General features: G+C 70.6%; 48 protein-coding genes and 4 tRNA genes (1 of these 52 cut by a window edge). 43 read left to right on the forward strand and 9 right to left on the reverse strand.

Annotation, left to right across the window (positions count from 1 at the left end):
* Window positions 1-422: the final stretch of a PP2C family protein-serine/threonine phosphatase gene (locus QOM21_RS24330; RefSeq protein WP_407553164.1), read on the forward strand. 724 nt of this gene lie to the left of the window's left edge; the window shows 422 of its 1,146 coding nt (coding positions 725-1,146); its start codon lies beyond the left edge, outside the window; the stop codon is at window positions 420-422.
* Window positions 423-527: 105 nt separating this feature from the next.
* Here QOM21_RS24330 and QOM21_RS24335 read toward each other — a convergent pair whose 3' ends face one another.
* A complete protein-coding gene (locus QOM21_RS24335) occupies window positions 528-1,688 on the reverse strand; it encodes an acyltransferase family protein (RefSeq protein WP_407553165.1) in 1,161 nt (386 codons plus the stop codon).
* A gap of 724 nt (window positions 1,689-2,412) precedes the next feature.
* Between QOM21_RS24335 and QOM21_RS24340 the strand changes: the two genes are divergently transcribed.
* Complete coding sequence (locus QOM21_RS24340; protein WP_393895537.1) at window positions 2,413-2,607, forward strand: hypothetical protein; 195 nt, start codon at window positions 2,413-2,415, stop codon at window positions 2,605-2,607.
* On the opposite strand, the gene QOM21_RS24345 is transcribed toward QOM21_RS24340, so the two are convergent.
* Window positions 2,604-2,984, reverse strand: coding sequence for an arsenate reductase family protein (locus QOM21_RS24345; protein ID WP_407553166.1), 381 nt, complete (start codon window positions 2,982-2,984; stop codon window positions 2,604-2,606). The genes QOM21_RS24340 and QOM21_RS24345 overlap by 4 nt on opposite strands.
* A gap of 140 nt (window positions 2,985-3,124) precedes the next feature.
* On the opposite strand from QOM21_RS24345, the gene QOM21_RS24350 reads away from it, so the two are divergent.
* Window positions 3,125-3,490 (forward strand): hypothetical protein, encoded by a 366-nt coding sequence (locus QOM21_RS24350; protein WP_407553167.1) that lies wholly within the window; start codon window positions 3,125-3,127, stop codon window positions 3,488-3,490.
* A gap of 93 nt (window positions 3,491-3,583) precedes the next feature.
* Here the strand turns inward: QOM21_RS24350 and QOM21_RS24355 are convergent.
* Window positions 3,584-3,657, reverse strand: a tRNA-Gly gene (locus QOM21_RS24355).
* 244 nt (window positions 3,658-3,901) lie between these two features.
* Here QOM21_RS24355 and QOM21_RS24360 point away from each other — a divergent pair.
* From QOM21_RS24360 to clpX, 5 genes are all read left to right on the forward strand, one after another.
* Window positions 3,902-3,978: transfer RNA gene (locus QOM21_RS24360), tRNA-Pro, on the forward strand.
* Between the two features lie 212 nt (window positions 3,979-4,190).
* A complete protein-coding gene (gene tig, locus QOM21_RS24365; protein ID WP_407553168.1) occupies window positions 4,191-5,579 on the forward strand; it encodes a trigger factor in 1,389 nt (462 codons plus the stop codon).
* Window positions 5,580-5,870: 291 nt separating this feature from the next.
* The gene (locus QOM21_RS24370) at window positions 5,871-6,473 is read left to right on the forward strand and encodes an ATP-dependent Clp protease proteolytic subunit (protein WP_407555782.1); all 603 of its coding nucleotides are present in this window, start codon (window positions 5,871-5,873) and stop codon (window positions 6,471-6,473) included.
* A 67-nt stretch (window positions 6,474-6,540) separates the two neighbouring features.
* Window positions 6,541-7,218, forward strand: a complete 678-nt coding sequence (locus QOM21_RS24375; RefSeq protein ID WP_393895571.1) for an ATP-dependent Clp protease proteolytic subunit — start codon at window positions 6,541-6,543, stop codon at window positions 7,216-7,218.
* Window positions 7,219-7,375: 157 nt separating this feature from the next.
* A complete protein-coding gene (clpX, locus tag QOM21_RS24380) occupies window positions 7,376-8,662 on the forward strand; it encodes an ATP-dependent Clp protease ATP-binding subunit ClpX (protein WP_407553169.1) in 1,287 nt (428 codons plus the stop codon).
* Between the two features lie 195 nt (window positions 8,663-8,857).
* On the opposite strand, the gene QOM21_RS24385 is transcribed toward clpX, so the two are convergent.
* Entirely contained in the window at window positions 8,858-9,829 is a 972-nt protein-coding gene (locus QOM21_RS24385) for a hypothetical protein (RefSeq protein WP_407553170.1), read from the reverse strand.
* 139 nt (window positions 9,830-9,968) lie between these two features.
* Here QOM21_RS24385 and QOM21_RS24390 point away from each other — a divergent pair, with 139 nt between their 5' ends.
* Window positions 9,969-12,590, forward strand: coding sequence for a valine--tRNA ligase (locus QOM21_RS24390; protein ID WP_407553171.1), 2,622 nt, complete (start codon window positions 9,969-9,971; stop codon window positions 12,588-12,590).
* Here the strand turns inward: QOM21_RS24390 and QOM21_RS24395 are convergent.
* Complete coding sequence (locus tag QOM21_RS24395) at window positions 12,556-13,770, reverse strand: hypothetical protein (protein WP_407555783.1); 1,215 nt, start codon at window positions 13,768-13,770, stop codon at window positions 12,556-12,558. The genes QOM21_RS24390 and QOM21_RS24395 overlap by 35 nt on opposite strands.
* Window positions 13,771-14,003: 233 nt before the next feature.
* On the opposite strand from QOM21_RS24395, the gene QOM21_RS24400 reads away from it, so the two are divergent.
* The 9 genes from QOM21_RS24400 (at window position 14,004) to rodA (ending at window position 24,653) form a co-directional block, all read left to right on the forward strand.
* Window positions 14,004-15,452 (forward strand): peptidoglycan D,D-transpeptidase FtsI family protein, encoded by a 1,449-nt coding sequence (locus QOM21_RS24400; RefSeq protein WP_407553172.1) that lies wholly within the window; start codon window positions 14,004-14,006, stop codon window positions 15,450-15,452.
* 107 nt (window positions 15,453-15,559) lie between these two features.
* Window positions 15,560-17,074, forward strand: a complete 1,515-nt coding sequence (gene folC, locus QOM21_RS24405; RefSeq protein WP_407553173.1) for a bifunctional tetrahydrofolate synthase/dihydrofolate synthase — start codon at window positions 15,560-15,562, stop codon at window positions 17,072-17,074.
* Between the two features lie 2 nt (window positions 17,075-17,076).
* Window positions 17,077-17,442 carry a DUF4233 domain-containing protein gene (locus QOM21_RS24410; protein ID WP_407553174.1) on the forward strand — a complete coding sequence of 122 codons (366 nt, stop codon included), beginning with the start codon at window positions 17,077-17,079 and terminating at the stop codon, window positions 17,440-17,442.
* Window positions 17,443-17,566: 124 nt separating this feature from the next.
* On the forward strand, window positions 17,567-17,980 hold the full coding sequence (gene ndk, locus QOM21_RS24415) for a nucleoside-diphosphate kinase (RefSeq protein ID WP_393895547.1): 414 nt from the start codon (window positions 17,567-17,569) through the stop codon (window positions 17,978-17,980).
* Between the two features lie 295 nt (window positions 17,981-18,275).
* Window positions 18,276-19,295, forward strand: coding sequence for a rod shape-determining protein (locus QOM21_RS24420; protein WP_393895573.1), 1,020 nt, complete (start codon window positions 18,276-18,278; stop codon window positions 19,293-19,295).
* A 243-nt stretch (window positions 19,296-19,538) separates the two neighbouring features.
* Window positions 19,539-20,471, forward strand: coding sequence for a rod shape-determining protein MreC (mreC, locus tag QOM21_RS24425; RefSeq protein ID WP_407553175.1), 933 nt, complete (start codon window positions 19,539-19,541; stop codon window positions 20,469-20,471).
* Between the two features lie 3 nt (window positions 20,472-20,474).
* Entirely contained in the window at window positions 20,475-21,200 is a 726-nt protein-coding gene (mreD, locus tag QOM21_RS24430; RefSeq protein ID WP_407553176.1) for a rod shape-determining protein MreD, read from the forward strand.
* Between the two features lie 103 nt (window positions 21,201-21,303).
* Window positions 21,304-23,442 (forward strand): penicillin-binding protein 2, encoded by a 2,139-nt coding sequence (gene mrdA / locus QOM21_RS24435; RefSeq protein WP_407553177.1) that lies wholly within the window; start codon window positions 21,304-21,306, stop codon window positions 23,440-23,442.
* 29 nt (window positions 23,443-23,471) lie between these two features.
* The gene (gene rodA, locus QOM21_RS24440; RefSeq protein WP_407555784.1) at window positions 23,472-24,653 is read left to right on the forward strand and encodes a rod shape-determining protein RodA; all 1,182 of its coding nucleotides are present in this window, start codon (window positions 23,472-23,474) and stop codon (window positions 24,651-24,653) included.
* 29 nt (window positions 24,654-24,682) lie between these two features.
* Here the strand turns inward: rodA and QOM21_RS24445 are convergent, their stop codons facing one another.
* On the reverse strand, window positions 24,683-25,147 hold the full coding sequence (locus QOM21_RS24445) for an ATP-binding protein (RefSeq protein ID WP_407553178.1): 465 nt from the start codon (window positions 25,145-25,147) through the stop codon (window positions 24,683-24,685).
* A 219-nt stretch (window positions 25,148-25,366) separates the two neighbouring features.
* On the opposite strand from QOM21_RS24445, the gene QOM21_RS24450 reads away from it, so the two are divergent.
* The 9 genes from QOM21_RS24450 (at window position 25,367) to obgE (ending at window position 38,614) form a co-directional block, all read left to right on the forward strand.
* Window positions 25,367-27,019 (forward strand): CHAD domain-containing protein, encoded by a 1,653-nt coding sequence (locus QOM21_RS24450; protein WP_407553179.1) that lies wholly within the window; start codon window positions 25,367-25,369, stop codon window positions 27,017-27,019.
* A 176-nt stretch (window positions 27,020-27,195) separates the two neighbouring features.
* On the forward strand, window positions 27,196-29,121 hold the full coding sequence (locus QOM21_RS24455) for a TIGR03960 family B12-binding radical SAM protein (RefSeq protein ID WP_407553180.1): 1,926 nt from the start codon (window positions 27,196-27,198) through the stop codon (window positions 29,119-29,121).
* Between the two features lie 85 nt (window positions 29,122-29,206).
* Window positions 29,207-29,776, forward strand: coding sequence for a GNAT family N-acetyltransferase (locus QOM21_RS24460; protein WP_407553181.1), 570 nt, complete (start codon window positions 29,207-29,209; stop codon window positions 29,774-29,776).
* Between the two features lie 165 nt (window positions 29,777-29,941).
* A complete protein-coding gene (locus QOM21_RS24465; protein WP_407553182.1) occupies window positions 29,942-31,297 on the forward strand; it encodes a hypothetical protein in 1,356 nt (451 codons plus the stop codon).
* Between the two features lie 48 nt (window positions 31,298-31,345).
* Window positions 31,346-32,149 carry a TIGR03936 family radical SAM-associated protein gene (locus tag QOM21_RS24470; protein WP_407553183.1) on the forward strand — a complete coding sequence of 268 codons (804 nt, stop codon included), beginning with the start codon at window positions 31,346-31,348 and terminating at the stop codon, window positions 32,147-32,149.
* Between the two features lie 218 nt (window positions 32,150-32,367).
* Window positions 32,368-36,213, forward strand: coding sequence for an Rne/Rng family ribonuclease (locus QOM21_RS24475; protein WP_407553184.1), 3,846 nt, complete (start codon window positions 32,368-32,370; stop codon window positions 36,211-36,213).
* 235 nt (window positions 36,214-36,448) lie between these two features.
* Window positions 36,449-36,769 (forward strand): 50S ribosomal protein L21, encoded by a 321-nt coding sequence (rplU, locus tag QOM21_RS24480; RefSeq protein WP_052855736.1) that lies wholly within the window; start codon window positions 36,449-36,451, stop codon window positions 36,767-36,769.
* Window positions 36,770-36,783: 14 nt separating this feature from the next.
* Window positions 36,784-37,041, forward strand: a complete 258-nt coding sequence (gene rpmA / locus QOM21_RS24485) for a 50S ribosomal protein L27 (protein ID WP_407553185.1) — start codon at window positions 36,784-36,786, stop codon at window positions 37,039-37,041.
* A gap of 136 nt (window positions 37,042-37,177) precedes the next feature.
* A complete protein-coding gene (gene obgE, locus QOM21_RS24490; protein WP_407553186.1) occupies window positions 37,178-38,614 on the forward strand; it encodes a GTPase ObgE in 1,437 nt (478 codons plus the stop codon).
* 141 nt (window positions 38,615-38,755) lie between these two features.
* Here the strand turns inward: obgE and QOM21_RS24495 are convergent, their stop codons facing one another.
* Complete coding sequence (locus QOM21_RS24495; RefSeq protein WP_407553187.1) at window positions 38,756-40,840, reverse strand: hypothetical protein; 2,085 nt, start codon at window positions 40,838-40,840, stop codon at window positions 38,756-38,758.
* 412 nt (window positions 40,841-41,252) lie between these two features.
* Here QOM21_RS24495 and proB point away from each other — a divergent pair, with 412 nt between their 5' ends.
* From proB to QOM21_RS24520, 5 genes are all read left to right on the forward strand, one after another.
* The gene (gene proB, locus QOM21_RS24500; protein ID WP_407553188.1) at window positions 41,253-42,371 is read left to right on the forward strand and encodes a glutamate 5-kinase; all 1,119 of its coding nucleotides are present in this window, start codon (window positions 41,253-41,255) and stop codon (window positions 42,369-42,371) included.
* Between the two features lie 263 nt (window positions 42,372-42,634).
* A complete protein-coding gene (locus tag QOM21_RS24505) occupies window positions 42,635-43,129 on the forward strand; it encodes a hypothetical protein (RefSeq protein ID WP_407553189.1) in 495 nt (164 codons plus the stop codon).
* Window positions 43,130-43,251: 122 nt separating this feature from the next.
* Window positions 43,252-44,520, forward strand: coding sequence for a glutamate-5-semialdehyde dehydrogenase (locus QOM21_RS24510; protein ID WP_407553190.1), 1,269 nt, complete (start codon window positions 43,252-43,254; stop codon window positions 44,518-44,520).
* Window positions 44,521-44,582: 62 nt separating this feature from the next.
* Window positions 44,583-45,257: a hypothetical protein gene (locus tag QOM21_RS24515; protein ID WP_407553191.1), complete on the forward strand. Its 675-nt coding sequence runs from the start codon at window positions 44,583-44,585 to the stop codon at window positions 45,255-45,257.
* 98 nt (window positions 45,258-45,355) lie between these two features.
* Window positions 45,356-46,486, forward strand: coding sequence for a hypothetical protein (locus QOM21_RS24520; RefSeq protein ID WP_407553192.1), 1,131 nt, complete (start codon window positions 45,356-45,358; stop codon window positions 46,484-46,486).
* Here the strand turns inward: QOM21_RS24520 and QOM21_RS24525 are convergent.
* Window positions 46,449-47,552 carry a M48 family metallopeptidase gene (locus tag QOM21_RS24525; RefSeq protein ID WP_407553193.1) on the reverse strand — a complete coding sequence of 368 codons (1,104 nt, stop codon included), beginning with the start codon at window positions 47,550-47,552 and terminating at the stop codon, window positions 46,449-46,451. The genes QOM21_RS24520 and QOM21_RS24525 overlap by 38 nt on opposite strands.
* 130 nt (window positions 47,553-47,682) lie before the next feature.
* On the opposite strand from QOM21_RS24525, the gene QOM21_RS24530 reads away from it, so the two are divergent.
* The 10 genes from QOM21_RS24530 to phsA all read left to right on the forward strand — a co-directional run bounded on the left by QOM21_RS24530 (window position 47,683) and on the right by phsA (window position 55,418).
* Window positions 47,683-47,832 carry a hypothetical protein gene (locus tag QOM21_RS24530; RefSeq protein ID WP_398557640.1) on the forward strand — a complete coding sequence of 50 codons (150 nt, stop codon included), beginning with the start codon at window positions 47,683-47,685 and terminating at the stop codon, window positions 47,830-47,832.
* A gap of 69 nt (window positions 47,833-47,901) precedes the next feature.
* A complete protein-coding gene (locus tag QOM21_RS24535; RefSeq protein ID WP_407556030.1) occupies window positions 47,902-48,111 on the forward strand; it encodes a hypothetical protein in 210 nt (69 codons plus the stop codon).
* 52 nt (window positions 48,112-48,163) lie between these two features.
* Window positions 48,164-48,775, forward strand: coding sequence for a nicotinate-nucleotide adenylyltransferase (gene nadD, locus QOM21_RS24540; RefSeq protein ID WP_407553194.1), 612 nt, complete (start codon window positions 48,164-48,166; stop codon window positions 48,773-48,775).
* A 24-nt stretch (window positions 48,776-48,799) separates the two neighbouring features.
* Window positions 48,800-50,617, forward strand: a complete 1,818-nt coding sequence (locus tag QOM21_RS24545) for a LytR C-terminal domain-containing protein (RefSeq protein WP_407553195.1) — start codon at window positions 48,800-48,802, stop codon at window positions 50,615-50,617.
* Window positions 50,618-50,848: 231 nt separating this feature from the next.
* Entirely contained in the window at window positions 50,849-51,283 is a 435-nt protein-coding gene (rsfS, locus tag QOM21_RS24550) for a ribosome silencing factor (protein ID WP_407553196.1), read from the forward strand.
* Window positions 51,280-51,933 (forward strand): histidine phosphatase family protein, encoded by a 654-nt coding sequence (locus tag QOM21_RS24555; protein ID WP_407555785.1) that lies wholly within the window; start codon window positions 51,280-51,282, stop codon window positions 51,931-51,933. The genes rsfS and QOM21_RS24555 overlap by 4 nt, the downstream gene beginning before the upstream one ends.
* A gap of 112 nt (window positions 51,934-52,045) precedes the next feature.
* Window positions 52,046-52,118: transfer RNA gene (locus tag QOM21_RS24560), tRNA-Ala, on the forward strand.
* Between the two features lie 603 nt (window positions 52,119-52,721).
* Entirely contained in the window at window positions 52,722-52,970 is a 249-nt protein-coding gene (locus QOM21_RS24565; RefSeq protein ID WP_407553197.1) for a hypothetical protein, read from the forward strand.
* A 3-nt stretch (window positions 52,971-52,973) separates the two neighbouring features.
* Entirely contained in the window at window positions 52,974-53,207 is a 234-nt protein-coding gene (locus QOM21_RS24570; RefSeq protein ID WP_129296442.1) for a hypothetical protein, read from the forward strand.
* A 372-nt stretch (window positions 53,208-53,579) separates the two neighbouring features.
* On the forward strand, window positions 53,580-55,418 hold the full coding sequence (gene phsA, locus QOM21_RS24575; RefSeq protein ID WP_407553198.1) for an O-aminophenol oxidase PhsA: 1,839 nt from the start codon (window positions 53,580-53,582) through the stop codon (window positions 55,416-55,418).
* Here the strand turns inward: phsA and QOM21_RS24580 are convergent.
* On the reverse strand, window positions 55,348-56,700 hold the full coding sequence (locus QOM21_RS24580; RefSeq protein ID WP_407553199.1) for a glycosyltransferase 87 family protein: 1,353 nt from the start codon (window positions 56,698-56,700) through the stop codon (window positions 55,348-55,350). The two genes, phsA and QOM21_RS24580, sit on opposite strands and share 71 nt — an antisense overlap.
* 152 nt (window positions 56,701-56,852) lie before the next feature.
* Here QOM21_RS24580 and QOM21_RS24585 point away from each other — a divergent pair.
* A tRNA-Ala gene (locus QOM21_RS24585) sits at window positions 56,853-56,925 on the forward strand.
* The last annotated feature ends 746 nt before the right edge of the window (window positions 56,926-57,671 follow it).

Below are 57,671 nucleotides of genomic sequence, written 5' to 3' on the forward strand. Positions count from 1 at the left end.
GCTATCTGCTGCGCCAGGACTGGGACGAGGGCTTCGCGACCTCCATCCATCTCGTCCTGGATCTGGAGTCGGGGGACTACGAGCTGCTCTCCGCCGGTCATCTGCCGGCTCTCCAGCTGAGCGCGGGCACCGGCCGCTGGGAGGAGAAGTCGGGCGAGGGCCCGCTCCTCGGTGTCTACGACGGTGCCCAGTTCGACCCGGTCAAGGGGACCCTGCGGCCCGGGGACGTGCTGATGATGTTCACCGACGGCCTGGTGGAGGCCGCCGACCGCGATATCGCCGAGGGCATCGACCGGCTGACCGGCGAGGCCGACCGCTACATCGGCGAGGGCTTCGTGGGCGCCGCCTGGCACCTGATCGAGGCCGTCGCCAAGGATGTCAACGACGACCGGGCCCTGCTGCTGATCTGCCGCGACGCCTGAGTCCTGAGCGCGGGCCCTTGAGTCCTGAGCGCGGGACCGGAGCCGGGCCGGCCGTACGGCGACCGCAGCCGCGGCCGCGGGGCGCGGGGGAGGCCCCCACCCCTCTCACAGGCTGACGCGCTCCCGCGCCGTATCGGTCGCGTCCTTGCGGAACGCCCACGCCATCGTCGGCTCCATCGCGAAGCGGAACGCCTTGCGGACGGGTGGTGTGCACAGCGCCGTCACGATCGCTCCCGCGATCAGCGTGACCGCGATCTCGCCGGCAGGGGTGTGCAGCCAGGCGTAGTCGTCGAACCAGCCCCAGAACCGCGAGCCCTTGGCCAGGAAGCCGTGCAGCAGATAGCCGTACAGCGTCCCCGCGCCCAGCACCGTGAACCACATGGGCCGGGTGGGCACCCAGGCGAAGAAGCAGGCCACCAGGACGATCGAGCAGCCGAAGAGGGCCATCGTCATGACCGAGCCGATCCACCAGGTGGTGCCCAACTCCTGAGCGCTGTCGCGGTGGTAGAACCACGCCGACGACATCCGGGGCGCCGCCCAGTACGCCATCAGCAGCGCGCAGGCGAAGACGGGCAGCGAGGCGATGCGCACCGCCCGCCGCTGCACCATCTTGAAGTGCTCGGGCCGCAGGCACAGGCCGAGGACGAAGAACGGCATGAACTGCAGCACCCGTTGGAGATCCAGGTCGTCACCGATGTCGGGTGAGACGGAGGCGAGCACGGCGATGGCCAGCGCGAGCGGCAGCGGCCAGCGCACGACCTTCCAGAGCGGGGTGGTCAGCCGCCAGATGAACAGGGCCACCAGGAACCACGTCAGGAACCAGGGGTCGAGCAGGCTGATCGGATGCCCCGGGTCGTCGTCCGCCCAGCGCTTGAAGAAGGCGTAGGCCGTCTCGAAGAGGATGTACGGGACGGCGACCCCGGTGACCAGACGCTGCAGCCGGTCCTTGCGCATGTCGAAGCTGCGCGAGAAGTAGCCGGAGATGATGATGAACGCCGGCATGTGGAAGGCGTAGACGGTCATGTACAGCGCCTCGGCGCTGCGGCTGCCGTCGGTCAGGGGTTCCCAGACATGCCCCATCGCCACGAGCACGATGGCCAGGTACTTGGCGTTGTCGAAGAAGGCGTCCCGGCCGGCTTTGGGGGCGGGGTCCGGGGTGCGCTCCGGCACGCCGGACGGCTGTGCCGCACGCGCCGTCCGGTCCGCACCCGCCGCCTCCCTGGCCTGAGGGAGCTCACGTCGTGGTGTCGGGGCAGCGTGAAACATCTGAGGCACGATAGCGGCGGTCGGCGAATGCGTAAAACCGCCCGGCAGTAATTCTCTATTTCCCCAGGTGCCTCCACACATATGGCGTGGATAAAAATGCGGCAGACACGAAAAGATCTTTCGTGGACCCCTCCCCACTCCGCCATATCCGCGCACTCACGCGCCCGTGATGTCCGGCTTCGCCCGTCTAAAACGGTCGGTATCCCCCGAGGGAGACCCGGAAGGAATGTCTGATTCCTTTACGCTATGTCCGAATAGCTCGATCCGCTCGCACCGGGCGCAGAGTGACATGGATAACGCCTCACCGGCCCGTGTGATTACGCACGGCGAGTGCCCGCAATTACTGTGACGGATGACACGGGAATTATGGCGGACGCGGCCCGATTGCCGCCGTCCCGGTAATTCACGGCGAGATCCCGCCGACGGCCGCGCCCACGCGCCGCGCGGCTCACCGGCCACTACCGGCCACCGGCAGGGAGGCGATCAGGCCAAATCGCCGACGCCGTTCCCGTGGCCCGGGGCCTTCGTGCGGCGCGGCACACCTCCCCGCCTGCCCGGCCACGCCCGCCTCACACACCTCAGGGGTCGAAACCGGGCAAAGCGTTGGCCGATGATTCGTCACCCACCTCCGGTGGGCAAGGAGTTGGTGGCACGATGGGGCCAGGGGGTGTGCGCGGCATGCTCCCGGGCCGGCGAGGCGTTCCGACCAAGGGTGTGATCAGTTGTGGCTCTTTCACTGTCAGTGGTGCTGCTGTTGGGGATCGTGCTGATCGTTCTGATCAGAGGGAAGTCGATCAAGGCGGGTCCGGCGATCGTCGCCATACTCTTCGGGTTCTTCCTGGCCTCCACCGGCATGGCCCCGTCCATCAACCGGTTCCTCAACTCCCTCGCGGACACGATCAACCACATCACCTTCTAGGCGGTACGCCCGCCCCCGGTACGCCCCATCGCCTCCTTCACGGCCTGCTCGCTGCGTCCCACCAGTGCCGATCCATCGTCCGCGGTGATGATCGGGCGCTGAATCAGCCGCGGGTGCGCCGCGAGCGCAGCGATCCACCTCTCACGTCCGGCGTCGGTCCGCTCCCACGCCGCGACCCCCAGCTCCTTCGCCTCCGCCTCCTGGGTCCGTGTGATCTCCCACGGCTCCAGCCCCAGCCGCTCCAGCACCGCGCGCAACTCCTCCGCGGTCGGCGGGTCCTCCAGGTACTTGCGGACGGTGTACTCCGCGCCCTCCTCGTCGAGGATCTCCACGGCGGAACGGCACTTGGAACACGCGGGATTGAGCCAGATCTCCATGCCCGCCACCCTATTGACCCCCGCACGCCGCGCGAAGGGCGCCCGCGCGGCGGGTCCCGCACGTGTCGCAGGCCCCCGTGGAGGGGGTGAGACTGGAAGGGCAGCGAGTCGGCCGGCAGCGGACCGGCCCTGGAGGAGCCATGACGGCAACGACGCGCAACGACACCCCGGTCATGATCGAAGGTGACGGCGTGGAGCTGCGGACGCGGGAGATCGGCGGAGACATGTCCGTCGCCTTCGTGCGCCTGCCCCGAGGCGCGGACATGGGACCGGCCCTCAAGGGCCTGACGGACGACCTGTGCCAGTGCCCCCACTGGGGCTATCTGCTCAAGGGCCGCCTCAAGATGCGGACCCGGGACGGCGAGCGCGTCTACGAGGCCGGCCAGGCCTTCTACTGGTCACCCGGGCACGCCCCGGAGGCGCTGGAGGACGTCGAATACGTCGACTTCTCGCCCACGGAGGACTTCGCCGAAGTGGTCGACCACATCAAGAACCAGCTGGGCTGACGCCCGAGGGGCCCCGCGGGCCATCCCTGCTGCCCGCGGGAAAAGACTCGGGCCAGGTCGAGGAAATATCCTCTGACCTGGCCCTTTGTCGTATGGAGCGGGCGACGGGAATCGAACCCGCGTAGCCAGTTTGGAAGACTGGGGCTCTACCATTGAGCTACGCCCGCGAGCGCCGCAGGTCGCAGGACCTCGGCACGCAGTGCATCGTAGCGGGTCGGGGCGGTGTGCCGCACACCCGCGGGCGGTTCAGGCCCGCGCCGGGCCCGTTCATCGCGCGTGTGCGCCCCTGGGAGAGAATCGCCGCGAGAGCCTCGGCCGGTCCGTGGGACCGCGACGGAACCCGCCAAGGTGGGCATCTCGATATCGTGCAGCCGGAGCGCCATCAGCCATGTACCCTACGTGTCGCACCGACGGGGTGTGGCGCAGCTTGGTAGCGCGTCCGCTTTGGGAGCGGAAGGTCGTCGGTTCGAATCCGGCCACCCCGACCAGCAGTCCTCAGTTCAGCACTCCGGCATCACTCCGCGGCCGCGGAGGAGCGGCCGTCGAAGATCGCATTGTGGGTGCGATCCTCCTTGCGGTTACTATGCAAGCTGCGTGCCCGTGTGTCTTTGTACCGGGCGCTATCGGCCGGGACCCGGACAACCGGGTGCCGGAAGATCTCAGGCAGAACCCCAGAAGTCAGCCCCAAGGAGACCGAACCGTGAAGAGCGCCGTGGAGACCCTGAACCCGACCCGGGTTCGGCTCACTGTCGAGGTGCCCTTCGAGGAGCTCAAGGACAGCCTCGACGCGGCGTACAAGAAGATCAACCAGCAGGTCACGGTGAAGGGCTTCCGTAAGGGCAAGATCCCGGCCCGCGTCATCGACCAGCGGTTCGGCCGCGGTGCGGTGCTGGAGGAGGCCGTCAACGACGCCCTCCCGAAGTTCTACACCGAGGCGGTCAACGAGGGTGAGCTCAACGTCCTCGGCCAGCCCGAGGTCGACATCACCGAGCTGAAGGACGGCGAGCTGCTGGCCTTCACCGCCGAGGTCGACATCCGCCCCGCCCTGGAGATCCCGGACTACTCCGGTATCGAGGTCGAGGTCGACGCCGTAGAGGTGTCGGACGAGGACATCGACAAGTCGGTCGAGCAGCTCCGTGAGCGCTTCGCCTCGACCAGCCCGGTCGAGCGTGCCGCGCAGGACGGCGACGTCCTGACGCTGGACCTCGAGGCCAAGGTGGACGGCGAGGTCCTGGAGGACGGCGTCGCCCAGGGCGTCAGCTACACCGTCGGCTCCGGTGAGCTCCTCGACGGCATCGACGAGGCCGTCAAGGGCGTCGAGGCCGGCGGCAGCGCCACCTTCACCTCCGAGCTCAAGGGCGGCTCCGCCCAGGGCAAGGAGGCCGAGGTCAAGGTCGACGTCACCGCCGTCGCGGCCCGCGAACTGCCCGAGCTGGATGATGACTTCGCGCAGCTGGCGAGCGAGTTCGACACCTTCGACGAGCTCAAGGCCGACAGCAGCAAGCGCCTCGCCCAGATGAAGAAGTACGACCAGGCCACCCAGGCCCAGGAGAAGGTCCTGGACGAGCTGCTCAAGCTCGTCGAGGTGCCGATCCCCGAGAAGCTGCTCGCGGACGAGATCGAGACCCGCAAGCACAACCTGGTCAACCACCAGCTCGGCCAGATGGGCCTCGACCTCGCCAAGTACCTGGAGATCCAGGGCAAGACCGAGGAAGAGTTCGACGCCGAGACCAAGGAGCAGGCGGAGAAGGGCATCAAGACCCAGTTCATCCTCGATGAGCTGGTCAACAAGGAGAAGCTGAACGTCAGCCAGGAGGAGCTCACCGAGCACCTCATGCGCCGCGCGCAGTCCTCCGGCATGTCCCCCGACCAGTTCGCCCAGGCCGTCGTCGAGGGTGGCCAGGTGCCGATGCTCGTCGGCGAGGTCGCCCGCGGCAAGGCGCTCGCGGTGGTCGTCGAGGCCGCCACGGTCAAGGACACCAACGGTGAGGTCGTCGACCTCGACGACGAGGACGAGACGGCCGAGACCGTCCAGGCCGAGTCCGAGGGCACCGACGAGGCCGCGGCCGAGGAGAAGAACGAGGGCTGAGCCACAGCCCCGGCTCTCCCGAGTCCTGTCCATACGGGCCCGAACACGCACGTGCGCGTGTTCGGGCCCGTATGTCATCGCCCTCCGGTGAGCCTGCGCTCACAGCGAACAGTTCTCAATGCGGGATGGCGTTGTCCGACCTGCGCGTTAGGGTCCGTAGATAGGAGGGCAGGGGAGTCCCTGAAACCGCGCCGGGGGCAGCACACGGCGCCGATCCCCGCGCCCCAGAAGACGACGCTGAGACGGTCTCGAGCCGTCCGACAACGAGCAGGTGGACACGTGACGATCCCGATGCCTTCCGCCGCCGCTGAGCCGACCTTCGGTGGCCTCGGCGACCAGGTCTACAACCGGCTGCTCGGCGAGCGGATCATCTTCCTCGGCCAGCCGGTCGACGACGACATCGCCAACAAGATCACCGCGCAGCTTCTTCTCCTCGCCGCGGACCCGGAGAAGGACATCTTCCTCTACATCAACTCTCCGGGCGGCTCGATCTCGGCCGGTCTGGCGATCTACGACACCATGCAGTACATCAAGAACGACGTGGTGACGATCGCGATGGGCCTCGCCGCCTCGATGGGGCAGTTCCTGCTGAGCGCCGGCACCCCGGGCAAGCGCTTCGCGCTGCCGAACGCCGAGATCCTCATCCACCAGCCCTCCGCGGGCCTGGCGGGTTCCGCGTCGGACATCAAGATCCACGCCGAGCGGCTGCTGCACACCAAGAAGCGGATGGCCGAGCTGACCGCCTTCCACACCGGTCAGACCGTCGAGCGCATCACCCACGACTCCGACCGCGACCGCTGGTTCTCCGCCGACGAGGCCAAGGAGTACGGCCTCATCGACGATGTGATGACCTCCGCCGCAGGCGTTCCGGGCGGGGGCGGCACCGGGGCCTGAGCCCCGTACCACTCGCCCCACAGCCACCCCAGCCCACTTGATCGCCACCAGGACGGTGAACACCACGATGAACAACTTCCACGGCAGCGGCCTGTACGAGGGCGCGGAGTCCGAGTTTTCCGGCCCGCGCGCCGAGTCCCGCTACATCGTTCCGCGCTTCGTCGAGCGCACCTCGCAGGGCGTGCGCGAGTACGACCCGTACGCGAAGCTCTTCGAGGAGCGGGTGATCTTCCTCGGCGTGCAGATCGACGACGCGTCGGCCAACGACGTCATGGCGCAGCTGCTGTGCCTGGAGTCGATGGACCCCGACCGTGACATCTCGATCTACATCAACTCGCCCGGTGGCTCCTTCACGGCGCTCACCGCGATCTACGACACGATGCAGTTCGTCAAGCCCGACATCCAGACGGTCTGCATGGGCCAGGCGGCCTCCGCCGCGGCCGTGCTGCTCGCGGCCGGCACCCCCGGCAAGCGGATGGCGCTGCCGAACGCCCGGGTGCTGATCCACCAGCCGTACAGCGAGACCGGCCGCGGTCAGGTCTCCGACCTGGAGATCGCCGCCAACGAGATCCTGCGGATGCGTTCGCAGCTGGAGGACCTGCTGGCCAAGCACTCCTCCACGCCGATCGAGAAGATTCGGGACGATATCGAGCGTGACAAGATTCTGACCGCCGAGGAGTCCTTGGCGTACGGTCTGGTCGACCAGATCGTCTCGACGCGGAAGTCGTCCGTCTCCATCGGATAGCGGGCTTCGCTCGTGAGCCGGAGAGTCGCCCCCTTGGATCGAGTGAACCCAGTCGGTTCAAGGGGGGCCCGTACGGGGGGCCCGGCAAGGTACCGTCGATAGGCAAGCACCCGGGTCCGTGGAGCAATGCGGATCCCAGGCGAAGGGGAAGCACCTCGTGGCACGCATCGGTGACGGCGGCGACCTGCTCAAGTGCTCGTTCTGCGGAAAGAGCCAGAAGCAGGTGAAGAAGCTCATCGCGGGACCTGGTGTGTACATCTGCGACGAGTGCATCGACCTCTGCAACGAAATCATCGAGGAGGAACTCGCCGAGACCTCCGAGGTGCGGTGGGAGGAACTCCCCAAACCGCGGGAGATCTACGAGTTCCTGAACGGCTACGTCGTCGGCCAGGAGCCCGCCAAGAAGACGCTCTCGGTCGCCGTGTACAACCACTACAAGCGGGTGCAGGCCGGCGAGAACGGCGGTGGCCGCGGCGACGAGGGCATCGAGCTCGCCAAGTCCAACATCCTGCTGCTCGGCCCGACCGGCTCGGGCAAGACGCTGCTGGCGCAGACTCTCGCCCGGATGCTCAACGTCCCCTTCGCCTTCGCCGACGCCACGGCGCTGACCGAGGCCGGCTATGTCGGCGAGGACGTCGAGAACATCCTCCTCAAGCTGATCCAGGCCGCGGACTTCGACATCAAGAAGGCCGAGACCGGCATCATCTACATCGACGAGATCGACAAGGTCGCCCGGAAGAGCGAGAACCCGTCGATCACGCGTGACGTCTCCGGCGAGGGCGTGCAGCAGGCCCTGCTGAAGATCCTGGAGGGCACCACCGCCTCCGTGCCGCCGCAGGGCGGCCGCAAGCACCCGCACCAGGAATTCATCCAGATCGACACGACGAACGTGCTGTTCATCGTGGGCGGCGCGTTCGCCGGCCTGGAGAAGATCATCGAGTCGCGCTCCGGGGCCAAGGGCATCGGCTTCGGCGCGACGATCCGCTCCAAGCGCGAGATCGAGTCCAAGGACCAGCTCCAGGAGGTCATGCCGGAGGACCTGGTGAAGTTCGGGATGATCCCGGAGTTCATCGGCCGTCTCCCGGTCCTCACCTCCGTCCACAACCTCGACCGTGAGGCCCTGCTGCAGATCCTGGTCGAGCCGCGCAACGCGCTCGTCAAGCAGTACCAGCGCCTCTTCGAACTCGACGGCGTGGAGCTGGACTTCGACCGCCCGGCCCTGGAGGCCATCGCCGACCAGGCGATCCTGCGCGGCACCGGCGCCCGTGGTCTGCGCGCCATCATGGAAGAAGTCCTGATGTCGGTGATGTACGAGGTCCCGTCCCGCAAGGACGTCGCCCGCGTCGTCATCACCGAGGACGTGGTGCACTCCAACGTCAACCCGACGCTGGTGCCCCGCACCCGCAACGGTGAGTCGGGCGAGCCCCACGAGAAGAGCGCGTAGCACCCCGAGCCACACACGGAGCCGCCCGGCAGCGAACTCGCTGCCGGGCGGCTCCGTGTCGTGACGGACGTGGGGAGGCGCAGCTGGCGCCACCGGTACTCCGGTCACCGCGGCGGCCCGCAGGCCGGCATGCGAAAGGCGCTCGACGAGGCATCCTCATCGAGCGCCGTGCAGCGTCAGGACCGGGCGGTGCCGCTACTTCTCCTGGCGGACCTCGTTGCGGATCTGCGCGGTCTTCTCGGCGAGGTCCTCGGCGCCGGGCGTCGATGAGGTGGCGGCCCCGGAGGTGGAGGGGGCGGCCGCCATCTGGACGACGCCGAGGGCGCTGTTGTCGCCCCAGATGCAGGTGGAAGCGGTGACGGGCACGGTCACGCCGCCCCGCGAGACCGTGATCTTCTGCGTCCGGCACTTCATCACCGTGCCGTCGAAGCCCTCCGGCGAGTACTCCGTTGACGGGGTGACGTCCTCGATCTTGGCGCTGCCCATCGACTTCTTCTGGTTCGCGTCGACCTTGGCGAGCATCTGGCTCACGGCGCCCTCGGGGTCGGCGATGTTGCCGTAGAGGCCGATCACGGTCGCCGTCAGGCCGCCGTCAGCGGTGTACTTGCCTTGGACGCCCTTGCTGTTGGTGATCCCGAGGGCCTTGGCCTCCTTGTCGTTCGAGAAGTCCTCGGTCCCCGCTCCCGTGGGACCCGGCGCCTTGGAGAACTGCGAGTTCAGCAGCTTCTCCGGCAACGAGATCGTGTACGGCGCCACCTCCCCGCCCGAGCCGAAGACGAAGTACGCGCCCACGGCGATCGCCGCGACGACGGCGATGCCGCCGGCGATGAGGCCGATCTTCTTGCCGTTGCCGCCCGTCTCGGGCGGGGCCGGGGGGATCATGCCGTAGGGCGTCTGCTGACCGCCGTACGGGGCCTGCTGGCCCTGCTGGGGGTAGCCGTAGCCGGGCTGCTGGCCCTGCTGGGGGTAGCCGTAGCCCTGCTGCGGGGGCACTTGGCCGCCCTGCTGCGGGTAGCCGTAACCGGGCTGCTGCGGGGGGACCTGGCCGCCTTGCTGGGGGTAGCCGTAACCAGGCTGCTGAGCCGGCGGCTGCTGCGGCTGGCCGTACGGGCCGGGCTGCTGGGGCTGTTGCCCGTACGGGCCGGGAGGCGGCTGGTTGTAGCTCATGGAGCGGTTCCCCTCGTGACAACTGGTGACAGCTGGTGTCGATGCGATGACGACATCCTGTACGACGCCACCGACAGCCGCTGCCCCGGGGGCCAAACCGATTCGAGACTGCGACATCGCCGCCCGTACACTGTCCGGCGTGACCGAGAACTCTCAGCAGAGCAACCACAGCGCCCCCGAACTGCCGACTCAGTACACGCCGGCCGATGTAGAGGGGCCGCTGTACGAGCGCTGGGTGGAGCGGGGTTACTTCGAGGCGGACGAGAAGAGCGAGAAGCCGCCGTACACCATCGTCATCCCCCCGCCGAACGTCACGGGCTCCCTGCACCTGGGTCACGCCTTCGAGCACACCCTGATCGACGCGTTGACCCGCAGGAAGCGGATGCAGGGCTTCGAGACGCTGTGGCAGCCGGGCATGGACCACGCCGGTATCGCCACCCAGAACGTCGTCGAGCGCGAGCTGGCCAAGGAGGGCGTCTCGCGCCACGACCTGGGCCGCGAGGCGTTCGTCGAGCGGGTCTGGCAGTGGAAGGCCGAGTCCGGCGGGCAGATCTCCGGGCAGATGCGGCGCCTGGGCGACGGCGTCGCCTGGTCGCGCGAGCGGTTCACGATGGACGAGGGCCTTTCCAAGGCCGTCCAGACGATCTTCAAGCGGCTCTACGACGACGAGCTGATCTACCGCGCCGAGCGCATCATCAACTGGTGCCCGCGCTGTCTGACCGCCATCTCGGACATCGAGGTGGAATACCAGGACGACGACGGCGAGCTGGTCTCGATCCGCTACGGCGAGGGCGACTCCGCCATCGTCGTCGCGACCACGCGTGCGGAGACGATGCTCGGTGACACCGCGGTCGCGGTCCACCCCGAGGACGAGCGCTACGCCCATCTCGTCGGCACCGAGATCGAGTTGCCGCTGACCGGCCGCCGTATCCCGGTCGTCGCGGACGAGCACGTCGACCCCGAGTTCGGCACCGGCGCGGTCAAGGTCACCCCGGCCCACGACCCGAACGACTTCGAGATCGGCCGCCGGCACAACCTGCCCAACCTCGCCGTCATGGACGAGCACGCGGTCATCACGGCACACGGCCCCTTCCAGGGCCTGGACCGGCTGGAGGCGCGCAGCGCCATCGTCGGCGCGCTGCGCGCCGAGGGCCGGATCGTCGCCGAGAAGCGTCCGTACACCCACTCCGTCGGTCACTGCTCGCGCTGCAAGACCACCATCGAGCCGCGGCTGTCGATGCAGTGGTGGGTCAAGGTCGGCCCGCTGGCGCAGGCCGCCGGTGACGCGGTCCGCGACGGCAAGGTCGCCATCCACCCCAAGGAGATGGAGTCCCGCTACTTCGGGTGGGTCGACAATCTCCATGACTGGTGCATTTCGCGGCAGTTGTGGTGGGGTCACCGCATCCCGGTCTGGTACGGCCCGAACGGCGAGGTCGTCTGCGTCGGCCCGGACGACGAGGCGCCCACCGGCGAGGGCTGGACGCAGGACACCGACGTCCTGGACACCTGGTTCTCCTCCGGCCTGTGGCCCTTCTCCACCCTCGGCTGGCCCGAGCAGACCCCGAGCGTCGAGAAGTTCTATCCGAACTCGGTCCTGGTCACCGGCTACGACATCCTGTTCTTCTGGGTCGCCCGGATGATGATGTTCGGCATCTACGCGATGGACGGCACGCCGCCGTTCCACACCATCGCGCTGCACGGCATGGTCCGCGACCAGTTCGGCAAGAAGATGTCCAAGTCCTTCGGGAACGCGGTCAATCCGCTGGACTGGATGGACGCCTACGGATCCGACGCCGTCCGCTTCACCCTCGCCCGCGGTGCCAACCCCGGTGTCGACGTCCCGATCGGCGAGGACTGGGTCCAGGGCTCCCGGAACTTCGCCAACAAGATCTGGAACGCCACCCGCTTCGCGCTGATGAACGGCGCCACCGTCGAAGGTGAACTGCCGCCCGCCGAGCAGCTGTCGGCGACCGACCGGTGGATCCTCTCGCGGCTCAACTCGGTCGTCACCGAGGTGGACGCCTATTACGACGACTACCAGTTCGCGAAGCTGTCGGACGCCCTCTTCCACTTCGCCTGGGACGAGGTCTTCGACTGGTACGTCGAGCTGTCGAAGACGACGTTCATGGCGGGCGGACCGGCCGCCGAGGTCTCGCGCCGCGTCCTGGGCGAGGTTCTGGACGTCACGCTGCGGCTGCTGCACCCGATCGTCCCGTTCGTCACCGAGACCCTCTGGACGACGCTGACCGGCCGCGAGTCGGTCGTCATCGCCGAGTGGCCGGCCGACTCCGGCTTCCGTGACACGGCGGCCGAGCAGGAGATCGGGCTCGTCCAGCAGGTCGTGACCGAGGTCCGCAGGTTCCGCTCCGACCAGGGGCTGCAGCCCGGCCAGAAGGTCCCCGCCCGCCTGGACCTGTCCGGCACGGCGCTGGCGGCCCACGAAGCCGCGATGCGCTCGCTGCTGCGGCTCCAGCCGGCCGGTGACGACTTCAGCGCCACCGCGTCCCTGCCGGTCGCCGGCGCCACCGTCGCCCTGGACCTCTCCGGTGCGATCGACGTCGAGGCCGAGCGCAAGCGGCTGGCGAAGGACCTCGCCGCCGCCGAGAAGGAGAAGGCGCAGGCCCAGGGCAAGCTCGGCAACGAGGCGTTCCTCGCCAAGGCGCCGGAGAAGGTCGTGGACAAGATCCGCGTCCGGCTGGAGACCGCCGAGGCGGACATCGTCCGGATCAGCGCGCAGCTGGAGGCCCTGCCCAAGGCGTAGGCGCGGGATCCGGCCCGGGGCCGGGCTCCGGGCCGTCCGCGGGATCGCCGTGCGCAGGCCCCTCGTCCTCACGGGCGGGGGGCCTGCGGCGTCCCCGCCCGCGCCCGCCTCGCTCGCGTACCGGCCACAGCAGGACGTACGCGGTCGAGACCGCCACGAACGCCAGTCGGATCAGGCCCCGCGCCGAATCGTCGGGGACGACGAAGACGCTGCCGTAGAGGATGAGCAGCGCCAGCCAGCTCCACCACGGGACCAGCCGCCGCTGGCCGATGACGTCCCACAGCAGCGTGCCCAGCAGCACCGAGGCCGTGTAGTAGGTGTAGACGCTGGGGTCGAGGACGATGCGGGCGTTGGCGCCGAGCAGCACCACCGCCGCCCAGCGGCCGCGCCAGACGGCGAGGGCGCCGAGCGCCAGACCCAGCGCGGCCTGCGCCGGCCGGTCCCAGGACGGGGTCTGCGGGTCGCCGACACCCAGCCAGCGCAGTGCGGACGCCGGATGATTGGGGATGGCGAATTTCGCCGCGGCGAAGGACTGGGAGTCACCGACGAAGAACGGGAGCCAGACGACGGCGACCAGCCCTGCGCACCACAGGGCGGCGCGCAGCCACTTCTCCTTGGGGAGGGCCAGCAGCAGCGGGGTGAAGGCCAGGGCCGTGGGCTTGGAATCCATGGCCAGGGCGAGGAAGGCGCCGGTGAGTGCGGCGTTGCCGCGGGTGACGGACCGCACCGCGAGCGCGGTGAAGAACAGTGCGAGCACGTCGTCGAGATGCCCGAACCGGACCGCGACCTCGATCCACATGGGCAGGAAGGCCAGTCCGGCGATCAGCACCCGCTGCCGCAGCCGCTGGTGGTTGGTGCCGGTGCCGAGGAAGTGGTGGGCGGCGCTGCGGCCCGCCAGGACGACGATGACCAGCCCGAGCAGCGCCATCAGGGCGGCGGCCAGGAACTGCCCGGTGGCCTCGGGAAAGGGGTTGAACACCCCGGCGACCAGGAAGCTGATCGGGCCCATCTGGAGTTCGGGGTGGTGGGCGTAGAGGTTGAGCCCTCCGGTGCCGTCCCCGGCGGCGCCCTGGTAGATCAGTTCGCCGCCGGTGCGTAAGTAGTGCCAGGAGAAGCCGCCGTTCGGTTCGACCACCGCGAACCACAGCACGGCCCAGGCGGTGAGCAGCACCAAGTGCATCCGCTGACTGATTGCCGGCACCTGATCCCCGCTCCCGCTACCCGTGTGATGCGCGCGTGTGGCAAAGCCGGGGCGTACGGAGCCCGCCGGTGAAGAGGGCGGAAACAGGCGAAAAGTTGTCCGGTCCGGTCGGGCATCCGTTCTCATCGGCCTCTCATGAAGGCGAGGCACGGTGGAGCGGACGGCCGGATGTCCGGTGGTCACCGCCTGTGAGAGCCGAGGAGCCGCGCCCCATGAACAAGCCGCTGCGACGGGTCTCGGTCTTCTGCCTCGCCCTGGTCCTCGCGCTGATGGGCTGGGTCACCTGGCTGCAGGCCGCCAAGGCCGAGACGTACAAGGACGACCCGAAGAACCCGCGGGTGGCGATCGGCAAGTACGCGGCGCCGCTGGGCAACATCCTCGTCGACGGGCAGCCGGTCACCGGCTCGCAGGCCACGTCCGAGCAGCTGAAGTACAAGCGGACCTACCGGCACGGGTCCCTGTACGCGCCGGTCACCGGCTTCTCCTCGCAGATCTTCGGCAGCAACCAGCTGGAGAACCTGTACGGCGACGTCCTCGACGGCTCCGACAGCCGGCTGCAGAGCCCCGCCGATGCCCTGACGCGCAAGCGGGCCAAGGGCGGCGACGTCGCGACCACCATCGACTCCGCGGTGCAGAAGGCCGGCTACCGGGCCCTGGGCGGCAAGACCGGTGCGGCGGTGGCGCTGGACCCGGGGACGGGCCGGATCCTGGGCATGGTCAGCACGCCGTCGTACGACCCGGGGAAGTTCGCCGGGTCGGGCAGCTCCGACCAGAAGGCGTGGCAGGCGATGTCGCGGGACGACGGGAAGCCGGAACTGAACCGTGCGCTGCGCCAGCCGCTGCCGCCCGGCTCCACCTTCAAGCTGGTGGTCGCCGCGGCCGCGCTGGAGAACGGTCTGTACTCCTCAGTGGACGAGCGGACCGACAGCCCCGACCCCTACAGGCTGCCGCACACCAGCACCGACCTGAAGAACGAGAACGCCGCGGCGCCCTGCAAGGACGCCACCATCCGCACCGCGCTCCAGTACTCCTGCAACACCGTCTTCGCGAAGATGGCCGCCGACCTCGGGCCGCGGAAGATGGCCGCACAGGCCGAGAAGTTCGGCTTCAACGACGACGAGGTGGACACCCCGGTGCGGGCGGCCAAGAGCGTCTACCCCGACGACATGGACGACGCCCAGACCGCGCTGTCCGGTATCGGCCAGTTCGACGACCAGGCGACCCCGATGCAGATGGCGATGGTCTCGTCGGCCATCGCCAACGGCGGCGAGCTGAAGACCCCGCAGCTGGTCGACAAGGTGACCGACGGCGGCGGGAACACCGTCGAGGAGAACGAGCCCAAGACGTACGGCACGACGATGTCGGCGCGCACGGCCGAGCAGCTGCGGTCGGCGATGGGCACGGTCGTGGACAAGGGCACCGGATCCAACGCGAAGATCGACGGGCTGACCGTCGGCGGCAAGACCGGCACCGCCCAGCACGGTGTCGACAACAGCGGTACGCCCTACGCCTGGTTCGTCTCCTACGCGCAGGACGGCAAGGGGCACCAGGTCGCGGTGGCGGTGATGGTCGAGGACGGCCACGCCGAACGCAACGAGATCTCCGGCAACGGCCTGGCCGCACCGATCGCCCGCAGCATGATGAAGGCGGCGCTCGGCTAGCTCCCGTCGGCCTCCGTCGGCCGCCGGAGGCCCGGGCTGGGCGGGCGGTCGCCGGGGAGGGCGGCGCAGCGCGACCGCTGTCACCGGTGCCTCGTAGACTGGTCGGCGTGAGCGAGCGCCCCCAGAACGACGACCCTGACCCGACCGACGCCTTCGACGAACTGGTCGAGGCCGAAACCGACCGTGACCCCGATCTCGCGGTGATCGAGGCAGGCAGCCGGACCCTGCGCGCGCAGGCCGGCCCGCCTCAGGGGGACGGTATTCCCGCCCGCCCCGCGGACCCGGAGGTCGACCGTGCGCTGCGCGCGGTCGAGGAGGAGCTGGCAGGCCGCTGGGGTGAGACCAAGCTCGACCCGTCGGTGCAGCGCATCGCGGCCCTGCTGGACATCCTCGGCTCACCGCAGCACGCCTACCGCTCCATCCACATCACCGGCACCAACGGCAAGACCAGCACGGCCCGCATGATCGAGGCCCTGCTGTCCGCCTTCGACCTGCGCACCGGCCGCTACACCAGCCCGCACGTCCAGTCGGTCACCGAGCGCATCAGCCTGGACGGCAGCCCGATCTCGGCCGAGCGCTTCATCGAGACGTATCAGGACATCGCCCCCTACGTGGAGATGGTCGATGCCCAGCAGGAGTTCCGGCTCTCGTTCTTCGAGGTGCTGACGGCGATGGCGTACGCCGCCTTCGCGGACGCGCCGGTGGACATCGCCGTCGTCGAGGTCGGCATGGGCGGCACCTGGGACGCCACGAACGTCATCGACGGCGATGTCGCCGTGGTCACCCCGATCTCCCTGGACCACACCGACCGGCTGGGCGAGACGCCCGAGCAGATCGCGGGTGAGAAGTCCGGGATCATCAAGAAGGACGCCACCGTCGTGCTGGCCCAGCAGCCGGTCGAAGCCGCGTCGGTGATGCTCAAGCGCGCGGTCGAGGTGGACGCCACGGTCGCCCGCGAGGGCATGGAATTCGGCGTGCTCTCCCGCGAGGTGGCGGTCGGCGGCCAGATGCTGACGCTGCGCGGCCTGGGCGGCGAGTATCCCGAGATCTTCCTGCCGCTGTACGGCGCGCACCAGGCACACAACGCCGCGGTGGCGCTCGCCGCGGTCGAGGCGTTCTTCGGCGTCGGCTCCGAGCACGCCCGGGTGCTGGACATCGACACCATCCGCTCCGCGTTCGCCGCGGTGTCCTCGCCGGGCCGTATGGAGGTCGTGCGGCGCAGCCCGACCGTGGTGCTGGACGCGGCGCACAACCCGGCCGGCGGGCGGGCGGCGGCCGAGGCGGTCACCGAGGCCTTCGGCTTCAGCCGTCTGGTGGGCGTGGTCGCGGCCAGCGCCGGTAAGGACGTCCGGGGCCTGCTGGAGGCGTTCGAGCCGATCTTCGCCGAGATCGTGGTGACGCGTAATTCCAGCCATCGCGCGATGGACGCCGATGAGCTGGCGGCCGTCGCGGTCGAGGTCTTCGGCGCCGAGCGGGTCCAGGTCGAGCCGCGGCTGGACGACGCCCTGGAGGCGGCCATCACCCTCGCCGAGGAAGAGGGCGAGTTCTCCGGAGCGGGTGTGCTGGTGACCGGCTCCGTGATCACGGTCGGCGAGGCCCGGCTGCTCATGGGGAGGAACTGATCATGCGCACCCTGTGTGCGAGCACCCTCATCGGCGAGTTCTTCGTGATCGGCTTCGCCGGACTGGTGGCGATGCAGCTCAGCGACCTGCCGGCGGCCACGGTCTGGACGGTCAGCGGGATCGCGATGCTGCTGTGCGTGCTGCTGTGCGGCATGCTCACCCGCCCCGGTGGCGTCCAGCTGGGCTGGGTCCTGCAGATCGCCCTGATCGCCAGCGGTGTGGTCATCCCCGCGATGTTCTTCCTCGGCGCGGTGTTCGCGGCCCTGTGGTGGGCGTCGGTCCACTACGGCCGCAAGATCGACGCGGCGAAGGCGCGCTGGGCGGCGCAGGGCGAGGCGGCCGGGGACGCGGTGGCGGACCCGGCGTAGACCACTCTCGGGCGGGCCCCCGGCGGCCCGCCCGGCAGGCCGGGGCCGGGGCCGCGACGGGCGCTGCGCCCCATGTAGCCTCAGGGCACCCGCTGACCGTCGTTCGTATACAGGGAGTCCCTTCGTGAGCCAGCGCACCCTCGTCCTCCTCAAGCCCGATGCCGTCAGGCGCGGTCTCGTCGGGGAGATCATCGGCCGTATCGAGAAGAAGGCCGGCTGGACGATCGGCGCGTTGGAGCTGCGCACCCTGGACCGCGCACTGCTGGAGCAGCATTACGCCGAGCACGTCGGCAAGCCCTTTTATGAGCCGTTGGTGGAGTTCATGTCCTCCGGTCCGGTGGTTTCGCTTGTGGTCGAGGGGGAGCGGGTGATTGAGGGCGTGCGGGCGCTCGCCGGTCCGACTGACCCGATTGCCGCACCGAGTGGGTCCATTCGTGGGGACTTCGGCACGATCACCCGAGAGAATCTGATCCACGCCTCGGATTCCGAAGAGTCCGCGGAGCGCGAGATCAAGATTTTCTTTCCTGGCGTTTCCTGACTCATTGTCAGCCGCGAAACCCTTGTGACCAGGGGCGACCGATGGAATCATCGGTCGCCCCTTGGTATATGCGCACCGATCGGGGGAACGCATCATCGCGACACGACGTCACCATTGAAGGGGGCGGGTGCGTGGAGAGCCGACAATGGCGAAGTCCCTCCCACCGAGTTCGAGTGGGCAAGGTGGCGGGACTACGATGGAAGCTTCCGCGCCTCACGGCGCATCACCTCCTGCCGACCTCCAGTAAGCATTCGCTCCAGTTGGGAAGGCCAGACGTATCCTCATGGGGAACAACATGTCGTTCATCGGCCGTGACATGGCTGTCGACCTCGGGACCGCCAACACGCTGGTGTACGTCAGGGGCCGCGGAATCGTTCTCAACGAACCGTCGGTCGTGGCCATCAACACCAACACCGGCGGCATCCTCGCGGTAGGTGCCGAGGCGAAGAAGATGATCGGGCGTACGCCCGGCAACATCGTCGCCGTCCGCCCTCTGAAGGACGGCGTCATCGCCGACTTCGAGATCACCGAGCGGATGCTCCGCTACTTCATCCTGAAGATCCACAAGCGCCGCTGGATGGCCCGTCCGCGCGTGGTCGTCTGCGTTCCCTCCGGCATCACCGGAGTCGAGCGCCGCGCCGTCATCGAGGCGTCGACCCAGGCCGGCGCCCGCCAGGTCCACATCATCGAGGAGCCGATGGCCGCCGCGATCGGATCCGGTCTGCCGGTCCACGAGGCCACCGGCAACATGGTCGTGGACATCGGCGGCGGCACGACCGAGGTCGCCGTCATCTCGCTCGGCGGCATCGTCACGGCCCAGTCCATCCGGGTGGCCGGTGACGAGCTCGACAACGCGATCATCCAGCACATCAAGAAGGAGTACAGCCTTCTGCTGGGCGAGCGCACCGCCGAGAGCATCAAGATCACCATCGGTTCCGCGTACGACCTCGAACAGGACGAGCACACCGAGATCCGCGGTCGCGACCTGGTCTCCGGCCTGCCCAAGACCGTCGTGATCTCGGCCGCCGAGGTCCGCAAGGCCATCGAGGAGCCGGTCAACTCCATCGTCGACGCGGTCAAGACGACCCTCGACAAGTGCCCGCCGGAGCTGTCCGGTGACGTCATGGACCGCGGCATCGTGCTCACCGGAGGCGGCGCCCTGCTGCGCGGCCTCGACGAGCGGCTGCGCCGCGAGACCGGTATGCCCATCCACATCGCCGAGGACCCGCTCGACTCCGTCGCGCTCGGTTCCGGCAAGTGCGTCGAGGAGTTCGAGGCGCTCCAGCAGGTCCTCGACTCCCAGCCGCGCAGGTAGCGAGTCCCGGCCCGATCCGCCCCGCGGCCGTCATGCGGCGTCCGCGAGGGTCGGGCACCATACAGCTATCGACCGCTTTTTTCGGTCGATCGCTGATATACAGGCAGAACACCCCGACAAGCACGGTGCACTGACACTTCACCATCCGGCACCGCACACACAGGCACAACGCTCAACTCCCGAACGAGACCGGCGAGGGCCCGCAGCCGGCCGGTCCTACGAGGAAGGACACGGCCGCCGCACGTGAGGGACACACGAGAGAGCCGGCTGCTACTGGTGCTGCTGGTCGCGATCGCGTTCGCGCTGATCACGGTGGATATCCGCGGCGGCGAGCAGTCCCCGCTCGATGGTGCCAGGCAGGCGGCGGCCTCCGCCTTCGGCCCGGTGGAGAGCGGTGTCGCCAGCGTCGTCAGCCCGGTCGGCAACGCCGTCGGCGCCGTACGGGACTCCGGTGAGCGGCACAACCGGATCAGCACGCTGGAACACGAGAACGCCGCGCTGAAGGCCAAGCTCGGCTCCTCCGACCGCAACCGCAGCCGCGCCGCCGAGCTCGACAAGATTCTGAAGTCTGCGGGCGCCGGGCAGTACGGCATCAAGGGTGCCGAGGTCATCGCCATCGGCGCCGCCCAGGGCTTCTCCTGGACCGTCACCATCGACGCGGGCAGCCGCGACGGCATCGCCCGCGACATGACCGTCCTCAACGGCGACGGACTGGTCGGCCGGGTCACCACCGTCGGCGCCAACACCGCCACGGTCCTGCTCGCCAACGACCCCGACTTCACCGTCGGCACCCGCATGGAGAAGACCAACGAGATCGGCTTCGGCAACGGACAGGGTGGCCGCGCGCTGCGCGTCCAGCTCCTCAACGGCCGGGCCGCGGTCAAGAAGGGCGACCGCCTGGTCACCTTCGGCTCCAGCGCCGACAAGCCGTTCGTGCCCGGTGTGCCGGTCGGCCAGGTGATCAAGGTCGAGCCGTCCAACGGCGATCTGACCCGCACCCTGCAGATCCGGCCCTACGTCGCCTTCTCCCAGTTGGACGTCGTCGGCGTCGTCGTGGCGCCGCCCCGCGAGGACCCCCGCGACACCGTCCTGCCGCCGAAGCCGGCGAAGCCCAAGCCGGCGCCGACGGTCACCGTCACGGCCAACCCCACCGCGAGCGCCCCTCCCAGGAGCTGACCGATGCGCATCAACCGGATCCTGCTCGCCACCCCGCTGGTGGTCCTGGCCCTGGTCATCCAGGTCAGCATCCTCGCCCGGCTGCAACTGCCGGGTGCCGTACCGGACCTCCTGCTGCTCGTCGTGCTCGGCCTCGCGCTGGTCTACGGCCATGTCGGCGGGGCCCTGATCGGCTTCGGTGCCGGGCTCCTCGCAGACCTCGCGCCGCCCTCCGACCACGCCATCGGCCGCTACGCGCTGGTGCTCTGCGTCATCGGCTACATCGCCGGTCTGACCCGGCCGGACAACGGCCAGCACCGCTCGGCGACCATCCCGCTGGTGGTCGTCGTCGGCGCCGCCATCGGCTCGACGCTGCTCTACGCCGGCGTCGGCGCGCTCGTCGGGGACACCGCCGCCCGGCACGTCGGCCTCGTCGGCCTGCTCCTCAGCGCGACCCTCTACGACCTGCTGCTCGCCCCGTTCACCGTCCCGCTGGTGATGGCGCTCGCGCGCAGAACGGACAGCGATCTGCTGGCCGGCGACGGCGGCTCCGGCAGCTCGGTCCTCGGCCGCGAGCCCGCGTACGGCTGGCTCAGCACCGGCACCGGCCTCAAGGGCAGCCGCGGCAGCATGGCGGGAAGTGGCACCGGACTGGGGGCCAAGTCCGGCAAGAACGGCAGCCGGCGCGGCGGTCTGCTCGGCAGGTCCGTCCGCGGCAAGGTGGCGCGCAAGGGGGACAAGCGGCTGTGAGCGGCGAACTGCCGCGGGCCGCAGGACGGACCTGCGCGGCACCGCGACCGAGCACCGGGCGGCGGGCGCAGCCGCCGACCAACGCACCGACAGTGGGGGCGCTGTGAGCAACCTTCCCGAGACGGGCCGGACCTCGCGCGTCACGGTCCGCCTGATCGCGATCCAGATCCTGGTCTTCTCCCTTCTGCTCACCCTCGGCGGCCGGCTCTGGTATTTGCAGATCCGCAACGGCCAGGAGTACGCCAACGAGGCCAAGAGCAACCACGTCCAGCAGGTCATCGAGCCCGCCACCCGCGGCTCGATCCTCGACGCGCGCGGTGTGCCGCTGGCCGACAACCAGACCCGTCTGGTCGTCTCCGCCAGTCGTACCGAGCTGCTGAAGATGAAGGACGACGGCCGGGCCGTGCTCGGCCGGCTCTCCAAGGTCCTCGGCATGTCGGAGAAGGAGATCCGCAACAAGACCCGGCTCTGCGACTCCAAGACCCCGCAGCCCTGCTGGAACGGCTCCCCCTACCAGCCCATCCCGATCACGGACGAGGCCACCACCCAGCAGGCCCTCCAGATCCGCGAGCGCTCCGAGGACTTCCCCGGCATCAGCGCCGAGCCCACCGCCGTCCGCCGCTACGCCGCCCCCGGCAGCGCCAACACCGCCCAGGTCCTCGGCTATCTCTCCCCGGTCACCGACGAGGAGATCACCAAGGCCGAGCACAGCCCCTCGCCGCTGCTGCGCTCCGACCAGATCGGCCGGTCCGGTCTTGAGCGGACGTACGACAGCGATCTGCGCGGCAAGGCAGGCGTCACCCGCTACGAGGTCGACAACCTCGGCCGGGTCATCGGCCAGACCAAGAGCGAGAAGGGCGAGGCCGGGGCCAGCGTCGTCACCAGCATCGATGCCCGCGTGCAGGCGCTGGCGGAGAAAGAGCTGGCGCAGGCCATGAAGGACGCCCGCAAGGAGATCGACCGCAACACCAACCGCCCGTACGAGGCGGACTCGGGCGCCGTCGTGGTGATGGAGGCGAAGACGGGGCGCGTGGTGGCGATGGCCTCCAACCCCGATTACGACCCCAACGCCTGGGTCGGCGGGATCGACGCCAAGGACTACCAGCGGCTCACCAGCAAGGGTTCCAACTACCCGCTGCTGAACCGGGCGATCCAGGCACAGGCGGCCCCCGGCTCGATCTTCAAGGTGGTGCCGACCGCCGCGGCCGTCAACGCCGGCTACCCCTTCGACGGCAGCTATCCCTGCGGCTCGTCGTACAGCATCGGCGGCCAGGTGTTCAAGAACTTCGAGTCGCAGAGCCACGGCTCGATCAGCCTGGGCCGGGCGCTTGAGGTCTCCTGCGACACCGTCTTCTACAAGCTCTCGCACGACGAGTGGAAGAAGGACGGCGGTCTCAAGCCGAAGAAGGACGCGAAGAACTGGTTCTACAAGACCGCCCACCAGTTCGGCCTCGGCGCGGAGACCGGCATCGACCTCCCCAACGAGGTCACCGGCCGGGTGCCCGACCGGCAGTGGAAGAAGGACTTCTGGAAGGCCAACAAGGCCGGCTGGTGCAAGCAGGCCAAGAACTGGCCGAAGAAGAGGGACTTCGACACCCTGCTGGCCCGTGAGGGCTGCCTCGAAGGCATGAAGCTGCACGCCTACGACTCCGTCAACTACGCCATCGGCCAGGGTGACACGCTCGTCACCCCGATTCAGATGGCGACGATCTACGCCGCGATCAGCAACGGCGGCACGCTGTTCAACCCGTCCGTCGGCAAGGCCGTCGTCAGCCCCGACGGCAAGCACGTCCGGCAGATCAAGCCGCAGTCGCACGGCAAGCTGCCGGTGAGCAAGGCGACGCTCAAGCAGATGGACGGCGCCCTCGCCGGTGTCGCCACCCGCGGTACGGCCGCCTGGCGGTTCGGCGGCTGGCCGCAGAGCAAGATCCCGATGCACGCCAAGACCGGTACGGCGGAGGTCTACGGCAAGCAGACCACCTCCTGGTTCGCCACGTACACCAAGGACTACTCGATCCTCATGACCATCTCCCAGGGCGGTACCGGTTCCGGCGCCTCGGGGCCGGCCGTGCGCAAGATCTACGACGCGCTCTACGGGGTCGACGCCAAGGGCGGCATCAACCCGAAGAACGCGCTGCTGCCGAAGCCGCAAGAGGCGCTTCCGAAGATCGAGAAGGACGGCACCATTCAGGCCCAGCCGATCAAGCCGGTGGCGGCCCCGCCGGGGAGGCGAGAGCAGTGACGACCAGCCACACCTCACGGACGTTCTCCATCCGGCGCTACACCCCGGAGCTGGGCACCTGGGCCAAGCTCACCGCGCGGGACTCCCTCGTCCGCAGGCTGGACTGGATACTGCTGCTCTCCTGCCTGGCGCTGTCCTGCATCGGGTCGGTGCTGGTCTTCTCCGCGACCCGCAACCGCACCGAACTCAACCGCGACGACGAGTACTACTTCTTCCTGCACCACCTGCTGAACACCGGCATCGGCCTGGCGCTGGCCGCCGGCACGATCTGGCTCGGGCACCGCACCCTGCGGGGCGCGGTCCCGATCCTCTACGGGCTGTCGGTGGTACTCGCGCTGCTGGTGCTGACGCCGCTGGGCGCCACGATCAACGGCTCGCGGTCCTGGCTGGCGATTCCCGGTGGGTTCTCCCTCCAGCCGGCGGAGTTCGCGAAGATCACCATCACCCTCGGCATGGCGATGATCCTCGCGTCGAAGGTCGACGCGGGCGACCGCCCGAACCCCGATCACCGCACGGTCGTCCAGGCTCTGGCCGTGGCTGCCATCCCGGTGGCCGTCATTCTGCTGATGCCCGACCTCGGGTCGGTGATGGTCCTCGGCGCCATCGTCCTCGGTGTGCTGCTCTCCTCGGGAGCGTCCAACCGCTGGATCCTGGGCCTGCTGGGCACCGGCGTCGCCGGCTGCGTCGCCGTCTGGCAGCTCGGCCTGCTCGACGACTACCAGATCGCCCGGTTCGCCGCGTTCGCCAACCCGAGCCTGGACCCGGCGGGTGTCGGCTACAACACCAATCAGGCGCGTATCGCGATCGGCGGCGGCGGGCTTACCGGCTCCGGACTCTTCCACGGCAGTCAGACCACCGGACAGTTCGTGCCCGAGCAGCAGACGGACTTCATCTTCACCGTCGCCGGCGAGGAGCTCGGCTTCCTCGGTGCGGGTCTGATCATCGTCCTGCTCGGCGTGGTCCTGTGGCGGGCCTGCCGTATCGCCCGCGAGACGACCGAGCTCTACGGCACCGTCGTGGCGGCCGGCATCATCGCGTGGTTCGCCTTCCAGTCCTTCGAGAACATCGGGATGACCCTGGGCATCATGCCCGTCACCGGCCTCCCGCTCCCGTTCGTCTCCTACGGAGGCACCTCGATGTTCGCCGTCTGGATCGCCATCGGGCTGCTCCAGTCGATCCGGGTGCAACGGCCGGTGTCGGCGTCCCGCTGAGGCTCCGGGTCGGTCCGGCTCCTGGGGGCCTACTTCCAGGAGCCGCGGTGCGGCGCGGTGCGCAGCTCGAACCACAGGGCGGGGGAGCGGCGCGGTCCGGCGGCGGGGGCGGTGCCCCAGTCGTCGGCGAGGTGCCGGAACAGCAGCAGGCGGTGTCCGGGCTCCGGGCCGGCGGTCGTCGCCGTCTGCGCCGGGATACGACCGGCGCCTTCATCGTGGACGCTGACGCGCAGGCCGTGGTCGGCGGTCAGCAGCCGGAGCAGGACGTCCGAGGACGCCGGCGCGCGCAGGTGGGAGGTGGTGACCGCCTCCGAGGCGAGCAGGACCGCGCTGTCGAGCAGAGGGGCGAGCGTGGTGCCGCGCAGTGCCGTGCGGATGAAGTCGCGGGCGACCTTCGCGGCGGTGGGTTCGCTCGGTACGGCCAGGAGGTGCGGGCGGGCACCCGCCGTGACGTGGAACGGTGTCCGGGGGGCGGCTGCGGTCTGGGGGTGCACGGTATCTCCCTCCCCGAAGGGGGCGAAAAGGCGCCTGAGGCAACCCTTGGTGACTATGCCGTGACACAACGTAAATCACCTCGCGCCGCCCGTGCCACCGCCGGTAAGCCCGGCCGTCGTCGGATGGCCGGATTTCGAGGGCCGATGGGTGGAGCGGCCGCTGGGCGGGTGTCCGGTGGGTGGGTGGTCGCCGCCGGGACGGTTGACTAGATTCGATGCATGGCTGACACGGTGCGGGAAGTCGAACGTAAGTACGAGGCCACCGATGACACCGAGCTGCCCGACCTGACCGGCGTGAACCGGGTCGCGGCCGTGGCCGAACAGGACGTCGAGGTCCTGGACGCCACCTACTACGACACGGCCGACAAACGACTCGCCGCGGACGGCATCACCCTGCGCCGCCGCACCGGCGGCAAGGACGCGGGCTGGCATCTGAAGCTCCCGGTCCCGACCGGGGACCCCGCCGCGGCGGGCTCCGGGCAGGTGCGGGACGAGGTGCGGGCGCCACTGTCCGACGCGCCTCCGAAGGAGCTGACGGACCTGGTGCGGTCACGGGTGCGCGGCCGCGCCCTGCTGCCCGTCGTGCGGCTGCGGACCCGTCGCACGACACGGTTGCTCCAGGACGCGGCCGGCATCCCGCTCGCCGAGGTGGCGACCGACGCCGTGTGGGCCCGCCGGGCCGGGCCCGCGGGCGAGGAGGACGCGGCGCAGGGCGAGGCCCGATGGCACGAGATCGAGGTGGAGCTGACCGGCGCGGCCGGCGGTGACGAAGGGCTCCTGGACGAGGTGGGTCGGGCGCTGGCCGCGGCGGGGGTGCGCCCCGCACGGGCGGCGTCGAAGCTGGCGCGGGCGCTCGCCGAGACCGCACCGGCGACGTACGGGGGCTCCGGCGGCGCCGGCGCCGTACCACCGAAGACGGGCACCCCGGGCAAGGTGAACAAGCCGAGCGCCCCTGAGCGCCGCGGCAAGAAGCCGCGCAAGGCGGCGCGGCGGACCGCCGCCGACGTGGTGCTGGCGTACGTGGCGGAGCAGGTGCGCGCCATCGTCGAGCGGGATCCCGCGGTGCGCCGCGACCTGCCCGACTCGGTGCACAGGATGCGGGTCGCCACCCGTCGGCTGCGGAGCGTCTTCCGCTCCTCCACCAAGGTGCTCGACCGTGCCGTCACCAAGCCCCTCGGCGTCGAACTGCGGTGGCTGGCAGCCGAGTTGGGTGTGGACCGGGACCGGGAGGTGCTCACCGAGCGGCTGGACGGCGCTCTGGCGGAGCTGCCCGAGGAGCTGCGGTTCGGCCCGGTGGCCGCCCGGCTGCGCATCAGGGCCGAGCGCAGCCGCCTGGCGTCGCGGCAGCAGGTGCTCGCGGTGCTGGACGGGGAGCGGTATCTGGCGCTGCTGGAGTCGCTGGAGGCGTTCCTGGCGGAGCCGCCGCTGCGCGGCGCGGCGGGTAAGCCGGCGCCCAAGGTGCTGGCGAAGGCGGTACTGAAGGATCACGCGCGGCTGGCCGGCCGGATGGAGACCGCGCGGGGCCTCCCGGCAGGACCGGCCCGCGACCGGGCGCTGCACGGCGCCCGTAAGGCGGCCAAGCGGGCGCGGTATGCGGCGGAGGCGGCCCGGCCCGCCCTGGGGCGGCCGGCGAAGAAGTACGGCAAGCGGATCAAGCGGGTCCAGCAGTCGCTGGGTGATCACCAGGACAGCGTGGTGGCGCGCGGGGCCCTGCGCGAGCTGGCGGCGCAGGCGCAGACCGCGGGCGAGCCCGGGTTCCCCTTCGGGCTGATGTACGGGCGGGAGGAGGCCCGTGCGGCGGAGCGGGAGCGGGAGCTGCCGGAGCTGTGGAAAGCGGCCTCGCGCCGTAAGCACAGGGACGCGCTGCGGTGAGGTGAGCGGCGGGCCCGAGCACGGTCGTCGGGGCCCGCCGCTCACCGGCCCGCGCACCGCCGCACAGCCCGCTGGCGGCCGCCCCCGCAGCAGCCCGAACCCGGCTCGTCAAGGCCGCCCCTCGGAGCACGTTAGGCTTGAGGGTCACCCCTGCCCGCTGATGAAAGATCACCACGATGCCTGTCGAGTCGGTCTTCCCACGCCTGGAGGCCCTCCTCCCGCATGTCCAGAAGCCGATTCAATACGTCGGCGGCGAGCTGAACTCCACCGTCAAGGAGTGGGACGACTGCGACGTCCGCTGGTCGCTCATGTACCCGGACGCGTATGAGGTGGGTCTGCCCAACCAGGGCGTCATGATCCTCTACGAGGTCCTCAACGAGCGCGAGGGCGTGCTCGCCGAGCGCACGTACAGCGTGTGGCCGGACCTCGAAGCGCTGATGCGCGAGCACGACGTGCCGCAGTTCACCGTCGACGCGCACCGCCCCGTCGGCGCCTTCGACGTCCTCGGCGTCTCCTTCTCGACCGAGCTGGGCTACACCAACCTGCTCACCGCCCTGGACCTCGCGGGCATCCCCATCGAGGCCAAGGACCGCACGGAGGACCACCCGCTGATCCTCGCGGGCGGCCACGCGGCCTTCAACCCGGAGCCGATCGCCGACTTCCTCGACTGCGCCGTCGTCGGCGACGGCGAGCAGGCGGTCCTGGAGATCACCGAGATCATCCGCGCCTGGAAGGCCGAGGACCGGCCCGGCGGGCGCGACGAGCTGCTGTTCCGCCTCGCGAAGACCGGCAGCGTCTACGTCCCCAAGTTCTACGACGTCGAGTACCTGGCCGACGGGCGGATCTCCCGTGTCGTGCCGAACCGTTCCGGCGTCCCGTGGCGGGTCTCCAAGCACACCGTCATGGACCTCGACGAGTGGCCCTACCCCAAGCAGCCGCTCGTCCCCCTGGCCGAGACCGTCCATGAACGGATGTCGGTCGAGATCTTCCGTGGCTGCACCCGCGGCTGCCGTTTCTGCCAGGCCGGCATGATCACGCGTCCCGTACGGGAGCGAAGCATCACCGGTATCGGCGACATGGTGGAGAAGGGGCTGAAGGCCACGGGATTCGAGGAGGTCGGCCTGTTGTCGCTGTCCTCCGCGGACCACACCGAGATCGGCGATGTCGCGAAGGGGCTCGCCGACCGGTACGAGGAAGACAAGATCGGTCTGTCGCTGCCGTCGACCCGCGTCGACGCCTTCAACATCGATCTTGCCAACGAGCTGACGCGCAACGGCCGCCGCTCGGGTCTGACCTTCGCCCCGGAGGGCGGCTCGGAGCGCATCCGCAAGGTCATCAACAAGATGGTCTCCGAAGAGGACCTGATCCGGACGGTCTCCACCGCGTACGGCAACGGCTGGCGGCAGGTGAAGCTCTACTTCATGTGCGGCCTGCCGACGGAGACCGACGAGGACGTCCTCCAGATCGGCGACATGGCCGTCAAGGTCATCGCCGAGGGCCGCAAGGTCTCCGGGCAGAACGACATCCGCTGCACGGTCTCCATCGGCGGCTTCGTCCCCAAGCCGCACACCCCGTTCCAGTGGGCGCCGCAGCTCTCCGCCGAGGAGACCGACGCACGGCTGACGAAGCTGCGCGACAAGATCCGCGGCGACAAGAAGTACGGCCGCTCCATCGGCTTCCGCTACCACGACGGCAAGCCCGGCATCGTCGAGGGCCTGCTCTCGCGCGGTGACCGCCGCATCGGCTCCGTCATCCGCGCCGTCTACGAAGGCGGCGGCCGCTTCGACGGCTGGCGCGAGCACTTCTCCTACGACCGCTGGATGAAGGCCGCAGAGGAGACACTGCCCGCGTTCGGCGTGGACGTCGCCTGGTACACCACGCGTGAGCGTACGTACGAGGAGGTTCTGCCCTGGGACCACCTGGACTCCGGTCTGGACAAGGACTGGCTCTGGGAGGACTGGCAGGACGCGCTCGACGAGACCGAGGTCGAGGACTGCCGCTGGACCCCGTGCTTCGACTGCGGCGTCTGCCCGCAGATGGACACCGAGATCCAGATCGGCCCGACCGGCAAGAAGCTGCTCCCGCTGACCGTGGTCAAGTAACCGCGGCCGGCAGCCCCGTAGCTCCCGCAGGCCCGGCCCCGCACCCCGCGGCGGCCGGGCCTGCGCGTGCCCGCACAATGAGGTGATGCCACCTCAGCTCATCGCACCGACCGTGCGTGTCCACGCCTCCTTCCTCGCCGCGATGGACGAGTTCCGGGAGGAGGGGACGGCGGCCTCCCCTCGCTCCAACCTGGCCCGCGAGCTGCGGACTTGGGGCGACCGCTGGCCGGCCGCGGAGGGGTTCGCCGAGTACGTCGACACGGTCGGCGGCACCTCCCGCGACGAACGCGTCGGCGGCACGGTGCCCATGACCACCCTGTGGTGGGTGGCGGGCGACTCCTACCTCGGCCGGCTCACCATCCGCCACCACCTCACCCCGAGCCTGCACGCCTACGGCGGCCACATCGGCTACGCCGTGCGCCCCGCGGCCCGCCGCCGCGGCCACGCCACCGCGATGCTGCGGGCCGCCCTCCCGTACGCCCGCCACACGCTGGGCATCGACCCCGTACTGATCACCTGCGACGACACCAACACCGGCTCCCGTAGGGTCATCGAGGCCTGCGGCGGGGTCTTCGAGGACCAGCGCGAGGAGAAGCTCCGCTTCTGGATCGGCGCGGGCGCAACCGGCGGGCCCGCCGGGGCGTGTGCCAGGTAGGGACGGAACCGGAACCGGGGCCGACGTGGGCCGCAACCGAACCGGGCCGGACGGGAACTGGACGGCGCGTTCGCGGAATTGCCCCGTGGAGGCTGTCCGCCGGGCCGAGCGGAACCGACGCCGGGCACGCACGGATGTACCGGGAAGTACAAGGGGGAGGGCGTTATGGAGCCCACGGACGGCGAGTGGCGGCAGGAGCGGGCGGTCGCGCCGCGCGCCGGTTCGCCCGCCGCGTCGCTCGACAAGGACCGGCGCGAGCCGGCCCGTTACGAGCCAGGTGAGGGCTGTCTGACCACGATGATCCGCCTTCCGGTGCGGATAGTGGTGCTGGTGCTCGTGGTGCCCGTGCGATTGGTGTGGGACGCGTTGGTCGTCTGCGCCAAGGCCGTGGACAAAACGGTGCTGCGCCCGTTCGGCCGGGGCATGGCCTGGTTGTGGCGCACGCTCGTCGTCGCCCCGCTGGCCTGGCTGTGGCGGTATGTCGTCGTGGTGCCCGCGGGGTGGCTCTGGCGCGGAGTGCTGGCTCCGGTGGGACGCGCGCTCGCGTGGCTGGCGCGTGGCCTGGGCCTGGTGCTGATGTGGTGTGGCAAGGCGTTGTTCGTGTGGCCGTGGGTGGCGCTGTGGCGGTATGTGCTGGCGCCGGCCGGTCGTGGTGTTGCGGTAGCGGTTGCCTGGTTGGTGCGGTATCTGCTCGTGGTGCCTGCCCAGTGGCTGTATGCGCAGATCCTCGCGCCTGTCGGCCGCGGCATCGCCTGGCTGGCGCGGACCGTCGGCGCGGCACTGGCCACGGGGGCGCGCGGCCTGGGTATGGCGCTGGTGTGGTGTGGCAAGGCGTTGTTCGTGTGGCCGTGGGTGGCGCTGTGGCGGTATGTGGTGGCCCCGGTCGGTCGCGGAGTCGCGCTGGCGGTCGCCTGGTTGGTCCGGTATCTGCTCGTGCTTCCGGCCCAGTGGCTGTACGCGTACGTCCTCACGCCTCTCGGCCACGGCATCGCCTGGCTGGCGCGGGGCGTCGCCACGGTGGTCGCCGCGCTCGTTCGGTGGATCCTGATCGTGCCGGTCGTCGCCCTGTGGCGGTGGGTACTGCAGCCGGTGGGCCGTGCTCTGGCCGCGGCGGTGACCGTCGTCGTCCGAGAGGTCGGGGACGCGCTCGGGCACTGCTGGCGGGCCGCCGGATTCGTGTCCCGCGCGGTCGGCCGCTTCCTCGGCCGGCTGCTGCGGTGGATCTTCGTCGAGCCGCTGCGCTGGGCCTACCGCACCGTGCTCACACCGCTGGGGCACGGCCTGCGCGACGGCATCTGGCGCCCGGCACGCCAAGCCGTGCGCGCCGCGGGCCGCACCACGCGGCAGGCGCTGGCCGCCGCGCGCGAGACGGTGCGGCAGACCCGCAAGGACCTCCGGCGCGCGCTCTTCGGGGCCCCCGCGGAGCCGCGGCGGGAGGCCGCCGTGGCGCCCCACCGGGAACCGGCCGCGCCCGGGACACGTACTCTAGGTAGCAGTACGACCGCACTCACGAAGGACTGAACGACACTGGGCAAGCGACAGCCCGAAGGCCCGCCGCCCGCCCCGGCGGTGCAGCGCATCCGACTGCGCTACACCAAGCGCGGCCGCCTCCGGTTCACCAGCCACCGCGACTTCCAGCGCGCTTTCGAGCGGGCGCTGCGCCGCGCCGAGGTCCCCATGGCCTATTCGGCGGGCTTCACCCCGCACCCCAAGGTGTCGTACGCCAACGCCGCCCCGACCGGAACGGGCAGCGAGGCCGAGTATCTGGAGATCCAGCTCACCGCGCGCCGCGACCCGGACAAGCTCCGGGAACTGCTGGACGAGTCGCTGCCGACCGGGCTCGATGTGATCGACGCCGTCGAGGCGCACACCAGCGGGCTCGCGGACCGGCTGCAGGCCTCGGTGTGGGAGATGCGCCTGGACGGAGTCCCGGCCGAGGAGGCCGCGCACGCCGTCGAGGCGTTCCTCGCGGCGGAAGAGGTGCAGGTCGAGCGCCGTACCAAGAACGGCATGCGGACGTTCGACGCACGCGCCGCGGTGGCCCGTCTGGAGGCCGCCGAGAGCGAGGGCGATAGGCCCGAAGGTAAAGCCTGTGCGATACTGCGGCTGGTTGTTCGGCATCTGACACCTGCCGTTCGACCCGACGACGTCCTGTCCGGCCTCCGAGCTGCGGCCGACCTGGCGCCGCCGGTCCCCGCTGCGGTGACCAGGCTGGCGCAGGGGCTGCTCGATGAGGAGACCGGCGCGGTGACTGACCCGCTCGCGCCCGACCGCGACGCTGCCACGGCCGCCCCACCCACGGCCGCCGGGCTGAGTGCCGCGAAGGCGCCGAGTGGGGTCTCCCCGGCAGTTTCCGGGGAAGGTACTGCGTAGGACCGCCGTCGTCGCGTCGCCGATCAGCCTGGGAGCCACCCGGTCCGGCAGACGCACTGACCAGGAGACTTTCGCCGGTCCCCGCACCGGGGCCCGGCGAGCGAGACGACAGCTCCCGTGCGGCGCCCACGCCCCGGACAGCGAAGCCGCGCACATCACGCGGCTCGCGGACCGGAACAAGGCCCGGCGCCCGGGAGCGTGACGGGAGAACCGCCCGCATGCTCGAACCAACCGATTCCACCGAATCCACGCCGCCCGCGGACCGTGGTGCCGACGACAACAACTCACCCAGCGACACGCTGCCGCCCCGCCGCAGGCGCCGCGCGGCATCCCGGCCGGCCGGCCCGCCCGCCGGTGGCGCCGCCGCCGCATCCGCGGTGGTGAGCACCGAAGCGGCCGCCGCACAGCCGGCCGCCGCCGAGGAGGACACCGCCTCCGCGGTCACCACCGGCGACGACGCCGCCCCGGCCCGTACCCGCCGCCGCGCGACCCGCAAGGTCACCGCTCCGGCCGGGGCCCCGCAGGGCGCCGCCGCGGAGACGGCCCCCAAGGCGGCCGAGGCCGCCGCCGAGACCCCTGCCGCCGCGCAGCCCGCGCAGGTCGAGGACGACGCCGCCCCCGCGGCGCCCGCCCGCAGCCGCCGCCGCGCGACCCGCAAGGTCACTGCGCCCGCCGGCTCCCCGCAGCCCGAATCCGCTCCTGAGCCGGCCGCCGCCGAGGCGCCCGCGCCCGCCGCACAGCCCGTCGCGGACGAGGCCCCGGCCGCCGCCCAGGAGGAAGACGCCCGGCCCGCCCGTGGCCGCCGTCGCGCCACCCGCAAGGTGACCGCTCCGGCCGGTGCCCCCCAGAGCTCCGCCGAGGAGACCGCCCCGGTGAAGGCGGAGGCCGTCGAGGCCCCCGCCCCCGTCACCGAGGACGCCGCGGAGCCCGCCGAGGAGGCCAAGCCGGCCCGCTCGCGCCGCCGCGCGACCCGTAAGGCGACCGCTCCCGCCGGCGCCCCGCAGGGCGCCGCCGAGGAAGCCCCCGCAGCCGAAGCCCCTGCAGCCGAAGCCCCCGTGGCCGAAGCCGCCGCGGAGCCGCAGACGGAGGCCCCCAAGCGCCGTGCGCGACGCCGTGGCGAGCGTGCCGCGGAGCCGGTCGCCGAGGCGCCCCGCGCCGAGGAGGAGCCCGCGCAGGAGGCACCGGCCCGTGGCCGCCGCCGTGCGCAGCGCCCGCCGACCGCCGTCTTCCAGGCGCCGGTCTTCACCGAGCCGATGTTCCAGACCCCGGAGACCGCTGCTGCCGCCGCGGCCGCGGCCCGTCAGGACGAGGAGCCCGAGGCCGAGGAGCAGGTCCGCGAGGAGCGCGTCCGCGAGGAGCAGCCCACGGCCCCGCGCCGGCGCCGCCGTCGTGGTGCGCCCGCCGAGCCGGAGCCGGTCGCCGCCGCGCCGGTCGAGGAGCCGGAGACGGAGGACGAGTCCGAGGACGACGCCGCGCGGAGCGAGAGCGCCCAGGGCGACGACGAGTCCGGCGACCGCCCCTCGCGCCGGCGCCGCCGTGGTGGCCGTCGCCGTCGCCGCGGTGAGTCCGCCGACGGCTCCGACGACCAGCCCGCCGAGGGCCGTCCGTCCGAGGCGCGGGAGAGTGCCGACGCGGACGCCGAGCCCGAGGAGGACGACGAGCAGCCCGCCGACCGCCAGGCCGCCGACGAGGACGAGCACGGCGCGGGCGGCTCCAGCAGCAGCCGTCGCCGTCGCCGCCGTCGCCGTCGCAGCGGTGACTCCGGTGAGGACGGGACGCACAACGGCGACGACCCGGAGCGCACGGTCGTCAAGGTCCGTGAGCCCCGCAAGAAGGACGAGGGCGGCACCAGCGCCGACGAGGTGCAGTCGATCAAGGGGTCGACCCGCCTGGAGGCCAAGAAGCAGCGCCGCCGTGAGGGCCGGGAGCAGGGCCGCCGCCGGGTGCCGATCATCACCGAGGCGGAGTTCCTCGCGCGCCGCGAGGCCGTCGAGCGGGTGATGGTCGTCCGCCAGAGCGGCGAGCGCACCCAGATCGGCGTCCTCGAGGACAACGTCCTCGTGGAGCACTTCGTCAACAAGGAGCAGTCGACCTCCTACGTCGGCAACGTCTACCTCGGCAAGGTGCAGAACGTCCTGCCGTCGATGGAGGCCGCCTTCGTCGACATCGGCAAGGGCCGCAACGCCGTGCTGTACGCCGGCGAGGTCAACTTCGAGGCGCTGGGCATGGCCAACGGCCCCCGCCGCATCGAGACCGCGCTGAAGTCCGGCCAGTCCGTGCTGGTCCAGGTCACCAAGGACCCGATCGGCCACAAGGGCGCCCGCCTCACCAGCCAGGTCTCGCTCCCCGGCCGCTACCTCGTCTACGTGCCCGAGGGCTCGATGACGGGCATCAGCCGCAAGCTGCCGGACACCGAGCGCGCCCGGCTGAAGCAGATCCTCAAGAAGATCGTCCCCGAGGACGCGGGCGTCATCGTCCGTACCGCCGCGGAGGGCGCGAGCGAGGACGAGCTGGCGCGCGACGTCCAGCGGCTCCAGGCGCAGTGGGAAGAGATCCAGCAGAAGGCCAAGAACAGCAGCTCCAACGCCCCGACGCTGCTCTACGGCGAGCCGGACATGACCGTGCGGGTCGTCCGCGACATCTTCAACGAGGACTTCTCCAAGGTCATCGTCAGCGGCGACGAGGCCTGGGAGACCATCCACGGCTATGTCGCGCATGTCGCGCCGGACCTCACCGACCGTCTGCAGAAGTGGACTTCGGACGTCGACGTCTTCGCGACGTACCGCATCGACGAGCAGCTGATGAAGGCGCTGGACCGCAAGGTCTGGCTGCCCAGCGGCGGTTCGCTGGTGATCGACAAGACCGAAGCCATGATCGTGATCGACGTCAACACCGGTAAGTTCACCGGTCAGGGCGGCAATCTCGAGGAGACCGTCACCAGGAACAACCTGGAGGCGGCCGAGGAGATCGTGCGCCAGCTGCGGCTGCGCGACCTCGGTGGCATCGTCGTCATCGACTTCATCGACATGGTGCTGGAGTCCAACCGGGACCTCGTGCTGCGGCGGATGCTGGAGTGCCTGGGCCGGGACCGCACCAAGCACCAGGTGGCCGAGGTCACCTCGCTCGGCCTGGTCCAGATGACCCGTAAGCGGGTCGGTCAGGGCCTGCTGGAGTCCTTCTCCGAGTCGTGCGTGCACTGCAACGGCCGCGGCGTCATCGTCCACATGGACCAGCCGACGTCCGTCGGCGGTGGCGGCAAGCGCAAGAAGAAGGGCAAGTCCGGCAACGGCGAGCGGCACGAGGCGCACGTCGACCACCAGCACGAAGACGTCGCGGTGGCGGAGGAGGCAGCCCCGGAACTGGAGCCCGCTCCGGTCACCGAGGCCGAGCTGCAGCCCGCGGTCGCCGAGGCCGACGAGTGGTACGGCAGCCCGGCGGAGGCCGAGGCGGCCGCCGGACGCGGCCGTGGCCGCCGCCGCGCGAGCCGGAAGGTGTCCGCCCCGGCGGGCGCCCCCAAGGCCGCGGAGGAAGCCGCCGCGATCGTCGTGCCGGTCGAGACCGCACCGGAGCCGCAGCCGGAGCCCGAGCCCGCCCCGGCACCGGTCGCGGAGGCCGCGCCGGCCCGTCCGCGCCGCCGGGCGACCCGTAAGGCGACCGCTCCGGCGGGCTCGCCGCAGGTCTCCGACGACTCCTCGTCGACCGTCGTCGTCACCGCGCCGCCGGCCGCCGAGCCGGACGCCCAGGCGCCGGCCGAGGCCCCGGAGCCCGCCGAGGGCGCCGAGGCGGCGCCGGCGAAGAAGACGGCGAAGAAGGCGACGACCCGCAAGACGGCCGCGAAGAAGACCACGGCGAAGAAGGCCGCGGCGAAGACGGCGACCGCCAAGACGACGGCGGCCAAGGAGACGGCGGCGAAGAAGACCACCGCCAAGAAGGCCACTGCCGCCAAGAAGGCCACCACCACGAAGAAGACGGCCGCCAAGAAGACGACGAAGGCGGCGGCCAAGAAGACCGCTGCCGCCGAGCAGCAGCCGCTGCCCTCGGTGTCGGCTTCGACGGAGGACTGAGCACCACCTGGCAACAGGGCCGGCCCCGGACCGTCAGCGGTCCGGGGCCGGTTTGACCCCCTGGTCGAGGCCCCGTAACCTTGACCGTCGGTGTCTGTGTGGCACCAAACCCCTGAGCAAACACCTCTCGGTCCGCCGAGGGAGGCCGCTCGTCCACTCGGATTCCACGGGCATTTCCACGCCTGTGTGAGCGGCTGGCATCAGAGGACCCGTTTCTAGCGAAAGAGAGTTCCGCGTGTACGCGATCGTGCGCACCGGCGGACGCCAGCAGAAGGTTGCTGTTGGCGACGTCATCGAGGTTGACCGCATTTCCACCAGCAAGGTCGGCGACACCGTCGAGCTCTCCACGCTGCTGGTCGTCGACGGCGACTCCGTCACCAGTGACCCGTGGGTCCTGGCCGGCGTGAAGGTCCAGACCGAGGTCGTGGACCACCACAAGGGCGACAAGATCCGGATCCAGAAGTACAAGAACAAGACCGGTTACAAGAAGCGCATCGGCCACCGCCAGCTCCACACGGCGCTGAAGATCACCGGCATCGACGCTCCGGCGAAGTAAGGGACTGACGAGACATGGCACACAAGAAGGGCGCATCGTCCACTCGGAACGGTCGCGACTCCAATGCTCAGCGGCTCGGCGTGAAGCGCTTCGGCGGTCAGGCCGTCAACGCCGGTGAGATCCTGGTCCGCCAGCGTGGCACCCACTTCCACCCGGGCACGGGCGTCGGCCGCGGCGGCGACGACACCCTGTTCGCCCTGGCTGCGGGCGCGGTGCAGTTCGGCACCCACCGTGGTCGCAAGGTCGTGAACATCGTTCCGGTCGGCGAGTAATCAGCCACCGAGCGATAGCTCAGCATTAGCACCACTCCGAGGGCGGACCGCCTTTTCCCGCGAGAGCGGGAAGGCTGGTCCGCCCTCGGCGTGTTAGTACAGAGACAGTCCCGTAGTTATCTGGAGGCACCCAACCATGACCACCTTCGTGGACCGCGTCGAGCTGCATGTCGCCGCGGGTAACGGAGGCCACGGCGTGGCCTCCGTCATGCGGGAGAAATTCAAGCCCTTGGGGGGCCCGGACGGCGGCAACGGCGGCCGTGGCGGCGATGTGACCCTGGTCGTCGACCAGGACGTCACCACCCTCCTCGACTATCACCATCACCCGCACCGCAAGGCCACCAACGGCCAGCCCGGCGCGGGCGACAACCGCTCCGGCAAGAACGGCCAGGACCTGGTCCTGCCCGTCCCCGACGGCACCGTGGTCCTGGACCGCCAGGGCAATGTGCTCGCCGACCTCGTCGGCCAGGGCACCACCTTCGTCGCCGGGCAGGGCGGCCGCGGCGGTCTCGGCAACGCCGCGCTGGCCTCGGCCCGCCGCAAGGCCCCCGGCTTCGCGCTGCTGGGCGAGCCCGGCGAGGCCAGGGACATCGTCCTGGAGCTGAAGACCGTCGCGGACATCGCGCTGGTGGGCTTCCCGAGCGCCGGCAAGTCCTCGCTGATCTCCGTTCTGTCGGCCGCCAAGCCGAAGATCGCCGACTACCCCTTCACCACCCTGGTGCCCAACCTCGGTGTGGTGACGGCCGGTTCGACCGTCTACACCATCGCCGACGTGCCCGGCCTGATCCCCGGCGCGAGCCAGGGCAAGGGCCTGGGGCTGGAGTTCCTGCGGCACGTCGAGCGCTGCGAGCTGCTCGTGCACGTCCTGGACACCGCGACCCTGGAGTCGGACCGCGACCCGGTCTCCGACCTCGACATGATCGAGGCGGAGCTGTCGCAGTACGGCGGACTGGACGACCGCCCGCGGGTGGTCGTCCTCAACAAGATCGACGTGCCGGACGGCAAGGACCTCGCCGACATGATCCGCCCGGACCTGGAGGAGCGCGGCTATCGCGTCTTCGAGGTCTCGGCCGTCGCCCACATCGGCCTGAAGGAGCTGTCCTTCGCGCTGGCGGACATCGTCGCCAAGGCCCGCGCCGCCAAGCCGGTGCAGGAGGCCACCCGCATCGTGATCCGGCCGAAGGCCGTGGACGACACGGGCTTCACCGTGACGGCCGAGGGCGAGAACTTCTTCCGGGTGCGCGGCGAGAAGCCCGAGCGCTGGGTCAACCAGACCGACTTCAACAACGACGAGGCCGTCGGCTACCTCGCGGACCGGCTCAACCGCCTCGGCGTGGAGGACGCGCTGCGCAAGGCCGGCGCGCACGCCGGTGACGGCATCGCGATCGGTCAGGAGGACAACGCCGTGGTCTTCGACTGGGAGCCGCTGATGGCGGCCGGTGCGGAGATGCTGGGCCGTCGTGGCGAGGACCACCGCCTGGAAGCGCCCCGACCGGCCGCTCAGCGCCGCAAGGACCGCGACCTGGAGCGGGACGAGGCGGACCAGGAGTACGAGGGCTTCCAGCCCTTCTAGCGTGCCCGGCCGGGCGCCCAGCGGCGTCCCGGCCGCCGGCGCGGGCACAGCGGAACGGGGAAGGCCCCCGGGAGGAGTCCTCCCGGGGGCCTTCCCCGTTCCGCTGTGCCGGTTCCCGCCACGTGGGCGCCCGGCTGCGGCTTAGACGGTGGCCGGTGCGTCCTCGACGTCACTGGACTCGCGTTCGGCGCTCTCGTCGGCTTCCACGTCCTGGGAGCGTTGTCCGGGGATGCCGGCGAGGCGGGTTTCCATGCGGGTGCGGCGTTCGTCGGCCTGGGCTGCGAGGTCGAGGGCGGCCTGGTTGAAGCGGACCGGCGAGGGCGGGTCGGAGGGGCCCAGCAGATGGGTCTTGAGCGCGGCACGCTCGGGGGCGAGGGTGTCGTGCTCGGGGTCGCGGACCGCGTCCAGGAGGGCGGGGACGCCGTCGGCGTCGGGGGTGAGGATGGTGGCCGCGCGGACGGTGGGGAAATGCGCGCGGAAGTCGTCCTCGCTCATGCCGGTGGTGTTGGCCACCGCGTAGGGCTTCTCACTGCTGAGGTAGTCCGACACGACGCTGGAGACATCACTGATCAGCACATCGGCCTGGTTGAAGCAGGTGAAGATCGCCGGACGCGCGGTGGTGATGATGCGGTGCTCCCACTGCGGGAAAGACGCCCAGTAGGCCCCCTCCCACGCGGTGACGGCATCGGCCACCGCCGCCGCACGCCCCTCCTGCGGAGTGCCCTGCAACCGCATCCGCTCCAGCTCATCCGCGCTACGACGGAACGCCGACGTCGTCAGCGCATTGAGCTCCTCGGTACGCAGCGCCAGCTCGGCAGCGGTCTCCGGCCCCGGCAGGGCACCACTGCGGCGGGCATTGGCCTCGGCGATCATGGCCTGGATCCGGGCATTGGCCGCACCGGCCCGCGGATCGACCGAACCCGTCATCGGATGCGGCTTGTACAGCAGCCGCACACCCTCATCGGCCAGCAACGCCCGCACGATGTTCTCACCGGCCAGAATCACCGACGTGTTGCCGGGATTGCCGTCCCAGCCCTCCCACGTCGGCGCATACAACACCGAGGTGTACCGCCCGCTCGGCGGACCCTGATAGGGCTCGATCGGCGCCAGCTGAGGCCGCCCGACCTCCACCACATCCTTGTCCTCGACACCGATATCGGCCAGCTGATAGCGCTCACGAGCAGCCGGACCGGCCACCCACACCTCGTCATACGCCTTCGCATACGGATTGCACGACGACAGCTTGTCGCTCTCCCCGTGATTGGTGAACGCATGCTTGATCGACGGAATCCGCAGGATCTGCGACGTCTTCCCCGAATTCGCCGGATGCAGCAGCACCTTCAGCGTCGTGTGCTCCAACCGCATCAGATGCGCGACCTTCGGCAGACACACGATCGGAATGTCCGTCGCATCGATCTTCTGCACCATGAACCGCTCACGCAGCACAATGATCGGCTTACCGTCCAGACCGGCCAGCGTCCCCAGCCACATATTCGCCTGATACGCCGACGACGAACCCCCGGAGAAATACATCCCCACCGTCGGCTCATACGCAGCCAGCCACTCATCCAGCCACACAAGCGCCCGCTGCTCACTCATCACACGGTGCTTGGGCAGCAGCCACGTGCCCAGGTAGAGGGTGCCGCCCGCGGACAGCACCAGCGACACCGTCAGACCGATACCGCCCCAGTAGGCGTCGGTCGTGATCGCGGTCAGCATCATGCCCAGCGTGCTCGGCACCGAAAACCGCAACAGCCGACGACCCGTCTGCCGCGACAGGATCCGCGGCGGCGCATCCGACAGACCCAACGCCGACGCATCGATGTTCCGCGTCACAAACGGCAGACTCCGCGTCCTGCGCACCAGCACCGCCACCGCCTGACACACGAAATGCGTCCCGTAGAACAGCAGCAGCGTGATGGTGAGCGGGGCCTGCTCGTTGAGGGGGTTGATCCCGTCGATGTGCAGCAGGCCGACCAGTATCAGCATGTCGCGCAGAAGCTGGCGGACGGTGACGTCGAAGCGGACCCGGCCGAGCACGGAGAGCAGGCCGGGCTGCTTGTGCTGGAGGATCAGGTCGAGGCCCAGGTTGATCACGGACGCGGCGATGAACAGTGGGATGACGGGCAGCAGCGCACCGACGAGCTGGGCGGTGAACGCGACCATCATCGCGAAGAGTGCCGCGAGCTGGACGACTCGGCGGGGGGCGATTCCGGCGGAAGGCACGGTGGGAGGGCTCCTGGCAGCAAGACGGTCAGGGGGAGGGCCGTGGGGGCGGCCGGGTCCCGCGCTGCGACGCCGCGGGGCGGCGAAACGGGACCGGTGGACACCCGACCGTATGACCTTGTTGGCCTCGGTGACAATCTGCTGTGGCTCTCATCACCGCGAATGCGGATCAATCGAACGCAACCTTTTGGACACCCGTCCCCTCTTAAGGAAATCCGGTACCCGCACGGCTCCGGACCGTGAGGAGGCCCGGCGGGAAGCCGTCCGGCCGGCCGTCCCGAAGTGTCCGGCAAGGCGTCCGTCAGGCGATATACCGGCGCACGCGTCGGCCGCCCTGCCGTAGATTGCGCCCGTAGGGCCCGTACGGATTCTCCCGTGCGGCAGTGGGATCGGCGAGCACAGGGGTACGCAGGTGGCAGGCGCAAGGCAGGACGTGGCTCACGCCCGCAGGATCGTGGTGAAGGTCGGTTCGTCCTCGCTGACCACGGCCTCCGGGGGACTGGACGCGGACCGCGTCGACGCCTTGGTGGACGTGCTGGTCAAACACCAGGACAAGGAGATCGTCCTGGTCTCCTCCGGCGCCATCGCCGCCGGCCTGGCACCGCTCGGCCTGGAGAAGCGCCCCCGCGACCTGGCCAGGCAGCAGGCCGCGGCCAGCGTCGGCCAGGGCCTGCTGGTCGCCCGCTACACCGCGTCCTTCGCCCGCTACGGCCGCCGGGTCGGCCAGGTCCTGCTGACCTCCGACGACACCAGCCGCCGGGCCCACTACCGCAATGCCTACCGGACGCTGGACCAGCTGCTGGCCATGGGCGCGGTACCGATCGTGAACGAGAACGACACCGTCGCCACGGACGAGATCCGCTTCGGCGACAACGACCGCCTCGCGGCGCTGGTCGCCCATCTGGTCCGTGCCGACCTGCTGATCCTGCTGTCCGACGTCGACGGCCTCTACGACGGCGACCCGGCGACCCCCGGCACCTCCCGGATAGCGGAGGTCAGCGGGCCGCAGGACCTGGTGGGCATCTCCATCGGCAGCGCGGGCAAGGCCGGCGTCGGGACCGGTGGCATGGTCACCAAGGTCGAGGCGGCCCGGATCGCGGCCGCGGCCGGCATCCCGGTGGTCCTCACCTCCGCCGTGCACGCCGCCGACGCGCTCGCCGGCGGCCCGACCGGCACCCACTTCCTGCGCACCGGCCGGCGCTCCGCCGACCGGCTGCTGTGGCTCGCGCACGCCTCCACGCCGCGCGGTGCGCTGGTGCTCGACGACGGAGCCGTCCGGGCCGTCGTCGAGCGGCACTCCTCGCTGCTGCCGGCCGGTATCGCGTCGGTCGAGGGTGAGTTCTCCGCAGGGGACCCGGTGGAGCTGCGGGACGGCAGCGGACGGGCCGTGGCCAGGGGCGTCGTCAACTTCGACGCGCGGGAAATCCCCCGATTGATAGGTCGTTCGACGCGGGACCTCGCCCGTGAGCTGGGGCCGGCGTACGAGCGGGAGGTCGTGCACCGCGACGACCTCGTCCTGCTGCACCACTGACCGCCGGCCCGCCCTCCTGCCGGCCGTCACGCGCGGGAAACCCTTCCGGGACGCCGTCATATCCGCGGCGCGAAGACCAGCCTTTCCACGGAGACCTTCGCGAAAACGCCCCCGCGACGGCCCGCGGGCTGGTCAACTTTGTTGCGGGGGCGCCGTAGGGGAGCGGCGCCCGCAGCGCGAGAGCGCACACGCCGCAGTACGACCGCACCGATCGGCTCCGTACCCCCCAAGGGCGGAGCGATTCGCATCACAGGAGGCCGCCGGTGAGACGAGGGCGCCCAGGGGCACCGCCCCGAGGGACGGCGGAGCGCACACTGACCAGCGTCGGGACCGGAGGTGTCGGCCGGACCGAGGACGACGAGCGCACGGAGCGGGGCTCGACCACCCGGGAGGCCCCCGAGGGCGAGCGCCGGGACGCGTCCCGGCTGTGGCACATCACCCTCAGCGTCTCGGGCGCCGAGGCTCCCCTGCAGGAGGTCAGACGGGCGCTCGAACAGCTCGCCCACGACCACCCCTTCCTGCTGACCAGCCGCTATGCCGACGATCACGCCGAGATCCGTTACTGGGAGGAGGCGCGGGACCTGCACGACGCCGCGGCGGTCGCGCTGCGGCTGTGGGGCGAGCACCGCTCGACGGCGAAGCTGCCGCCGTGGGAGATCGTCGGCCTGGAGGTCATCGACCGCGAGACCTACCACCAGCGCATCGCCGAGGGGTACGGCCCGCCGCCCGCGTCGCCGGTCGGCGTTCACCCCTACTGAACCCCCGGGCGGGCGGTCCCCGCCGGGATGCTCGCCCGGGGGCTGTCCACCACGGTGTGAGCCGTGTCCCGCACTGTGAAATACGGCATGGCCGCTGCCTCCCACCGGGCTAGGCTGCGGCCATGACCAGCAGCACATCGCACTCCTCGCCCGTCCTCGAGACCGCCCGCCGCGCCAGGGAAGCCGCCGCCGTACTGGCGCCGCTGCCGCGCACGGCCCGCGACGGAGCGCTGCTCGCCATCGCCGACGCCCTCGTGGCGCGCACCGACGAGATCGTCACGGCCAACGCCGAGGACATCGCCAAGGCACAGGCCGCCGGTACCGCCGCGTCCCTCGTGGACCGGCTCACGCTCACCCCCGAGCGGATCGCGGCGATCGCCGCCGACGTCCGCGACGTCGTGGCGCTGCCCGACCCGGTGGGCGAAGTCGTGCGCGGCTCGACCCTCCCCAACGGCCTGGACCTGCGGCAGGTCCGGGTTCCGCTCGGTGTGATCGGGATCATCTACGAGGCCCGGCCGAATGTGACGGTGGACGCCGCGGCGCTCTGCCTGAAGTCGGGCAATGCCGTGCTGCTGCGCGGCTCGTCCTCGGCGTACGCCTCCAACAGCGCCCTGGTGGAGGTGCTGCGGGCCGCGGTCGAGAGTGCCGGGCTGCCGGCCGACGCGGTGCAGCTGGTGCCCGGCGAGAGCCGCGAGTCGGTCCGCGAGCTGATGCGCGCCCGCGGTCTTGTCGATGTGCTCATCCCGCGCGGCGGCGCGTCCCTGATCCGCACGGTCGTCGAGGAGTCCACCGTCCCGGTGATCGAGACCGGCACCGGCAACTGCCACGTCTACGTCGACGAGGCCGCCGACATCGACACGGCCATCGACATCCTCATCAACTCCAAGGCGCAGCGGCCCAGCGTCTGCAACGCCGCGGAGACCGTCCTGGTGCACGCCGGGATCGCGGAGAAGTTCCTGCCGCGCGCGCTGGAGGCGCTGACGCAGGCCGGTGTGATCGTGCACGGCGACGCGGCATGGCAGCAGGCCGGGCCCGGCATGGTCGCTCCCGCCACCGACGAGGACTGGGCGACGGAGTACCTCTCCTACGACATCGCGGCGGCCGTGGTGCCCGACCTGGACGCGGCGGTGGCACACATCCGGCGCTGGACGTCCGGTCACACCGAGGCCATCGTCACCACGTCGCAGGCCGCCGCCCGCCGGTTCACCCAGTTGGTGGATTCCACCACCGTGGCCGTCAATGCCTCCACCCGCTTCACCGACGGCGGCCAGTTCGGCTTCGGAGCCGAGATCGGCATCTCGACCCAGAAGCTGCACGCCCGTGGCCCCATGGGCCTGCCGGAGCTCACCTCCACGAAGTACATCGTCACCGGGGACGGGCACACCCGCTGAGCCGTCCCCCGGATTCGGCGTTCTCCCTGCCCAAAATGACGGCCCGGGGCTAATCTGGACGGGTGCCGGACGACGTGGGGGGCAAGCCGTTCCCGGACGGTGAGGACCCCAGCGAGCACCCTTACGGGAGCCACGGAAGAGCGGACGAAGAATTCGCCTCCGTGGTCTTCGACGAGGACTTCGTCCGGGCCGCGCGCATTCACGAGCCCTCGGCGGTCGAGCGGATGCTGGCCGCCGCGGAGGCCCGTGCGGAGGCCGAGGCGGCCCGCTCGGCGGCCGCCTACGGACCGGACGACGTGGACGAGCCCGAGGGCGCGGACGGCGAGGCCGGATCGCGTACCCGACGGCGCCGCCGCCGCGGCCCTGAGGCCGACGACTACGACTACGACCCCTACGGCGAGTACGGGGAGTACGGCGAATACGGGCCGCACGGCCCGTACGGCCCCTACGGCGGCGCGCTGCGTCCCTATCGCAGCAGCGCCCGCTGGCACCGGCCCATGGCGTGGGTGCTGGCCGTCGTGATGGGCGTCGGGCTGGTCGCGCTGGCCTTCAGCGCCGTCTACCGCGGTGCCTCCGGCCGGAACCAGAGTCCGGCGCCGCCGCCCGCCACCAGCGGCGTCGACACGCCGTCCACCGGCGGTTCCGAGAGCGGCCACCGGATGCCGCCCGGTGTACTGCCCTCCGCGACCGCCGGGTCGGCCTCTCCGTCGGCCTCGGCGCAGCCGCGCTCGCGCTGAGCCGGGGCAGCGTCGCTCCGGCACCGAGCGCGCCCGTCCGGTGAAGTTGCCGTCCGCCGGAGCGTTTACGTTCCCCTCCTCAGACCTACTCTTGTTGTATGAGCGGGCCTGGTGACCCTCCCGAAGGGACGCCCAACGGCGCCCCGGGAGGCGGTGAGGACGAATACCGATCCGTCGTCTTCGACGAATCGTTTGTGCGAGCTGCCCGGCTGCAGGAGTTCTCCGCCGATGAGCGCCTGGGCGAGCACCATGCGCCCGCCGTCAAAGCCCGCCACCGCTCTTTTCTGAGGGCGGGCGGCCCCCGGCAGGCCATCCTGCTGGTGGTGCTGATCGTGCTGGCCTTCGGCACGGCCGTCTACATGGGTGTACGCCACCCCTACCGGACTCCCGATTCGGTCCGGGTGCAGTCGATGCGGTCCGCGGTGGTGCCGCTCGCGCCGCCCGGGGCCGTGCCGGGAGCGAAGCCCGGCGATCTCTTCGCGCACAGTCCGGCCGCGGACTTCCGCCTCGGCGCGGCGGGGGTCAACCTTCCCGCCGTCACCCGCACCGCGCACTTCTCCGGCGGCCAGGTCGTCTCCGCGCTGACCATCGCCAAGGATTACCTCGTCCGCTCCTCGCTGGATCCGGCGACGCTCACCGGCGGCTCCCAGCGGCCGGTCCGGCTGCTGATAGACACCGGCCAGCTCGACCAGTTCGACCGGAGCCTGGCGCACCCGGACGACGACGGACGGAGCGCCGCGACCGGCTGGCTGGTGCGCTTCGACCCCCGGCAGACCCAGCTGGCCGACCGGAACGTACGCGTCAACGGCACGCTCTCCGCAGCGGAGTTGAGCCCGGACGCACTCGATATCACCGCCGACTACACCTTCGTCTACGCGGTACGGTCCCCGGCCGGCGCGCAGCAGGGCGACGCCGCGGGCCAGGACGTCGGCAAGGCCACGCCGGGCGCCGCCTCGCTGTTCACCGTCCGCCGGGAGCTGCACTTCCGCCTCGACCGTGAGGATCTCGACGCCCACCGCCTGGAGGTGCTGCAGAGCAACCTCCAAGCGGGGCCGCTGGCCTGCTCCTCGAAGCCGGCCGACACGCTACGGCCGCTGCTCGCCGGCCAGCGCGCGGGCAACGACGGTCCGGCCGGCACCGACCCCTACCAGCAGGGCCGGACCAGTCCCTCGCTCTGCGGTGAGCTGGCGGCTACTTCCCAGCCGAGCCCGAGCCATCCGATCCGTTAGCGCCTCCGCCGTCGGTGCCGCCCGAACCCTCGGGGCGTCCGCCGCGGAAGACCGTGTCGCGCAGCTTGCCGCCCAGGTCACCCGCGCCACCGGCGATATCGCGCACCAGGCCCATCAAGGGGTCCTTGCTGTTGCGCACGGAGTCGGCGTAGTGCGTCGCGGAGTCCCGGAAGGAGTCGGAGACCGAGGTGTCCTTGTCCTCGTCGCGCCGGGGGTAGTGGCCGTCCATGATGCGCTGGTAGTCGCGGCTGGCCGCCCACTTCTTCAGCTCGGCGGCCCGCACGGTCGTGAACGGGTGGCTGCGCGGCAGCACGTTGAGGATCTTCAGCACGGAGTCGCGCAGATCGCCGCCCGACTCGTATTCGTCCGCCTGCTTGAGGAAGGCGTCGACATTCATCTCGTGCAGGTGGTTGCCGCCGGCCAGCTTCATCAGGCCGCGCATGGACGCCTGCAGATCCTGCCCGACGAGCAGCCCGGCGCGGTCGGCGGACAGCTCCGACTTGCGGAACCACTCGCGCAGCGCCGTCACGATCGCCATGATCGCGACATTGCCCAGCGGGATCCAGGCGACCTTCAGGGCGAGGTTGGTCAGGAAGAGCAGGACCGTGCGGTAGACGGAGTGCCCGGAGAGGGCGTGTCCGACCTCGTGGCCGATGACCGCCCGCATCTCCTCCTCGTCCAGCAGCTCGACCAGGCCGGTGGTGACCACGATGATCGGCTCGTCCAGGCCGATACACATGGCATTGGGCTGCGGATCCTGATTGACATACATCGGCGGGACCTTCTCCAGGTCCAGGATGTAGCAGGCGTCGCGCAGCATGTCGTTGAGGTGGGTGAACTGCTGGTCGCCGACCCGGACCGAATCCGACAGGAAGAGCAGCCGCAGGCTGCGCTCCGGCAACAAGCCGCTGAGCGTCTTGAAGACGGTGTCGAACCCGCTCAGCTTGCGCAGCGCGACCAGCGCCGAGCGGTCAGCCGGGTGTTCGTAGGACCGCGAGGAAATCCCGGGGAACCGCCTGCGGTCCCGGCTCGGTACGTTTTCGCTGCCGCCTGGGCTCTCCGTCATTGGGGCCTCCCCCTGTTCGACTGCGTGTGTTCAGACTAGAGGACGCCACCGACAGGCGATTGGATGCTCGGGCGTACGCTGGCGATCGCACCAATGACCGCACAAGCTCGCACAAAAGGAGCGCTCCGCCATGCTGGATCCGAGCGTGCTGCTCGCCGCCGCCGGGGAAACCGCCAAGGCCGACGGCCCCGGATGGATTCTGCGCGCGGTGATCATCGTCGGTGTCGTGGGTGCGGCGCTGCTCGCGTGGTTTCTGCTGCGCGGCTACAAGCAGGACTGAGCCGGCCGTCCGCCGAAGGCCCCTCGGGGCGGAGTCGCCGTGTGCCCGCGCGGCGGGCACGCTTACGATGTGGCGGAAGTCTCTGCCCGACCCCAGCCCGGATTGGTCCTGCTGACGATGAGCCTGCACTCCACCGCACAGTCCCTGGTCACCCTCGCCGAAAGCGGTCACGAGGGCGGCGGTCACGCCAGCCTGAGCCCGTACCTGACCGGCGGCGGCGCCCTTTTTATCCTTCTTCTCCTGCTCTGGATCACCACTCGCTTCAACCGCGACCGCTGAGCCAGGACGCCCGGCCCCCGGCATCGCGTGGCGCCCAGTAGGGTCTGCACGCATGGGAGAGCACACAGGGCCCGTGAAGCGGCGACTCGGAGTGATGGGCGGCACGTTCGACCCGATCCATCACGGACACCTGGTCGCCGCCAGCGAGGTGGCCAGCCAGTTCCACCTCGACGAGGTCGTCTTCGTGCCCACGGGGCAGCCGTGGCAGAAGAGCCACAAGCAGGTGTCGCCCGCCGAGGACCGGTATCTGATGACGGTCATCGCGACCGCGTCGAACCCGCAGTTCTCCGTCAGCCGCATCGACATCGACCGCGGTGGCAAGACGTACACCATCGACACCCTGCGTGATCTGCGCTCCGAGCACGTCGACGCGGACCTCTTCTTCATCACCGGTGCCGACGCCCTCGGTCAGATCCTGACCTGGCACGACGCCAAGGAACTGGTCTCGCTCGCCCACTTCATCGGTGTGACCAGGCCCGGCCACGTCCTCGCGGACCCGGGGCTGCCCGCCGGCGCGGTGTCCCTGGTCGAGGTGCCCGCCCTGGCCATCTCCTCGACCGACTGCCGCGCGCGCGTGGCCCAGGGCGACCCCGTCTGGTACCTCGTACCGGACGGCGTGGTGCGCTACATCGACAAAAAGCAGCTGTACCGCAACGACAGCTGACAGGGCTGACGGAAAGGGGCACCGGTGAGCGACCGACAGGATCCGTACGGGCCGCAGGACCCGTATGCCCACGACCCCTATGCCCAGGAGCAGCAGGGGCAGCCGGGCTACGCCTACGACGCCTACGGGCAGCCGGTGTACCGCGAGGCGTCGCAGCCGTCGTACGAGCAGCAGTACGACCAGTACGGCCGCCCGATCACTCCGGCCTCCGCGGCCTACGACGGCTACGACCCCTATGGCGGGCAGCCTGCGGCGGGGCAGAGCGCGCCGGCCCAGGAGCAGTACCAGGACCAGCAGTACGGCTACGACGCCTACGGCCGCGGTCAGTCCTCGCAGCAGGGCTACGCCCCGCAGTACGACCCGTACGCGCAGCCCCACCAGCAACAGCAACAGCAGGACTGGATTCCGCAGCAGGCACAGCAGTCGCCCTACGAGCAGACCTCGTACGACGAGCGGTCCGGCTATGAGCAGGCCGCGCCGCAGCAGTACGCCGAGCCGAGGCCCCCGGCGCAGCGCCGCGGGTCCTCGGACGGCGGTCCGGCCGGCAGCTCGCCCCCGTCGCCCGGATCCCCCTCGTCGGCGGAACCCGAGTACCACACCGAGCAGTTCTCGTTCATCGAGGAGCCGGACGAGGACTCCGAGGACGTCATCGACTGGCTGAAGTTCACCGAGAGCCGCACCGAGCGGCGCGAGGAGGCCAAGCGCCGCGGACGCAGCCGGATCGTCGCGCTGTCCGTCGTGCTGGCCCTGCTGGTCGCCGGCGGCGTCGGCTACCTCTGGTGGGCGGGCAAACTGCCGGGGCTGGCCGGCGGCGACACCGGCCAGGCCGCCGCGAGCAGCGGGCAGAAGCGGGACGTCCTCGTCGTGCACCTGCGCGACACCGCGACCGGGAACAGCTCCACGGCGCTGCTGGTGGACAACGCCACCACCGGCAAGGGCACCACGGTCCTCCTGCCCAACAACCTCGCGGTCTCCAAGGAGGACGGGACCACCACCACGCTCGGCAAGTCCGTCAAGGACGAAGGCGTCGACCCGACCCGGGACTCCCTCAACACCCTGCTGGGCGCCGACATCAAGGCCAGCTGGCGGCTGGACACCCCCTACCTGGAGAACCTCGTCGAGACGGTCGGCGGCATCACCCTTGACACCGACGCCGCCGTGCCCGGCAAGAAGAAGGGCGACTCCCCGGTGGTCAAGCGGGGGAGCGGGCAGGACCTCAACGGACAGGCCGCCGTCGCCTACGCCACGTACCAAGGGCCCGGAGAGGCCCAGGCGAAGCAGCTCCAGCGCTTCGGGCAGGTCATGCAGGCGACCCTGAAGAAGGTCTCCAGCGACGCGGACGGCGCCACGACCACCGTGAAGACGCTCCTTCAGGTGCTCGATCCGCCTCTCACCGAGGCACAGCTGGGCAGTTCGCTGGCGCAGCGCGCGGAGCTGGCCAAGACCGGGGCCTACCGGACCACGACGCTGCCGGTGCAGGCCAACGGCACGCTCAGCCCGACGGCGTCGCAGGCCGTGGTCAAGGACGTGCTCGGCGGCACGGTGAAGAAGGCCGCCCCCGACGCCACCGCCCGGGTCGCGGTCCGCAACGCCAGCGGCACCGCCGGTGCCGCGGGCAAGGCACAGGTCGCGCTGGTCAACGGCGGCTACACCTTCGTCAACGACGGCAATGACCCGACTGCCCGGCCGGTCTCGCAGATCACCTACGCGGACGCGGGCCACAAGGCGAAGGCCGCCGAGGTCGCCAAGACGCTGGGGCTGCCCGCGGGTGTGGTCAAGCAGGGCAAGAGCGCGTCGAACGCCGATATCACCGTCGTGCTGGGCCAGGACTTCAAGGGCTGACCGGCAGGAATCGCGTGGCGCCCGCCGGAAGGTTCGGCGGGCGCCACGGCCGCATTCGGGGCGGTCCGGTGCGGGACGGGAGAAGCCCGCCGGGAGTGTCGGTGGGCCGTGAGACCCTTGAGGCGTATCTGATCGCCGATCCGGCCACCCAGGGGGCGTCGGCGCGCCGCGGCCCCGCCGCGAGCCGCGTGCCCCGGCCGGAGAAGCTGCCCTCGAACCGGAAAGCCGCTTGTGACCGCCACGGACCGCTCCATCGAGCTCATCAACGCCGCCGCTCTGGCAGCGGCCGACAAGCTCGCGCACGACATCATCGCGTACGACGTCAGCGACGTCCTGTCCATCACCGACGCCTTCCTGCTGGCGTCGGCGCCCAACGACCGCCAGGTCAAGTCGATCGTCGACGAGATCGAGGAGCGGCTCAACAAGGACCTCGGCGCCAAGCCGGTGCGCCGCGAGGGCGACCGCGAGGCCCGCTGGGTGCTGCTCGACTACGTCGACATCGTGGTGCACGTCCAGCACAGCGAGGAGCGCGTGTTCTACGCGCTGGAGCGCCTGTGGAAGGACTGCCCCGAGATCGACCTCCCCGAGGAGGCCAAGGCCACCCGCGGCAAGGCCGCCGCGCACGCCGAGGCAACGTCCGCCGAGCAGGACGGAGAGCTGCGCTGAACGGCACCAAGAGCGGCCGGGGCCGCCGCGTCGTCCTCTGGCGCCACGGTCAGACGGCCTGGAATCTGGAGCGCCGCTTCCAGGGCACGACGGACATCGAACTGACGGAGACGGGCATCGGGCAGGCGCGCCGCGCGGCCCGGCTGCTCGCGGCCCTCAAGCCGGACGCGATCATCGCCTCCGACCTGCAGCGGGCCGCGGCCACGGCGGCCGAGCTGGCCGCTCTGACGCACCTCGACGTGACGCACGACGCCGCGCTGCGGGAGACCTACGCGGGTGCCTGGCAGGGGCTGACGCACGACGAGATCCTCGCGCAGTACGGCGAGCAGTACTCCGCCTGGAAGCGCGGTGAGCCGGTGCGGCGCGGCGGCGGCGAGCTGGAGACGGAGGTCGCCGACCGGGCTGCCCCCGTCGTGCTGGAGCACGCCGACAAGCTGCCCGACGGCGGCACCCTGGTCGTGGTCAGTCACGGCGGCACGATCCGCACCACCATCGGGCGGCTGCTCGGCCTGGACTCCCACCACTGGGAGGGCCTGGGCGGCCTGTCGAACTGCTGCTGGTCCGTTCTGGGCGAGGGGGCGCGCGGCTGGCGCCTGCAGGAGCACAACGCCGGAACCCTGCCGGAGCCGGTGCTCGGCGACGACGACTGAGCCCCGTGGCCGGGGACGGCCGACCTGATTTCACATCCGGGCAGGTCGCAGGCTAAAGTTCTTCTTGTTCGCGGCGCCGCCGGGGGAAACCCGGGGGAGCGGAACAAGACCCGGGGCTATAGCTCAGTTGGTAGAGCGCCTGCATGGCATGCAGGAGGTCAGGAGTTCAATTCTCCTTAGCTCCACAGCCCGGATGATCCCGTCTCCTTGCGGAGCCAGTGCCCGACACTGGATCGCGAGGTGGCGGGATCTCTGTATTTGCGGTGGCGCACGGCAGTGATGCTGCAAGCTGTGGCGGACGTCACCCCGCATCCGTGGATCTGCGGACCGGTGGCCGGCGGAGCGCGGGTGCCCCGGAGGTGTGACCTCGTGGATCGCGTGAAGTGTGCGGTCGGTGAGGCGCGGGCGTGCCAGGTGGTCCCTGTTGTTCATGCGAGTGGGGAGGAGCGAAGCGTGTCCGGCTCCGGACTCCCGGTTCGTGTGGCGGCCCGATGTTTCCCCCGCCTCCGGAGTTCCCGGCAGGGGGCGCACGGCGGCGAGGCGAGAGCCCGCAGTGACCGCCCCTCAGTTCGAACTGCTCCCGGACGGGGGGCTTTTCAGGGCACTCTCCCCGAAACGGCCGTCCGGAGCGCCGTCGAGAGAGTGTCGCGCCCACGGTGGGTGAGCAGGTTCGCTCCCGGGGGTGCGGGGGCGGCCCGGGGGCGCCCGGGATGGCGGGAAGGCGGACCTGACCGGATGCGTGGTCCGTGGCAGAATCGGACGGCGCCGGCAGGGGAGGAGAAATCGCGATGCCCACGAGCATCCTCGAGGAGGTCAATGACCTGCTCGAAGTGGCCGAGGCGCAGGGGTATGACTGGCTGCCGGAATACGCGCTCCGCTTCACCTGCCCGGTCGACGGTCCTGGATCCGCAAGTGGCGGGAGCGAAGGTTCCGCTTTGCAGTGCCCCTCTTGCGGGTCATCCCATGTCGCCCAGGTGCTGGGCGACAACGGAGGAATCTCCTTCGTCTGTACGGCCTGCGGCCACAGTTGGAGCTGACTGATGGGCGCCCACAGCAGGAAATGCGACTGGTGCGGCAGCGGTACGCCGATCGTCCGCGATATGGAGCCGGTCAATGCCGAGTACCAGTACTGGTGCGAGGAATGTGCCCGCGCCCTTGTCATAAAGGGCGACCCCATCGAGACCTACCGTGAACTCGACGGGGAGCCGATCTACGGTCGACTGCTGGACGAGCACTGCACGCTGAAGCGTTTCTACTCGTTCGCCACTGCTTGATCCTCGCGGGCCGCGGTGCGGCCCCGCCGGGCGGTAGGTGGCACTCCTGAGCGCGTGCTGCGACCGGCCGGCCGGAGCGTGGCCAGCTGGGGGCGGCGGCTCGATTCAGGGCCGTGAGGGGGCATTCGGCGCCTGCCCCACGGGGTCTTTCCTGGGCTTCACGCCATCTGACCGACCCTGCCGGTTCCCGGCCGTAGGTCGTCCCACCGCTCCGTTCCTGCTCGTCGGCGCCGTGATCACCGTCCGGTTTCAAGATTTTTCCGGTGGATTCGGGCAGAGCGGAACTCCACTGCGTCTGCGGGGCGTTGGGGGACCAGGAGCTGCCGCCGGAAACGGCCGGCGGCACGGGGGAAGCGACACGGGGGTCGCATCATGACCGATACGACGATCAACCCTGCCCGCACGCCGGCGGACGACGACGGCGTCGAGCGGACCGGGAAGCGGGAAGCGGCGGCCGGACTGACGCCGTTCACCGATGTGCTCCGGGTTCCGCCGGTCCTGCGGCCCGGCCGCAAAGGGGCCAGGCGCGGTATCGACATCGAGCTGAAGACCACCTGGGTGCGTCTGCACAGCCAGCTCCCGCCGACCAAAGTGTGGGCGTACGGGGGCCACTTCCCGGGCCCGACCATCGAGGTACGGCGCGGTGAGCGGCTGCGCGTCGCCTGGGTCAACCGTCTCACCGGTGGCCATCCGGTGACCGCGGCCGAGGCCGCACCCGTCCCGGGAGCGCCGCTGCCGACCGACGTGGCGGGAAGGGCGGGCGCCACCCTCGTCGCGGGGGTGGACCGCCTGCCGGCCTGGGTCGTGACCCATCTGCACGGTGCGGTGACCGGCGGCGGCAACGACGGCTGGTCGGAGAACGCCGTGGCCCACGGCGACGCCCAGCTGTCGGAATACCCGAACGATCATCGCGCGGCCGCCTGGTGGTACCACGACCACGCCATGGACATCACCCGCTGGAACGTCTTCGCGGGACTGGCCGGGATGTACCTCATCCGGGACGAGGAGGAGGACGCACTCCAACTCCCCTCCGGGGAGCGCGAGATCCCGCTCATCCTCCAGGACCGCAACCTCGACACCGACGAGGACGGACGTCTGACGGGGCGACTGCTCCACAAGACCCTCGTCGTCGGCACCGACCCGCAGGGCAAGAACGTCGCTCTGCCGTTCTCCGGCCCGTACACCCTCGTCAACGGCACCATCTGGCCGTACGCGGACGTCGACGCCCGCTGGTACCGCTTCCGGCTGCTGAACGCCGCGAACGCCCGTACGTTCACGCTGCGGCTGGTCGACGACAGGACCGGGGCGCCGGTCACCGGAGCGGTCCACCAGATCGGTTCGGACGGCGGACTCCTGCCCCGGCCGCTGCCGGTCGATGGCGGCCTCTCGGTCGCCCCCGCCGAGCGGATGGATCTGCTCATCGACTTCAGCAGGCTGCGCGGTCGTACGCTGCGGCTGGTCAACGACGAGCCGGGTGTGCGCTATCCGCAGGTGATGCAGTTCCGGGTGGCGAAGGAGAAGTCCGCCGACCCGTTCGTGCTGCCGTCCGTGCTCTCCTCGTCGTTCGAGCGGCTCACCCACGACAACGTTCCCTCGCATCAGCACCGGCTGGTCGTCCTCACCCCGCCGGGGCCGCTGGGCAACGGTCACCCGGAGATGTGGGAGATGCAGGAGGTGGAGCCGGACGCCGTGCCCATCCCGGGTGACGGCGTGATCCAGGTCAAGGGCGCCGGCGGAACGGTGCGCACGTACCGCCGCGGAGCCCGGATGTTCGACGACGCCTTGGGCTTCATGGTCCGCTACGGCGACTGGGAGCAGTGGAGCTTCCTCAACCTCGGCGGTGCCGGGATGCACCCGATGCACATCCACCTCATCGACTTCCAGGTCCTCAGCCGCGACATCTATCCGGCGGACCCGCAGAGCCCCTTCGACAAGGAACTCGGCGGCACCCTGGCACCACTGGAGTACGGCGGCCGCGCCCCGATAGCCCCCGGCGACCAGGGCTGGAAGGACGTCATCCAGGTCCCGCCGGGACAGATGGTGAACGTCATCGGCCAGTTCCGGGGCGCGCGGGGCCGGTTCATGTACCACTGCCATCTGCTGGAGCACGAAGACATGGGGATGATGCGGCCCTTCGCCGTCATGCCTCCGGAGGTGCTGGCGTTTCATCACCATCGGCCGGGCGGCGGCCACGATCACGGAGCCCACTGAGCCGCCACAGCCGTGCGGCGGTCAGCGCGAGGAGCACCAGACCGGCGAGTGGATAGACGCCGGAGAGCAGCATCTGGCCGCCGTTCTGATGCAGTTCCTCGTGCTGGTGCCAGCGGTGTGGCACCCACCAGAGAGCGAAGGAGCAGAAGAGGAGGGCCAGGACGGCGGTCGTCGCCCACCAGCGGCGGGCGGCGCGGCCGGTGCGGCGCATCGCCTCGGAGCCGACCAGGATCAGCATCGGCACGCCCCACACCCAGTGGTGCGACCAGGAGATCGGGCTGACCAGCAGGGCGGTCGCCGCGCAGGCGACGGCCGCCCAGGCGCGCTCGCCGCGCAGCAGCGACGCGGTCGCCAGCCCCAGGCCGAGCACGGCCGTCAGGCCGGCCGCCACGAGCCAGGCCGCGCCCGGGTCATGGGTGTGCAGCAGCCGGGCGAGGACGCCGCGCAGTGACTGGTTCGCGGTGATCTCCACCTCGCCGACCCGGTCCGCGGCGAAGACGATCTCGGTCCAGAAGCGGTGGGAGTCGCGCGGCAGCGCGAGGGCGGTGAGCAGGACGGTGGCGAGGAAACCCGCGATGGCGACTGCTGCCTGCCGCAGCCACGGGTTCCAGGCGGCCCGTGCCCCGGCGCCGGAGCGGATCAGTTGCCCTGCCCGGACCGCTCCGGCGAGCGCGAGGAAGACGGCGAAGAGCGCCGGGGTGAGCTTGATGCCCGCCGCGATGCCGATGCCGAGGCCCGCCAAGCGGTGGGTGTCCCTGCGGGTCAGGTCCCACAGGACCAGTACGGCGAGGAGGAGGTTGATCTGTCCGTAGCGCAGCGTCGTCCAGACCGGCTCGCACCACACCAGCAGCGCGGAAAGCGCCAGGGTCGCGGCGGGGCGGGGGAGGCGCCGGGGCCGGCCGACCAGGCGCAGCGAGAGGTGCACGGTGGCGACGACCAGGACGAGGTTGCCGGCGGTGGCGAGGGTGCGCATCGTCGGGACCCCGAAGAGGGTCAGCGGGGTGAACAGCAGCGCGGCGAAGGGCGGGTAGGTGTTGGGCAGCCGCGCCGAGGTCGCCACCATGTCGTAGAGGTCCTCGCCGTTGCGGGCGGTCCAGCCCTCGGCGCGGTAGACCATCAGATCGATCATCGTCACGTGTGCGAGGCGCTGGACGATCCAGAAGGCGGTGAAGGAGACGACGCAGGCCAGGGCCGCGAGAGCGGTGGGGTGCCGGCGGATGAGGCCGCCGTGGGGGCCGGGGCCGCCGGCGTCGGTGGGCTGTTCCAGCTCCAGCGCGGTCACAGCGTTCGGCTCCCCAGGACGAATCGGGCACAGATGGCCGACAGTACCGCGCGTCGCGCCGCGGGGCCTTCGGCAAACCGATTTGGCAGAAGGCCGGGCGGGCCGTGTAATGTAGGCGATGCCGCAGCGGGGAACCGCGCGGAGCAAGACCTGGGGCTATAGCTCAGTTGGTAGAGCGCCTGCATGGCATGCAGGAGGTCAGGAGTTCAATTCTCCTTAGCTCCACAGAAATCAGAGCGGGTCGTCCGATTCGGACGGCCCGCTTTGTTGTGTGTCGCCGGGCAGCGGTCCCGGTGATCTTCGCTTTGTGCGGCGGGCCTCGCGGCTCGGCGGCTTGACGGGCCGGTCCGGCTCCCGGCTGACACCCCGAGCCCTGGCTCGGCGGTCGCCGGCCGGGCTCGGAGCCGGGGCACCGGGCTCCCGGGAAGCCGCACCATCCTGCCGCGCCGTGACCAGTCGAGTCCGCCGCGCCCAGCCGTCGGGACCGGCCGTCCGCCGCGTCCCGTTGCCGAGTAGGGTCGCCCGCCGCGCGCCTCGCTGGCGGGACCGCATCTCCCGCCTCCGCCCCCGCTGCCGGGCCGCCGCTCTTGCCTCCGCGCTGAAATGCGGTCAAGCGGTCAACAGGCCGACGCCACAGGCCAGATGGCGGGCGGCCCGGCCCCCTTGCCTCCGTTCCCGGTCGTCCTGGTTCGCCCCCGGTTCGCATCTGGTCGTTTCTTGTCGTTCCTTGGCTTCTTCTTGGCGAACGCATGTCCCTGGCATGGACAGATCACCGAGAGAGTGACGCAGCGCGTGAGTGTCACATCCATCGCATTCACCACTCATGAGGTGCCGCGCAACGGCGCACTGCGGGACTCATCGCCTCGCGGCCTCGCGGCCTCGCGGCCTCGCGGCCTCGGGCCCCTCCGCCCCTCGCGCCTCGGGCGGGACCGGCGTCGCGCACAGCGTCACCGCGCACAGCGTCACCGCGC

The sequence above is a fragment of the Streptomyces sp. Pv4-95 genome, assembly GCF_045782725.1.
GTDB lineage: Bacteria > Actinomycetota > Actinomycetes > Streptomycetales > Streptomycetaceae > Streptomyces.

What these genes read in the sequence shown, in the direction of transcription:
- QOM21_RS24370 (WP_407555782.1), top strand. Translation starts at nt 5,871, where the DNA reads ATGCCTTCCGCCGCCGCTGAGCCGACCTTCGGTGGCCTCGGCGACCAG.
- QOM21_RS24335 (WP_407553165.1), bottom strand. Translation starts at nt 1,688, where the DNA reads ATGTTTCACGCTGCCCCGACACCACGACGTGAGCTCCCTCAGGCCAGG.
- QOM21_RS24465 (WP_407553182.1), top strand. Translation starts at nt 29,942, where the DNA reads ATGGAGCCCACGGACGGCGAGTGGCGGCAGGAGCGGGCGGTCGCGCCG.
- QOM21_RS24525 (WP_407553193.1), bottom strand. Translation starts at nt 47,552, where the DNA reads ATGACGGAGAGCCCAGGCGGCAGCGAAAACGTACCGAGCCGGGACCGC.
- QOM21_RS24385 (WP_407553170.1), bottom strand. Translation starts at nt 9,829, where the DNA reads ATGAGCTACAACCAGCCGCCTCCCGGCCCGTACGGGCAACAGCCCCAG.
- QOM21_RS24530 (WP_398557640.1), top strand. Translation starts at nt 47,683, where the DNA reads ATGCTGGATCCGAGCGTGCTGCTCGCCGCCGCCGGGGAAACCGCCAAG.
- phsA (WP_407553198.1), top strand. Translation starts at nt 53,580, where the DNA reads ATGACCGATACGACGATCAACCCTGCCCGCACGCCGGCGGACGACGAC.
- QOM21_RS24520 (WP_407553192.1), top strand. Translation starts at nt 45,356, where the DNA reads ATGAGCGGGCCTGGTGACCCTCCCGAAGGGACGCCCAACGGCGCCCCG.
- QOM21_RS24475 (WP_407553184.1), top strand. Translation starts at nt 32,368, where the DNA reads ATGCTCGAACCAACCGATTCCACCGAATCCACGCCGCCCGCGGACCGT.
- QOM21_RS24345 (WP_407553166.1), bottom strand. Translation starts at nt 2,984, where the DNA reads ATGGAGATCTGGCTCAATCCCGCGTGTTCCAAGTGCCGTTCCGCCGTG.
- QOM21_RS24350 (WP_407553167.1), top strand. Translation starts at nt 3,125, where the DNA reads ATGACGGCAACGACGCGCAACGACACCCCGGTCATGATCGAAGGTGAC.
- QOM21_RS24455 (WP_407553180.1), top strand. Translation starts at nt 27,196, where the DNA reads ATGCCTGTCGAGTCGGTCTTCCCACGCCTGGAGGCCCTCCTCCCGCAT.
- nadD (WP_407553194.1), top strand. Translation starts at nt 48,164, where the DNA reads ATGGGAGAGCACACAGGGCCCGTGAAGCGGCGACTCGGAGTGATGGGC.
- obgE (WP_407553186.1), top strand. Translation starts at nt 37,178, where the DNA reads ATGACCACCTTCGTGGACCGCGTCGAGCTGCATGTCGCCGCGGGTAAC.
- QOM21_RS24510 (WP_407553190.1), top strand. Translation starts at nt 43,252, where the DNA reads ATGACCAGCAGCACATCGCACTCCTCGCCCGTCCTCGAGACCGCCCGC.
- QOM21_RS24460 (WP_407553181.1), top strand. Translation starts at nt 29,207, where the DNA reads ATGCCACCTCAGCTCATCGCACCGACCGTGCGTGTCCACGCCTCCTTC.
- QOM21_RS24570 (WP_129296442.1), top strand. Translation starts at nt 52,974, where the DNA reads ATGGGCGCCCACAGCAGGAAATGCGACTGGTGCGGCAGCGGTACGCCG.
- QOM21_RS24375 (WP_393895571.1), top strand. Translation starts at nt 6,541, where the DNA reads ATGAACAACTTCCACGGCAGCGGCCTGTACGAGGGCGCGGAGTCCGAG.
- mreD (WP_407553176.1), top strand. Translation starts at nt 20,475, where the DNA reads ATGCGCATCAACCGGATCCTGCTCGCCACCCCGCTGGTGGTCCTGGCC.
- QOM21_RS24420 (WP_393895573.1), top strand. Translation starts at nt 18,276, where the DNA reads ATGTCGTTCATCGGCCGTGACATGGCTGTCGACCTCGGGACCGCCAAC.
- QOM21_RS24450 (WP_407553179.1), top strand. Translation starts at nt 25,367, where the DNA reads ATGGCTGACACGGTGCGGGAAGTCGAACGTAAGTACGAGGCCACCGAT.
- QOM21_RS24565 (WP_407553197.1), top strand. Translation starts at nt 52,722, where the DNA reads ATGCCCACGAGCATCCTCGAGGAGGTCAATGACCTGCTCGAAGTGGCC.
- QOM21_RS24400 (WP_407553172.1), top strand. Translation starts at nt 14,004, where the DNA reads ATGAACAAGCCGCTGCGACGGGTCTCGGTCTTCTGCCTCGCCCTGGTC.
- QOM21_RS24395 (WP_407555783.1), bottom strand. Translation starts at nt 13,770, where the DNA reads ATGCACTTGGTGCTGCTCACCGCCTGGGCCGTGCTGTGGTTCGCGGTG.
- rpmA (WP_407553185.1), top strand. Translation starts at nt 36,784, where the DNA reads ATGGCACACAAGAAGGGCGCATCGTCCACTCGGAACGGTCGCGACTCC.
- QOM21_RS24410 (WP_407553174.1), top strand. Translation starts at nt 17,077, where the DNA reads ATGCGCACCCTGTGTGCGAGCACCCTCATCGGCGAGTTCTTCGTGATC.